Annotated in this window: 51 protein-coding genes and 1 pseudogene (1 of these 52 only partly in view); 28 read left to right on the top strand and 24 right to left on the bottom strand. The window is 72.9% G+C overall.

All coding sequences use genetic code 11. From position 1 onward, the window contains the following. From ACLQ2N_RS11395 to ACLQ2N_RS11370, 6 genes are all read right to left on the bottom strand, one after another. On the bottom strand, positions 1–740 hold the 5' portion of the coding sequence (locus ACLQ2N_RS11395) for an ABC transporter ATP-binding protein (protein WP_425811690.1). Its footprint begins 46 nt before the window's first position; the window shows 740 of its 786 coding nt (coding positions 1–740); it begins with the start codon at positions 738–740; the stop codon falls past the left edge of the window. Continuing rightward, complete coding sequence (locus tag ACLQ2N_RS11390) at positions 737–1,666, bottom strand: FecCD family ABC transporter permease (RefSeq protein WP_425812354.1); 930 nt, start codon at positions 1,664–1,666, stop codon at positions 737–739. Before ACLQ2N_RS11390 ends, ACLQ2N_RS11395 begins: the two co-directional genes overlap by 4 nt. A 62-nt stretch (positions 1,667–1,728) precedes the next feature. Beyond that, entirely contained in the window at positions 1,729–2,751 is a 1,023-nt protein-coding gene (locus ACLQ2N_RS11385; RefSeq protein WP_425811688.1) for a FecCD family ABC transporter permease, read from the bottom strand. Next, positions 2,748–3,749 (bottom strand): ABC transporter substrate-binding protein, encoded by a 1,002-nt coding sequence (locus ACLQ2N_RS11380; protein ID WP_425811686.1) that lies wholly within the window; start codon positions 3,747–3,749, stop codon positions 2,748–2,750. Before ACLQ2N_RS11380 ends, ACLQ2N_RS11385 begins: the two co-directional genes overlap by 4 nt. Before the next feature lie 96 nt (positions 3,750–3,845). Further along, the gene (locus ACLQ2N_RS11375) at positions 3,846–4,715 is read right to left on the bottom strand and encodes a siderophore-interacting protein (protein WP_425811684.1); all 870 of its coding nucleotides are present in this window, start codon (positions 4,713–4,715) and stop codon (positions 3,846–3,848) included. Next, positions 4,712–4,951, bottom strand: a complete 240-nt coding sequence (locus ACLQ2N_RS11370) for a phosphopantetheine-binding protein (RefSeq protein ID WP_383300811.1) — start codon at positions 4,949–4,951, stop codon at positions 4,712–4,714. Before ACLQ2N_RS11370 ends, ACLQ2N_RS11375 begins: the two co-directional genes overlap by 4 nt. 480 nt (positions 4,952–5,431) lie before the next feature. On the opposite strand from ACLQ2N_RS11370, the gene dhbC reads away from it, so the two are divergent. Beyond that, entirely contained in the window at positions 5,432–6,628 is a 1,197-nt protein-coding gene (gene dhbC / locus ACLQ2N_RS11365; protein WP_425811682.1) for an isochorismate synthase DhbC, read from the top strand. Positions 6,629–6,637: 9 nt separating this feature from the next. Here dhbC and ACLQ2N_RS11360 read toward each other — a convergent pair whose 3' ends face one another. Together ACLQ2N_RS11360 and ACLQ2N_RS11355 are read right to left on the bottom strand one after the other, a co-directional pair. Further along, complete coding sequence (locus tag ACLQ2N_RS11360) at positions 6,638–7,300, bottom strand: lysophospholipid acyltransferase family protein (RefSeq protein ID WP_425811680.1); 663 nt, start codon at positions 7,298–7,300, stop codon at positions 6,638–6,640. Between the two features lie 114 nt (positions 7,301–7,414). Further along, positions 7,415–8,008 (bottom strand): TetR/AcrR family transcriptional regulator, encoded by a 594-nt coding sequence (locus ACLQ2N_RS11355; RefSeq protein WP_425811678.1) that lies wholly within the window; start codon positions 8,006–8,008, stop codon positions 7,415–7,417. Between the two features lie 71 nt (positions 8,009–8,079). Here ACLQ2N_RS11355 and ACLQ2N_RS11350 point away from each other — a divergent pair, with 71 nt between their 5' ends. Next, on the top strand, positions 8,080–8,907 hold the full coding sequence (locus tag ACLQ2N_RS11350; RefSeq protein WP_425811676.1) for a class I SAM-dependent methyltransferase: 828 nt from the start codon (positions 8,080–8,082) through the stop codon (positions 8,905–8,907). Here ACLQ2N_RS11350 and ACLQ2N_RS11345 read toward each other — a convergent pair. Continuing rightward, positions 8,904–10,859, bottom strand: a complete 1,956-nt coding sequence (locus tag ACLQ2N_RS11345) for an acyl-CoA dehydrogenase (protein WP_425811674.1) — start codon at positions 10,857–10,859, stop codon at positions 8,904–8,906. The genes ACLQ2N_RS11350 and ACLQ2N_RS11345 overlap by 4 nt on opposite strands. A gap of 201 nt (positions 10,860–11,060) precedes the next feature. Here ACLQ2N_RS11345 and ACLQ2N_RS11340 point away from each other — a divergent pair, with 201 nt between their 5' ends. From ACLQ2N_RS11340 to ACLQ2N_RS11290, 11 genes are all read left to right on the top strand, one after another. After that, positions 11,061–12,431: an MFS transporter gene (locus ACLQ2N_RS11340; protein WP_425811672.1), complete on the top strand. Its 1,371-nt coding sequence runs from the start codon at positions 11,061–11,063 to the stop codon at positions 12,429–12,431. After that, positions 12,428–13,633 (top strand): CaiB/BaiF CoA transferase family protein, encoded by a 1,206-nt coding sequence (locus ACLQ2N_RS11335; RefSeq protein WP_425811670.1) that lies wholly within the window; start codon positions 12,428–12,430, stop codon positions 13,631–13,633. The genes ACLQ2N_RS11340 and ACLQ2N_RS11335 overlap by 4 nt, the downstream gene beginning before the upstream one ends. Next, complete coding sequence (locus tag ACLQ2N_RS11330) at positions 13,630–14,847, top strand: acyl-CoA dehydrogenase family protein (protein ID WP_425811668.1); 1,218 nt, start codon at positions 13,630–13,632, stop codon at positions 14,845–14,847. Before ACLQ2N_RS11335 ends, ACLQ2N_RS11330 begins: the two co-directional genes overlap by 4 nt. Before the next feature lie 48 nt (positions 14,848–14,895). Continuing rightward, the gene (locus ACLQ2N_RS11325; RefSeq protein WP_425811667.1) at positions 14,896–15,858 is read left to right on the top strand and encodes a LysR family transcriptional regulator; all 963 of its coding nucleotides are present in this window, start codon (positions 14,896–14,898) and stop codon (positions 15,856–15,858) included. A gap of 69 nt (positions 15,859–15,927) precedes the next feature. Further along, positions 15,928–16,980, top strand: a complete 1,053-nt coding sequence (locus ACLQ2N_RS11320) for a LysR family transcriptional regulator (protein WP_425811666.1) — start codon at positions 15,928–15,930, stop codon at positions 16,978–16,980. A gap of 128 nt (positions 16,981–17,108) precedes the next feature. Next, complete coding sequence (locus ACLQ2N_RS11315) at positions 17,109–17,903, top strand: enoyl-CoA hydratase-related protein (protein ID WP_425811665.1); 795 nt, start codon at positions 17,109–17,111, stop codon at positions 17,901–17,903. A gap of 76 nt (positions 17,904–17,979) precedes the next feature. Then, positions 17,980–19,302, top strand: a complete 1,323-nt coding sequence (locus ACLQ2N_RS11310) for an MFS transporter (RefSeq protein WP_425811664.1) — start codon at positions 17,980–17,982, stop codon at positions 19,300–19,302. Further along, positions 19,299–20,489, top strand: coding sequence for a CaiB/BaiF CoA transferase family protein (locus ACLQ2N_RS11305; RefSeq protein ID WP_425811662.1), 1,191 nt, complete (start codon positions 19,299–19,301; stop codon positions 20,487–20,489). The genes ACLQ2N_RS11310 and ACLQ2N_RS11305 overlap by 4 nt, the downstream gene beginning before the upstream one ends. Before the next feature lie 47 nt (positions 20,490–20,536). Beyond that, positions 20,537–21,685 carry an acyl-CoA dehydrogenase family protein gene (locus ACLQ2N_RS11300; protein WP_425811660.1) on the top strand — a complete coding sequence of 383 codons (1,149 nt, stop codon included), beginning with the start codon at positions 20,537–20,539 and terminating at the stop codon, positions 21,683–21,685. Between the two features lie 2 nt (positions 21,686–21,687). Next, entirely contained in the window at positions 21,688–22,656 is a 969-nt protein-coding gene (locus ACLQ2N_RS11295; protein ID WP_425811658.1) for an NAD(P)H-dependent flavin oxidoreductase, read from the top strand. A 25-nt stretch (positions 22,657–22,681) separates the two neighbouring features. Then, positions 22,682–24,316, top strand: coding sequence for an acyl-CoA dehydrogenase family protein (locus tag ACLQ2N_RS11290; protein WP_425811656.1), 1,635 nt, complete (start codon positions 22,682–22,684; stop codon positions 24,314–24,316). A gap of 71 nt (positions 24,317–24,387) precedes the next feature. Here the strand turns inward: ACLQ2N_RS11290 and ACLQ2N_RS11285 are convergent, their stop codons facing one another. Beyond that, entirely contained in the window at positions 24,388–25,875 is a 1,488-nt protein-coding gene (locus ACLQ2N_RS11285) for a DHA2 family efflux MFS transporter permease subunit (RefSeq protein WP_425811654.1), read from the bottom strand. Positions 25,876–26,122: 247 nt separating this feature from the next. Here ACLQ2N_RS11285 and ACLQ2N_RS11280 point away from each other — a divergent pair, with 247 nt between their 5' ends. After that, positions 26,123–26,731, top strand: a complete 609-nt coding sequence (locus ACLQ2N_RS11280; RefSeq protein ID WP_425811652.1) for a TetR/AcrR family transcriptional regulator — start codon at positions 26,123–26,125, stop codon at positions 26,729–26,731. Positions 26,732–26,753: 22 nt separating this feature from the next. Here ACLQ2N_RS11280 and ACLQ2N_RS11275 read toward each other — a convergent pair whose 3' ends face one another. Next, positions 26,754–27,641, bottom strand: a complete 888-nt coding sequence (locus tag ACLQ2N_RS11275) for a helix-turn-helix transcriptional regulator (protein ID WP_425811650.1) — start codon at positions 27,639–27,641, stop codon at positions 26,754–26,756. Positions 27,642–27,814: 173 nt separating this feature from the next. Here ACLQ2N_RS11275 and ACLQ2N_RS11270 point away from each other — a divergent pair, with 173 nt between their 5' ends. Further along, positions 27,815–28,831 carry a zinc-dependent alcohol dehydrogenase family protein gene (locus tag ACLQ2N_RS11270; RefSeq protein ID WP_425811648.1) on the top strand — a complete coding sequence of 339 codons (1,017 nt, stop codon included), beginning with the start codon at positions 27,815–27,817 and terminating at the stop codon, positions 28,829–28,831. Positions 28,832–28,857: 26 nt separating this feature from the next. Then, a complete protein-coding gene (locus tag ACLQ2N_RS11265; protein ID WP_425811646.1) occupies positions 28,858–29,268 on the top strand; it encodes a (R)-mandelonitrile lyase in 411 nt (136 codons plus the stop codon). Here the strand turns inward: ACLQ2N_RS11265 and ACLQ2N_RS11260 are convergent. The 3 genes from ACLQ2N_RS11260 to ACLQ2N_RS11250 form a co-directional block, all read right to left on the bottom strand. Next, the gene (locus tag ACLQ2N_RS11260; protein ID WP_425811644.1) at positions 29,261–29,743 is read right to left on the bottom strand and encodes a hypothetical protein; all 483 of its coding nucleotides are present in this window, start codon (positions 29,741–29,743) and stop codon (positions 29,261–29,263) included. The two genes, ACLQ2N_RS11265 and ACLQ2N_RS11260, sit on opposite strands and share 8 nt — an antisense overlap. A 54-nt stretch (positions 29,744–29,797) precedes the next feature. Continuing rightward, positions 29,798–30,745: a hypothetical protein gene (locus ACLQ2N_RS11255; RefSeq protein ID WP_425811642.1), complete on the bottom strand. Its 948-nt coding sequence runs from the start codon at positions 30,743–30,745 to the stop codon at positions 29,798–29,800. 188 nt (positions 30,746–30,933) lie between these two features. Then, complete coding sequence (locus tag ACLQ2N_RS11250; RefSeq protein ID WP_425811640.1) at positions 30,934–31,335, bottom strand: hypothetical protein; 402 nt, start codon at positions 31,333–31,335, stop codon at positions 30,934–30,936. A 296-nt stretch (positions 31,336–31,631) separates the two neighbouring features. Here ACLQ2N_RS11250 and ACLQ2N_RS11245 point away from each other — a divergent pair, with 296 nt between their 5' ends. From ACLQ2N_RS11245 to ACLQ2N_RS11235, 3 genes are all read left to right on the top strand, one after another. Continuing rightward, complete coding sequence (locus tag ACLQ2N_RS11245) at positions 31,632–31,913, top strand: hypothetical protein (RefSeq protein WP_425811638.1); 282 nt, start codon at positions 31,632–31,634, stop codon at positions 31,911–31,913. A 245-nt stretch (positions 31,914–32,158) separates the two neighbouring features. Next, the gene (locus tag ACLQ2N_RS11240; RefSeq protein ID WP_425811636.1) at positions 32,159–34,081 is read left to right on the top strand and encodes a heparinase II/III domain-containing protein; all 1,923 of its coding nucleotides are present in this window, start codon (positions 32,159–32,161) and stop codon (positions 34,079–34,081) included. 443 nt (positions 34,082–34,524) lie between these two features. After that, the gene (locus ACLQ2N_RS11235; protein ID WP_425811634.1) at positions 34,525–35,382 is read left to right on the top strand and encodes a sulfurtransferase; all 858 of its coding nucleotides are present in this window, start codon (positions 34,525–34,527) and stop codon (positions 35,380–35,382) included. Positions 35,383–35,806: 424 nt separating this feature from the next. On the opposite strand, the gene ACLQ2N_RS11230 is transcribed toward ACLQ2N_RS11235, so the two are convergent. The 3 genes from ACLQ2N_RS11230 to lnt all read right to left on the bottom strand — a co-directional run bounded on the left by ACLQ2N_RS11230 (position 35,807) and on the right by lnt (position 38,469). Beyond that, positions 35,807–36,232, bottom strand: a complete 426-nt coding sequence (locus tag ACLQ2N_RS11230) for a transposase (RefSeq protein ID WP_425811632.1) — start codon at positions 36,230–36,232, stop codon at positions 35,807–35,809. A gap of 132 nt (positions 36,233–36,364) precedes the next feature. Further along, complete coding sequence (locus ACLQ2N_RS11225; RefSeq protein ID WP_425811630.1) at positions 36,365–36,844, bottom strand: NUDIX hydrolase; 480 nt, start codon at positions 36,842–36,844, stop codon at positions 36,365–36,367. Between the two features lie 29 nt (positions 36,845–36,873). Beyond that, the gene (gene lnt / locus ACLQ2N_RS11220; protein ID WP_425811628.1) at positions 36,874–38,469 is read right to left on the bottom strand and encodes an apolipoprotein N-acyltransferase; all 1,596 of its coding nucleotides are present in this window, start codon (positions 38,467–38,469) and stop codon (positions 36,874–36,876) included. Between the two features lie 194 nt (positions 38,470–38,663). Between lnt and ACLQ2N_RS11215 the strand changes: the two genes are divergently transcribed. Beyond that, complete coding sequence (locus ACLQ2N_RS11215) at positions 38,664–39,764, top strand: O-antigen ligase family protein (RefSeq protein ID WP_425811626.1); 1,101 nt, start codon at positions 38,664–38,666, stop codon at positions 39,762–39,764. Here ACLQ2N_RS11215 and ACLQ2N_RS11210 read toward each other — a convergent pair. Beyond that, positions 39,712–40,275, bottom strand: a complete 564-nt coding sequence (locus ACLQ2N_RS11210; protein WP_425811624.1) for a hypothetical protein — start codon at positions 40,273–40,275, stop codon at positions 39,712–39,714. The genes ACLQ2N_RS11215 and ACLQ2N_RS11210 overlap by 53 nt on opposite strands. Before the next feature lie 69 nt (positions 40,276–40,344). Continuing rightward, complete coding sequence (locus tag ACLQ2N_RS11205; RefSeq protein WP_425811622.1) at positions 40,345–41,127, bottom strand: glutamate racemase; 783 nt, start codon at positions 41,125–41,127, stop codon at positions 40,345–40,347. A 58-nt stretch (positions 41,128–41,185) separates the two neighbouring features. Between ACLQ2N_RS11205 and ACLQ2N_RS11200 the strand changes: the two genes are divergently transcribed. Beyond that, positions 41,186–42,358, top strand: a complete 1,173-nt coding sequence (locus ACLQ2N_RS11200; RefSeq protein ID WP_425811620.1) for a glycosyltransferase — start codon at positions 41,186–41,188, stop codon at positions 42,356–42,358. Between the two features lie 21 nt (positions 42,359–42,379). On the opposite strand, the gene ACLQ2N_RS11195 is transcribed toward ACLQ2N_RS11200, so the two are convergent. The 3 genes from ACLQ2N_RS11195 to ACLQ2N_RS11185 form a co-directional block, all read right to left on the bottom strand. Beyond that, the gene (locus ACLQ2N_RS11195; RefSeq protein WP_425811618.1) at positions 42,380–43,735 is read right to left on the bottom strand and encodes a TerD family protein; all 1,356 of its coding nucleotides are present in this window, start codon (positions 43,733–43,735) and stop codon (positions 42,380–42,382) included. Positions 43,736–43,857: 122 nt separating this feature from the next. Next, positions 43,858–44,964, bottom strand: a complete 1,107-nt coding sequence (locus ACLQ2N_RS11190) for a DUF5954 family protein (protein WP_425811616.1) — start codon at positions 44,962–44,964, stop codon at positions 43,858–43,860. Positions 44,965–45,106: 142 nt separating this feature from the next. After that, positions 45,107–45,763: a hypothetical protein gene (locus tag ACLQ2N_RS11185; RefSeq protein ID WP_425811614.1), complete on the bottom strand. Its 657-nt coding sequence runs from the start codon at positions 45,761–45,763 to the stop codon at positions 45,107–45,109. A 153-nt stretch (positions 45,764–45,916) separates the two neighbouring features. On the opposite strand from ACLQ2N_RS11185, the gene ACLQ2N_RS11180 reads away from it, so the two are divergent. The 3 genes from ACLQ2N_RS11180 (at position 45,917) to ACLQ2N_RS11170 (ending at position 49,832) form a co-directional block, all read left to right on the top strand. Next, positions 45,917–46,393, top strand: a complete 477-nt coding sequence (locus tag ACLQ2N_RS11180) for a DUF6643 family protein (RefSeq protein ID WP_425811612.1) — start codon at positions 45,917–45,919, stop codon at positions 46,391–46,393. A gap of 225 nt (positions 46,394–46,618) precedes the next feature. Further along, entirely contained in the window at positions 46,619–47,215 is a 597-nt protein-coding gene (locus ACLQ2N_RS11175; RefSeq protein WP_425811610.1) for an Rv1733c family protein, read from the top strand. Between the two features lie 199 nt (positions 47,216–47,414). Next, complete coding sequence (locus tag ACLQ2N_RS11170; RefSeq protein ID WP_425811608.1) at positions 47,415–49,832, top strand: right-handed parallel beta-helix repeat-containing protein; 2,418 nt, start codon at positions 47,415–47,417, stop codon at positions 49,830–49,832. On the opposite strand, the pseudogene ACLQ2N_RS11165 reads toward ACLQ2N_RS11170, so the two are convergent. Further along, a pseudogene (locus ACLQ2N_RS11165) lies at positions 49,805–52,086 on the bottom strand (hypothetical protein); the annotation flags it as partial. The gene ACLQ2N_RS11170 and the pseudogene ACLQ2N_RS11165 overlap by 28 nt on opposite strands. 241 nt (positions 52,087–52,327) lie before the next feature. On the opposite strand from ACLQ2N_RS11165, the gene ACLQ2N_RS11160 reads away from it, so the two are divergent. Then, the gene (locus ACLQ2N_RS11160) at positions 52,328–53,161 is read left to right on the top strand and encodes a DeoR/GlpR family DNA-binding transcription regulator (RefSeq protein ID WP_425811606.1); all 834 of its coding nucleotides are present in this window, start codon (positions 52,328–52,330) and stop codon (positions 53,159–53,161) included. Positions 53,162–53,210: 49 nt separating this feature from the next. Then, on the top strand, positions 53,211–53,663 hold the full coding sequence (locus ACLQ2N_RS11155; RefSeq protein ID WP_425811604.1) for an SRPBCC family protein: 453 nt from the start codon (positions 53,211–53,213) through the stop codon (positions 53,661–53,663). 4 nt (positions 53,664–53,667) lie between these two features. Here the strand turns inward: ACLQ2N_RS11155 and ACLQ2N_RS11150 are convergent, their stop codons facing one another. After that, the gene (locus ACLQ2N_RS11150) at positions 53,668–54,804 is read right to left on the bottom strand and encodes a PLP-dependent cysteine synthase family protein (RefSeq protein ID WP_425811602.1); all 1,137 of its coding nucleotides are present in this window, start codon (positions 54,802–54,804) and stop codon (positions 53,668–53,670) included. A gap of 229 nt (positions 54,805–55,033) precedes the next feature. On the opposite strand from ACLQ2N_RS11150, the gene ACLQ2N_RS11145 reads away from it, so the two are divergent. Beyond that, the gene (locus tag ACLQ2N_RS11145; protein WP_425811600.1) at positions 55,034–55,375 is read left to right on the top strand and encodes a hypothetical protein; all 342 of its coding nucleotides are present in this window, start codon (positions 55,034–55,036) and stop codon (positions 55,373–55,375) included. Between the two features lie 186 nt (positions 55,376–55,561). Beyond that, positions 55,562–56,080 (top strand): ATP-binding protein, encoded by a 519-nt coding sequence (locus ACLQ2N_RS11140; protein ID WP_425811598.1) that lies wholly within the window; start codon positions 55,562–55,564, stop codon positions 56,078–56,080. Positions 56,081–56,189: the final 109 nt, after the last annotated feature.

The following is a 56,189-nucleotide window of genomic DNA, read 5'->3' as shown; positions in this document are numbered from 1 at the left end:
GGGTCCGGGACGACGACGCTGGGCAGGTCGAAGACGTCCTTGATCAGCGTGGCGTCCACGATGTCCGCGGGGTCGCCCTCGGCGACCACCTCGCCGGCCTTCATGGCCACCAGGTGGTCGGCGAACCGGCACGCCTGGTTGATGTCGTGCAGGACCGCGACGACGGTGCGGCCCTCGTTGCGCAGCTTGGCGAGCAGGCCGAGCAGTTGATACTGGTGGGTGATGTCGAGGAACGAGGTGGGTTCGTCCAGCAGCATGTAGGGCGTCTGCTGGGCGAGCACCATCGCCATCCAGACGCGTTGCCGCTGCCCGCCGGAGAGTTCCTGTACGGGCCGCTCCGCCAGGTCCGCGACGCCTGCGGCGGTCATCGCCCCGTCGACGGCCGCCTGGTCGCCGTCCGACCACAGGGCCAGCATCGACTGGTGCGGGAAGCGGCCCCGGGCCACGAGCTGGCGGACCTTGATGTCCTCCGGCGCCGTGGGGTCCTGCGGGAGGAAGCCGAGCTGCTTGGCCAGCGCCTTGGTCCCGAACGCGCCGACCTCGCGGCCGTCGAACTCCACCTGTCCGGAGTGCGGTTTGAGCAGCCGGACGAGCGCGCTCAACAGGGTTGACTTCCCGCAGGCGTTGGGGCCGACGATGGCGGTGAACGCACCGTCGGGCACGTCGAGGGTGAGCCGTGTGGACACGACGCGGTCTCCGTAGCGCAGGGTGATCTCCCGCGCCGTCAGGCGTGCGGTCACGCGCGCCTCACCTCCTTGGTCAGCAGCCAGATCAGATAGCAACCGCCGATCGCGGTGCTCACGACGCCCACCGGCAGCGCGACCGGGGCGAGCAGCATCTGCGCCACCAGGTCCGCGCCCTGGAGCAGGACCGCCCCGGTCAGCGCGGCCGGGAGCAGCGGGATGCCGGCGGCGCCCGCGAGCCGGCGGCCGATCTGCGGCGCGGCCAGCGCGATGAACGCGATGGGCCCCGCCACGGCGGTCACCGTGGCGGTGCAGCCGACGCCGACCAGGACCATCAGCAGCCGCAGCCGGTCGAGTCCGACGCCGGTGGTCACGGCGACCGGGTCGCCGAGCGCCGCCTGGTGCATGGCGTGGGCCCGGGTGGTCATCAGGAGCAGCAGCACCGCGATGACGGCGAACGGGATGCCCAGGTCCTCCCAGCCGACCCCGTTGAGGGAGCCGGCGCTCCAGCCGACGGCGGCGATCGCCACCTCCAGCTCGGCGCGCAGCACGATCCACGAGTTGACCGCGGTCACCATCGCGTTGACGGCGATGCCGATGACCACCAGCCGGAGTCCGGAGAAGCCGTGTTCGAGCGAGAGCAGGTAGATGGCGGCGGCGACGGCCAGCCCGCCGATGACGGAGCCGACGGCCAGCTGGGCGGAGGTGCCGGACAGGACGGTGATGGCGACGAGGGCGCCGGTGTAGGCGCCGGCGTCGAGCCCGATGACGTCGGGGCTGCCCATGGGGTTGCGGGTGAGGTTCTGGAAGAGGGCGCCCGCGACACCGAGGGCCAGGCCGAAGACGATGCCGGCCAGGACGCGCGGCAGCCGCCAGTCCCGGATCACCACGGAGTGCTCCGAGCCGGTGAGGACGGCGAACACCCGGGAGGGCGACGACCATGACGCCCCGTAGCACAGCCCGAGGAGGCCGAGGCCCAGCATCAGGGCGACGAGCACCGCGACGAGTACCACCGTGCGGCGTTCGGCGCGCAGTCCGCGTATGTTCACAGCGACCCCGCCCCGTAGCGGCGGACCGCCCAGATCAGCATGGGGCCGCCGAGGAACGCGGTCACGATGGCCACCGGCACCTCGCCGGTCGGGAGCAGGACGCGCGAGGCCATGTCGGCCGCGAGCAGCAGGACCGGGCCGAGCACCATCGTGTAGCCGATCAGCCAGGGTACGGAGCCGGAGGCCGGCCGGCGCGCGAGGTGCGGCACGATCAGCCCGACGAAGAGGATGGGTCCCGCCACCGCCGTCGCCGCCCCGCTGAGGACGGTGATGAGGACGAGGGTGACGATTCGGACCCGGCCGACATGGGCGCCGAGGGTGTGCGCCACGTTCTCGCCGAGCGTGAGGGCGTTGAGGGCCCTGCTCAGCAGCAGCGCACCGGCGAGGGAGACCACGATGGCGGTCAACGGCCAGGCGAGCGGCGCCTGTTCGCGTCCGGCCAGGGTGCCGACGGACCAGAAGCGGTACACGTCGAAGGTGTCGGGGAGCATCAGCCGCAGACCGAGGGAGACGCCGCTCAGCACCGCGGTCAGCGCCACCCCGGTGAGCACCAGGCGCAGCGGTGAGCGGCGGCCGACCGCGGCGACAAGCACCGCCGCGACCGCCGATCCGATGACGGCGAAGCCGAGCTGTCCGGCCTGGCCGGCGGCCAGGCCGAGCGCGGACCCGATGGTGACCGCGAACCCGGCGCCCGCGGTGACCCCGAGGATGCCGGGCTCGGCGAGCGGGTTGCGGGCGAGTGTCTGGATGAGCGCGCCGGAGACGGCGAGCGCGGCGCCGACGGCGCCGGCGAGCACCGCGCGCGGCGCCCGCACGTCCCGCACGATGACGTGGTCGTCGGTGCCCCGGTAGTCGAACAGTGCGCGCACGACGTCGCCGGGGGCGATGTGGCGGGCCCCGACGCCCATGCTAAGGACGGCGAGAGCGGCCAGCAGGATCAGTCCGCCGATGAGCAGGGCGGTCTGTGAGACGGCCCGCCGGCTCCCCGCGGCCTCGGACGCGCGGCCCGCGACGGTCACCGCTTCAGCAGCGGAGCGAGCGACTGGTCGATCGCGTCCAGGGTCATCAGGGCCTCGCCGTAGGTGGCGGCCTCGGTGTAGCGGAACGGGTAGACCTTGCCGGCCTTGACGGCGGGCAGGTTCTTCCAGAGCTTGGAGTCCAGGACGTACGTGACGGACGGCGGGACGCTGCCGTCGGCGCTGACGGAGTAGGTCAGCGCGTCGGCCTCGCGGAAGGCGTCGGGCAGTTCCTCGATGGAGGGGTACTCGCTGACGGCCTGGGAGCCCGGTCCGGGCTTCTTGACCTTGCCGTAGTAGGCGGCGCCCAGGTCCTCGGCGATGTTGGTGCCCCAGGAGCCGTTGAACTCGCGCTGGAAGGTGCCCTTGGCGGCGTCACCGTACGCGCCGACGTGGCCGAGCTTCAGCTTCGGCAGGACATCCTTGTACTTGGCGGCCAGTTCGGCGGCCTTGGTGTCGTACGCCTTCTTCTGGGCGTCGAACTGCTCCAGCGCGCCGGCCGCGTCGGCCTGCTTGCGGGAGAGGTCGCGCCAGGCGGACGGGAGGCTCGGGCCGATCGCCACGACGGGGGCGATGGACTTCAGCCGCTTCATGTCGATGTCGCCGAGCACGGGCGCCGGGACACCGATGACGATCAGGTCGGGCTCGGCCTCGGCGATGGCCTCGTAGTTGGTCTCGGCCGCCTGCTCGCCCGCCACCTTGGTGAGCTTCTTGTAGGTGGCGAGGTCCTCCTTGTTCATCATCGGCTCGCCGCGCTTCCACGACGAGATGCCGACCAGCGGCGCGTCGGCCTCGATCAGCGCGGGCACGGCATAGCCGGTGGCCACCACACGCTTCGGGTTCGCCGGGATCGTGATCTTGCCGTTGTCCGCGGTGAACACCCGGGTCTTCGTCTTCTCCGAGGCGGAATCCGACCCGCCGTCCGAGGACGACCCGCATCCGGCCAGTACGAGGGCCAGCGCGACGGCGCCGACCAGGCCGGACGATCTGCGTATGGACATTCCGAAGCTCCTTGCTACTTAGGTGAGGCTCACCTTACTTGATGGCCTTTCGGGCCGACAACCCACAGGTCGCGCGCCATCCGGTCCCGCGGTGGATCAGTGCGCGTGACCGTGGTCGTGGTCGTCCTCGTCGAAGTCCGCGACGCCCCGCTTCCAGTAGCCGGTGATGTCGTAGTCGGCCTTGTCCAGCCGGAGTTCGTCCCGGGCCCAGCGGCGCAGGGGCTTGATCTGCCCGGCCTCGCCGGCCACCCAGACGTACGCCCGCTCCCCCTCGGGCACACTGACGGACATCGCGGCCCGGGCCAGCGCGTCACCGGAGCCGGCGGGCGCGCCGTCGCGGTGCAGCCAGTGGACCTCTACGCCCTCGGGCGCGGAGAGCCCGATCTCCTCGCCGGCGTCCGCGACTTCGATGAACGCCCAGCCCTTGGCGGTCCTCGGCAGCTCCTCCAGCCATCGCGCGACGGCGGGCAGAGCGGTGAGGTCCCCGACGAGCAGATAGCGGTCGTAGCTGTGCGGAACGATCAGCCCGCCGGGCGGTCCGGCGACGTGGACGGTGTCGCCGGGCTGCGCCTTGCCGGCCCAGTCGGAGGCGAGTCCGCCCTCGTGCACCGCGATGTCGATGTCGAGCTCGCCCGTGAGGGAGTCGTAGCGGCGCACGGTGTACTCGCGTGAGGTGGGCAGCGGCCTGGGCCAGCGCAGCATCGCCCCGTTCCGCTCGGGCAGCCGCAGGGTGCCGTCCGGCTCCCGGAAGATCAGTTTCACGTGCTCGTCCGGCGCGTGGGCCTCGAACCCCTCGGTGCCGGGGCCGCCCAGCGTCACCCGCAGCAAGCCCGCGCCGACGGGGGCCGTGCGCACGACCTCGGCCTCCCGGATGCCGATCGGATAGCCGACCTTCTCGGCGTGCAGCCCGGCGCGCACCTCGGCGATCCGGTCCAGGTGGCGGTCGCGGTGGTCGGTGCGGCTCATGCGGCCTCACCCGCCAGCAGCGCCTGCCAGTGGCCGAGTTCGGGCAGCTCGAAGAGGTCGGGGAACTCCAGCGCGGTCGCCCCCGCCGCGCGCCAGCGCTCCACCAGGACCATGATCCGCATCGAGTCGAGACCGAGGTCGACCAGGTTCTCGTCGGGCGCGATCTCGCCGGGCTCGCAGCCCAGCAGTTCGGCGATGTCGGCCCTGACACGGTCGGGCGACAAGGTCTGACTCATCCAAGTACTCCTCGGTGGGTGGGCGCCGACGGCGGGTCGGAGCGGGCGTGACGGTGCTTACGGGGCCCGGCGCGACGGTGTGCGCGCGAACAGCCGCCGGGGGCCCCGACGTCCACAGCGCACGCGGGGGCGCGGCCCGGCCCGCCGACGGGGCGCGGCGCACGCGGTGAAGGGTTACGGAATCGGCCACAGCCCCCCTCGGGCCGAGGCAAGGCTAACCTAACATCGACATGTGCGACACGGGCACCCAGCCCGCCAACCAGGCCGTTGCGAGGCGCAGTTCGGCCGCGAGGCCCATAGCTCGAACCCCACCACCCTCCTGCGCGAACGGGGCAACTTAGGTTACCCTCACCTAACCTACCGTAGGTGCTGCTGCGGGTGAAGACCCGCCGCAGGCGTGCCGCCGCGCCGAACCGGCGCAGCTCCTCAGCGCATCCTCATCCCTGGCCCCGCCCACGGGGCATCGAGAACGGAGTCCCCGTGTCGACGGCATCCCGAGTCGCCGCGCCCGTACCCACGGCCCATCCGGCCACCGGGGCGGCCACCTCTCTCCTGGACGCCTACGCGCCCGGCGACCGCTTCCTCGCCACCCCCGGACGCACCCTGCTGGCCCGGGGTGCGGCGCTCCAAGTGCCGCACGGCGCACAGCCGGTGGACCGGCGCGTGGCGGACACCCTGGCGGAGGCCACCGACGCCGGACAGCGATCGCCGGTGGTCATGGGGGCGATCCCGTTCGACCACACGGAACCGGCCGCCCTGAGCGTGCCCACCGCGCTGCGCACCGGACCGCCGCTCACCTGCGACCCCCTCATCGCCCTGCCCTCGCCGGGGACGGACTCCCCCGGCTGGCGGATCCGGCCGGTCCCGGAGCCGGAGGTCTACGCGAAGGGCGTGGCCGCGGCCGTGGAGCGGATGTGGCGCGGCGAGTTCAGCAAGGTCGTCCTCGCCCGCACTCTGGAGCTCACCTCGCCCGCACCGCTGGACGTGCCCGCCATGCTCCAGCGCCTGGCCCGCCGCGACCCTTCCGGTTACACCTTCGCGCTCCCCACCGGCCCCGGCCGCACCCTGATCGGCGCCAGCCCCGAACTCCTCGTCTCCCGCCGGGGCCGCCGGGTGGTCGCCAACCCGCTGGCGGGCTCCGCCCCGCGCAGCGACGACCTCGCCGAGGACGTCCGCCGCGCCGCCGCGCTCCTGGAGTCCGCGAAGGACCTCCACGAGCACGCCGTCGTCGTGGACGCCGTGCACCAGGCGCTCGCCCCGCACTGTTCGGGGACGACCGTGCCGCCGCGGCCGACACTGATCCGCACCGCGGCCATGTGGCACCTGTCCACCACGGTCACGGGCACGCTGAACGACCCGGACACCTCCGCGCTCACGCTGGCCCGCGCCCTGCACCCCACCCCGGCCGTGTGCGGCACGCCGACGGCGACGGCCCGGCGGGTACTGACCGAGACCGAGCCGTTCGACCGGGGCTTCTTCACGGGCGTGGTCGGCTGGGGCGACGCGCGCGGCGACGGGGAATGGGTCGTCACCATCCGCTGCGCGGAGGCGGAGGAGCGCACGCTGCGCCTCTACGCCGGCGCGGGCGTCGTCGCCGCGTCCGAACCGGAGGCCGAGACCGCCGAGACGGCCGCGAAGTTCCGCACGTTCCTGAGCGCGGTGGGCGCCGAGCTCTGAACCGCCGGGTCACGCAGTGAGGGCGGCGGGCTCTCCCAGCCGGGCGGCCGCCGTCCGCCAGGCGGCGGTGACAGCGAGGCGGGCCTGTGCGGTGGCCGCCGGACCGTCGCCGTCGAGTCGCAGCGGCGGCCCGACGTGGACGTGCAGACGGGGACGGCGCAGCGGGGCGGTGGCCAGGCCCGCGAGCTGCTTGGCGGCCGGGCCCGAGGTGACCCGGCGGGCCCCGGCCTGACCCAGCGGGATGACCGGCGCGCCGGTGCGGTGCGCGAGCCGGGCGAGGCCGCGGTGGAAGGCACCCGGTGCCGCTTCGGCGGCGTCCCCGCGGTCGGGCAGGCCGCCCTCCGCGTAGATGAGGATGTGCCGGCCCCGTTCCAGCGCCTCCTGCGCGAGGACGACGGCCCGGCCGGCGCGGGGGTCGCCGCGGTGGACGGGGATGTGTCCCTCACGCGCCAGGGCGCGGCCGAGCACGGGGACGCGCCAGAGCCCGGCGGCCGCCATCACGACGGGCCGGGCACCGAGGAGGCGCAGGGCCGCCAGGACGATCGCGGGGTCCGCGAGCGAGGTGTGGTTGGCGGCGATGATACCGGCCGGGGGCAGAACGGCGTCCGCGTCGGTGGTCAGCGTCAACCGCCCGAAGACGGGCACCAGTTGACCGGATAGACGGCTAAGCATGGGGTATCTCCGGTTCGCTCGGGGGGAGTTCCATCGTTCCGCCCTGAACGGCCGCCCGGCTGAGCGGTGCTACTCATCCCCCGCGGGTATCCGGACGGCTCCGCCGCCCGCACGTCACCGCCGGACGGCGTCCGCGATCGCCGTGGTCACCAGCTTGCCGACCGCTGCCGCGTCCGGCGGCCCGGGATCACGGTCCGCGAACAGCAGGTGCCCGCCCCCGACGAGGGTGAGGGTGAGGGAGTCGATGTCCGCGTCGGCCGACACCCGGCCCCGCGCGCGCTCCGCCGCCAGGTAGCCGGAGACGGCAGTCGTGATCTGGGCGAGGATCGCGATGCCGCCCCCGGGGGTCGCCCGCCTGAGGCGCGCGCGCAGCTCGTCCCGGAAGGTGATGAGAGGAATGATCGCGACCGGCACCGGCCCGAAGAAGGCGGACAGCGCGTCGGTGAGATTGCCCGCCACGGTGCCGGCGCCGGCGCTCTCGCTCAGCGTCCGCGCCCGCGCGTCGAGCTCCGCGGCCCGGTCGAGCACGAGCTCGGCGAGGAAGGCGTCGAAGTCGGCGAAGTGCCGGTGCAGGACACCCTTGGCGCAGCCCGCCTCGTCGGTGACGGCCCTGCTGGTCAGAGCGTTCGGCCCGTCCCGCAGCAGGACGCGCTCGGCGGCGTCGAACAGCTGCTGCCGGGCGTCGCGAAGGTGCACTCCGGTCGGCACGTACCACTCCTCATGTCGTCCACGCCCTGCCACGCCTTGGCATGTGGGCACTTGCCCACTAAAGTGGGCCCATGCCCACTCTACCGCGGGAGCAGCCCGGCGCGGAGCAGCCGCAGCCCCATCACGCCCGCCGGACCGCCCAGTCCTTCGGCACCGACGCACGGCGCTACGACGAGGCCCGCCCCTCCTACCCCGATGACCTGGTGGCCCGTGTCGTCGCCGGAAGCCCGGGGCCCGGCGTGCTCGACGTCGGCTGCGGAACCGGCATCGCGGCCCGCCAGTTCCGGGCGGCCGGCTGCACGGTGCTCGGTGTCGAACCGGATGCCCGGATGGCGGACCTGGCCCGCGCGCACGGCGTCCGCGTCGAGGTGGCGACCTTCGAGGCGTGGGACCCGGCGGGCCGGACGTTCGACGCGGTGACTGCCGCCCAGTCGTGGCACTGGGTGGACCCGGCGGTGGGCGCCGGGAAGGCGGCCCGGGTGCTGCGGCCGGGCGGGCGCCTCGCGGTCTTCGGGCACGTCTTCGAGCCGCCCGCCGAGGTGGCGGAGCCGTTCGCGGCGGCCTTCCGCCGGGTGGCCCCGGACTCGCCGTTCAGCGGCCGTCCGGCCCGGCGCCCGCTGGAGGCGTACCGGGCCGGGTACGCGAAGACCGCCGAGCAGATCCGCGCGACCGGGCACTTCCACGCACCGGAGCAGTGGCAGTTCGACTGGGAACGCCCCTACACCCGGGACCAGTGGCTGGACCTGCTCCCGACCACCGGCGGCCTCACCCGGCTCCGCCCCGACCAGCTGACGGAGATCCTGACGGCGGTGGGCGATGCCATCGACGCGCTGGGCGGCCGTTTCACCATGCGGTACGTCACCCTGGCGACGACGGCCGTCCGCGCCGAGAGCACCTAGCCCACCAGGTCGGGCGCGCGCAGCATCTCGTCCGGGACGCCCCAGGCGTCCACGAGGTCGACCGCGAGCGGACGGACCTTGCGGCAGAGCTCGTTCACCTCGCGGCTGATCGCCTTGGAGCGCTGGACGGTCAGCCGGCCGTGCTCCATGAACCAGGCCCGGTCCGCCTCGATGGCCGAGAGGGCGAACAGGTCGCACAGCAGGCGCAACGCCTCCTTGTTCCCGTCCTCGGGCAGGGAGCGCACCCGGTCCGTGAACGCCTCCAGGACGAGCCGTTCGACGTGTGCGCGGGCGACGGCGATCACGTGGTCCTGGACCCGGGAGAAGACGGCGCCGGGGTCCTCGTGCTCGTCGATGCCGCGCTTGAGCCTGCGGGCCACCCCGGCGAGCATGTGCTCCTCGCGGAAGCGGACCATGGCGAGCTGGTACTCCGGGTCGAGCAGCCCGGCCTCGCGGTCCCACTCGTCGCCGCCCGGCAGCAGGTCCCGCACCCGTTCGAGCAGCTTGTGGGCCGACGTCTTCTCCAGGACCGTCTCCACGGCGAGCCCGGCGACGTGGCGGACCGTGCCGAGCTGGTCCAGGTCCTCGAACTCACTCGCGTAATGGGTGAGCAGGCCCTTGGCCACCAGCTGGAGCAGGACGTGGTTGTCGCCCTCGAACGTGGTGAAGATGTCGCTGTCGGCCTTGAGCGCGGCGAACCGGTTGACGCTGAGGTAGCCGGCGCCGCCGCACGCCTCGCGGCACTCCTGGACGACCCGGGTGGCGTGCCAGGTGGCGAGCGCCTTGGTGCCGGCGGCCCTGGACTCCAGGAGGCGCCGGGCCCGCGCGTCGTCCCGGATGCCGGAGAAGACGTCGTGCAACTGGGTGCGCACGGCGTCCTGGGCGAAGTGCAGTGCGTACGTACGGGCGAGGAGCGGCAGCAGGCGGCGCTGGTGCAGTCCGTAGTCGAGGAGCAGCCGCTCGTCCGTGTCCGGGGCTGCCGCGAACTGCCGCCTCCGCACGGCGTACTTGGTGGCGATCGCGAGGGCCACCTTGGCCGCGCCGACCCCGGCGCCGGCGACGCTGACCCGGCCCTGCACAAGAGTGCCGAGCATGGTGAAGAACCGCCGCCCGGGGTTGTCGATCGGGCTCTCGTAGACGCCCTCGGGGGTGACGTCGGCGAACCGGTTGAGCAGCGCCTCGCGCTCCACGCGCACCCCGTCGAACCGGATGCGGCCGTTGTCGACGCCGTTGAGGCCCATCTTGCGGCCGTCGTCCTCGATCCGGACGCCGGGCACGACCTCGCCCCCGTCCCGGATCCGCACGACGAAGGCGTGCACGCCCTCGGCCTTCCCGCCGACTTCCAACTGGGCGAAGACGACGGCGAGTTCCGCGTGGCGGGCGGCGTTGCCGATGTAGTCCTTGCACGCCTCGTCGTCCGGGGTGGTCAGGACGAACTCCTGGGAGCCGGGGTCGTACCGCGCCACCGTGCCGAGCGACTGCACGTCGGAGCCGTGCCCGGTCTCGGTCATCGCGAAGCACCCCATCAGGCGCCCGGTGATCAGGTCCGGCAGATGGGCCCGGTGGTGACGCTCGGTGCCGAGCTGCAGAATCGCCCCGCCGAAGAGCCCGAACTGCACCCCCACCTTCACCAGCACGGACAGATCCCCGAAGGCGAGCGTCTCGAACGCCGCGATGGACGCCCCGACGTCACCGCCCCCGCCGTACTCCTGCGGAAACCCCATTCCGGTCTGCCCGGTGGCGGCCATCTCCACCACGATCTCCCGCACCCGCTCGCGATACGCGTCGAGACCGAGCTCCTCGGCCTCCTCCAGCACGGAGGCGTACGCCACCAGGTTGCTCCGGACGAGATCGCGGATACCGGCGTAATCCCCGTCGAGCACCCGGGTCAGCCCCGGTACGTCGACCTCGGGCTGTACGTAACGGGCGGCGGGCGTGTTCTCAGTGACCATGCAGCTTCGCTACCCCGCCCCGGGACGGTCAAGCGGCCGGCCGGGGCGCGCGGCCGGCGCCCGTGCCCGGACCGTTCGCACGCGACCCTTCGGAATAGCCGAAGGGTCCCTCAGGCAGACCGCGCTTGTTCGCGCGGAGCGCCTCCGATTCCCTGGCGAGTGCGTCGCCCGCACCGGTGGCGCCCGATCGTGGAGGTGGACGTGACCGCGCAGGCAGTGCCGCAGGCGAGGGACGCAGCCCGGACACAACCGGGGACGGGCCGAGGGGTCACCCCGGCCGACTGGTGGGTCATCGGGCTGCTCCTCGCCTTCTTCACCCTGAACTTCGCCGACAAGGCCGCCATCGGCCTCGCCGCCCCCGACCTGGAACGGGACCTCGGGCTCACCGCGAGCCAGTACGGACTGATGTCGAGCGCGTTCTTCTGGCTGTTCGCCGCCGGGGCGGTGGTCCTCACGCTGGGCTTCCGGCGCATCGGGTGGCGCTGGTCGGCGGCCGGGCTGATGCTCGCCTGGGCGGCCAGCATGGTTCCGCTCACGGTGCCCACCACGGTGACCGTGGTGATCGCCTCCCGCATGGTGCTCGGCTTCTTCGAGGGGCCCGCGCACGCGCTGTGCCAGTCGGTCGTCGCCGACCGTTTTCCCGCCGAACAGCGCGCCTTCGCCGGGGCCGTGGTGAACGCCGGCTCCTCGGTGGGCCCGTTGGTCGCCACGCCCGTCCTCACCTGGGTGCTGGTGACCTGGACCTGGCACACGGCGTTCGCCGTGCTGACCGCGGTGGGAGCGGTGTGGGTGGTGGTCTGGCTGCTCGTGACCCGGCGCGATCCCGGCATGCGGGCGGGTGCCTCGGCAGCCCGGCGCGCCGAAGAGGAGCCGGATCCCCACGCCGACATCGACGTCCCCCTCACCTCGCTGATGCGCACCGGCAGCTTCTGGGGCCTGGCACTGCTGTCCTTCGCCGGGTATCTGATCTCCTCGCTGAAGGTGTCCTGGATGCCGTCGTTCCTGCACGACGGCATGGGGTACTCCCGCGAGACCGTGGGCCTCCTCGCCACCCTGCCGTACGGACTCGCGATCCTCGTGCTGCTGGGGGCGGGCCTCGTGTCGGGGCGGATGCTGCGGGCCGGACACTCGGCCCGGGCCGCACGCGGGCTGCTCACCACGGGATGCCTGTGCTTCGCGGGTCTCGCCATGATCGCCTTCACCCAGGTGCCGCCCGGCGGCCTGCAGCTGACGCTGGTCGTCGCCGCGTTCTCGATCAACAGTGTGGCGTTCTCCGTCGCGTTCGCCGGTGCCGCCGACTTCCTGCCGCGCAGGCACCGGCCCGGATTCTTCGGCTGCATCATCGCCGCCTACAGCGTCGCCGGAATCGCCGCGCCCTGGCTGCTCGGGGTCATCGTGGACAGGGCCGACACCGCCGCCCAGGGGTACGCGCACGGGTTCCTGGTCGTCGGCATCACCATCTGCGTCTTCGCGGTCGCCGGCGGGCTGCTGCTGGACCCGGCGCGCTCGCGGGCGGCGCTGCTCGCCGAGACCGCGCGCCGCCGGACCGCCGCGGCGGAGGCCGCCCGGTGAACGAGCCACTGAGCGGACTGCGCGTCATCGACTTCGGGCAGTACATCGCCGCCCCCGGAGCCGGACAGAACCTCGCCGACCTGGGCGCCGACGTCATCAAGGTCGAACCGCCCGCGGGCGACCAGGCGCGCCGCATCGGCCGCTTCGGCGAGGCGATGGTCCGCGCCAACAACCGCGGCAAGCGGAGCCTGGCCGTCGACCTGCGCGCCCCGGCCGGGCGCGAGATCGTCGCCGACCTCGTCGCGACCGCCGATGTCGTCCTGCACAACTTCCGCCATGGCGTCAGCGAGCGTCTCGGACTCGACGCCCGCGCCCTCCTCGACCGGCACCCCCGCCTCGTCTACGGCTTCGTCACCGGATTCGGCACCCGGGGCCCGTCGGCGTACCGAGTCGGTCTGGACATCGCGGCCCAGGCCGAGTTCGCCGTCATGGACCTCACCGGTGCGGCCGACGGAGATCCGCAGCGGGTCGGGTTCACCGTCGCCGACGTGCTCGCCGCCCAGGCCCTCACCTCCGGGGTGCTCGCCGCGCTCGTACGTCGTGGAGTCACCGGCCGGGGCGGGGTGGTCGAGACCTCGCTCATGGAGGCCGTGGTGCACGCACAAGCCGCGACCTGGGCCGAGTACGAGCTGACCGGAAGCCCACCGCGGCGGCGCGGCAACGGACAGGCCCTCGCCGCGCCCGCAGCCGACCTGGTCCGCACCCGGGACGGCGGGGCGATCGTCGTGTCGGCGTACACCCCGGAGAAGTTCGCCGCCCTGTGCCGGGTCATCGGGCGCCCCGGCCTCGCCGACGACTCCCGCTTCGCGTCCAACGCGGACCGGGTCGCGCACCGCGAGGACCTGCTCGCCGTGCTCCGGTCGGCTCTCGGGCGGCTGGACCGGGCCGAGGCGCTGGAGCGGCTGCGCGCCGCAGGCATCGTGTGCGGCGCCGTACGACGCTTCGACGAGGTCGTCGAAGACCCCGACGTGCTGGCGTCCGGTCTGGTCGCCCGGTGCGGGGACGCCGGCACGGCGCCCACGACCCCGTTCTCGCTGGACGGCCGGCGCCCCGCGCACACCCCGGCCGCGCCCGAGGTCGGCGAGCACAGCCACGCGGTGCTCGCCGAGCTGGGCCGTAGCGCCACCGACATCGCACCCCTCATCGCGGACGGCACCGTCGCCGTCCCGCACGCACACCGCGAGGAGACCGCATCATCATGATCGATCCGGAGGTCCACGGCCTCGACTTCGACGCCTACCTGAAGCGGGTCGCCGCCCTCACCGACGACGTCCTCATCCCCGCCGAACGGGAGATGGTGGAGGCGGGCGAGGTGCCCGGCCAGGCGCTCGACGCGCTGGCCCGCAACGGGCTGTTCGCCATCTCCGTCCCGCGCGACCTGGGCGGCCTCGCATGGTCGATGACCCAGCAGGTGCTGCTCACCCTGGAGTTCACGCGCGCGTCCTGCGTCTACCGTTCGCGGTTCTCCACCGTGATCGGCCTGTGCTCGCAGGCGATACTCGACCACGGCACCGAGGCGCAGCGAACCTCCCGGCTGCCGCGGATGGCCGCCGGTGAGCACATCACCGCGTTCGCGCTGACCGAGCCGGGCGCCGGGTCCGACGCCGCTTCGCTGACCACCACGGCGCGCCGCACCGGTGACGGCTGGACCATCGAAGGGCACAAGCGGTACATCACGAACGCGCACTGGGCGGACGAGCTGATCGTGTTCGCCCGCACCGGCTCCCCTTCGGAAGGGGCCGCCGGCGTCTCGGCGTTCTTCGTTCCGCGCCGCGCCGAAGGCGTGACGACCCGGCTGCCGTCCCGGATGAACGGCCACGCCGAGGCACCCGTCGCCGAGATCGATCTGGCCGGGGTACGGGTCGGCGACGACGCCCTGCTGGGCGGGCGGACCGGCACCGGCTTCGCCGCCGCGCTCCGGGGCATCAACCATGCCCGCCTCCATGTGGCCGCCACCTGTGTCGGCCAGGCCACCCGCATGCTGGAGGAGACCGCGGCCCACCTCGGCTCGCGCGAGCAGTTCGGGGCCCCGCTCGCCGACCTCGGTGCCGTCCAGGGCGACCTCGGCCGCTGCTACGCCGACCTGGAGGCGGCCCGGGCCCTCACCCTGGACGCGGCCCGCGCCTTCGACGGCGGCACGGTTCCGCGCCACCGCATCGCCGCGGCGAAGCTGTTCGCCTCCGAGGCTGCAGGCCGGATCGCCGACCGGTGCGTCCAGCTCCTCGGCGGCGAAGGCATCGTCGGCGACCATCCGGTCCCCCGTATGTGGCGTGACGTCCGGGCGCTGCGGATCTACGAGGGGTCCTCGCCGGTGCACGAGCGCAACCTGGGCCGGGCGGTGAACCGGCAGGTGGGAAGAGACGGCACGCTCCCCGACACGTACCGTGTCACCCGTGGAGCGCCCCCGCAGCCGTAGCCCGCGAGGTGCGCGGACCGCGAGGGCACGGACGGCACGGGAGACCCGATGGAACTGAGGCAGCTGGAACACTTCCTCGCAGTGGTGGAGTGCGGCGGCCTCGGCCGCGCCGCCGAGCGCCTCTACCTGTCGCAGCCCACCGTGTCGGCCTCGGTGAGAGCCCTGGAACGGGAGCTGAAGGTGGAGCTGTTCCACCGCACGGCGCGCCGGCTGGTCCCGACGTCGGCGGGGCGTCAGCTCGTCCCGCTCGTCCGGCGGGTGATGGACGACGTCCTCGCCGTGCAGGACGCGATGCGGGCCGCTCGCGAGGCCGACGGCGGGGTCCTCACCGTGATGTGCACCCCGGACATGTCGGCGGAGGCCGTCGCTTCCTGGTCGGGCGGGTTCACCCGCCGCTATCCGGCCGTCAGCCTCGACATCAGCGAGGTCGGCTCGCGCCACGAACTGGTCGCGGCGGTCGCCGACGGACGGGCCGAGCTCGGTTTCACCCTCGCCCCGGACGAGCTGCGCGCCGACCTCGGTTTCGTGGAGCTGGGGGTGCAGCGACTGCTGCTGGTCCGTCCACCCGGCCGTCCGGCGCCCACGGGCCGCCTGCCCCTCACCTCGCTCGGTGACCTGCCGCTGGCCCGCCGGCAGGTCACCCGCAACGAGGAGGACGCCGTGCACGCGGCCCTGGCCGCACACGGAGCGACGGCCACCACGGGCGCGACGGTGCCCAGTCGCGGTGCCCAGCTGGCCTTCGTGCTGCGCTCGGGCTTCCAGGCGTTCCTGCCGCTGCGCATGTGCGCCGCGGCGCTGGACGCTGGGGCCCAGGTCATCGAGACGGATCCGCTGATCGAGTCGCCCTTCGGTGTGGTCCACCGGGCGGGCGCGCTCGCCCCGGCGGCCCAGCAGTTCGTGGCCGACGTACGCGGTGCGCTGCGCGACTGGTACGCCGCGATCGAGGCGCACCGGTCGGCCGGGCTCGGCCTGGTCGACGCGGTCGTCGCGGCGCGGGACACGGCCCTGTAGCCGTTGCGCTGCGGATGTGATCAACGGTTGTTCCTCTTCCCCGGACGTCACCGTCGAAAGGCTCGCGCAGTGGACTTCAGGCAGCTCGAATACTTCCTCGCCGTCGTCGACCACGGCGGAGTGCACCGCGCGGCGACCGCCCTGCGGATCGCTCAGCCCTCCCTGTCGCAGTCGGTGCGCCGCCTGGAGAAGGAGTTGCGTACCGAGCTCTTCCACCGAGTGGGCCGCGGTCTCGTCCTCGCCGCCGCGGGGGAGGCGCTGGTCGGGCCGGCCCGGCAGGTGCTGCGCGAGGTCGCCCAGGCGCGGGCGGCCGTGCGGGAGGTCGGTGAGCTGGCGGGCGGGCGCATCGACATCGCGGGGCTGTCCGCCGTGTCGACCGATCCGCTGTCCGTGTGGGTCGCCCAGTTCCGCGTGAGCCGGCCCCGGATACGGCTGCGCGTCGAGGAACGGGACCGGCACGCCGAGGTGATCGACCTGGTCAAGTCCGGTGCCTGTGAACTCGGGGTCACCGTGCTGCCGAAGCCGCACGACGGGCTGGCCCAGGAGGTCCTGGTCGAGCAGCACTTCGTGCTCGTGCTGCCCCCTGGCCGCGAGGACGAACTCCCGCCGGCGGTGCCGCTCACGGCGATGCGCGACGTCCCGCTCGTCATGGGGGAACGCGACACCGCCAGCCGGGAGTTCGTGGAGGCGATGCTGCGCGCCCACGGCGTCGAACCCTCGGTCGCCGTCGAGGTGCCGCAGCGCGGCGCGGTCGTCCCCATGGTGCTGTCCGGGGCCGGCGCGGCGATCCTGCCGCTGCGCGTCGCCCTGGAGGCCCGCCAGCGCGGCGCGGTCGTCCGCGACCTGTCCCCGCACCGCTCCTGGCCGGTCGGCGTCGTCCACCGTCCGGGCCGGCTCTCCCCCGCGGCCGCCGCGTTCCTCCAGCACACCCGGGACCGGCTCGCTTCCTGGTCGCGGGCGGTGGAGCGCCGCCGGGCGGCCGGTTCGAGCCTCATCGAGGCGTCGGCGGCGACCATGGCGGCGGTGGAGCGGCGCCAGCGCGAACGGTTCCGGGAGGAGTACCCGGTAGGGATCGACCTGAGCACCGCCCCGCCGAGCGCAGGATCCTCGGCAGACCGATAGGCAGGACCACTCGGTCCGGCTCCGAACACGTCTTTGACCCTCTCGGTCGGCGGGCGCTTCCATATGACGCAGATCAAGTCCGGCCTCGGAGCCGTGGCTTGAGAGCCGCGCCGCACCGGAGGTCCGCCATGCCCGCACAGGTCGCCTGCTCCATCGAAGGTCCGCTCGCCACGATCACGCTGCGCAACACCGAGCGCCGCAACGCCGTGTCGGTCCGGCTGCTGCACGACCTCTCCGAAGTCCTCGGTGATCTGGAGGCGAGCCCCGAGGTCCGGGTGGTGGTGCTCACCGGCTCGGGGTCCGCGTTCAGCGTCGGAGCCGACCTGGCCGCCCCGCCCGAGGCCCGCTCACTGCGCGGTGACTCGGTCGAGGGCGACACGGCCCGGCTGCGGCGCGCCGCTCGCGTGGTGGAGCAGCTGCACCGGATGCCGCAGGCCACGGTCGCCGCCGTCAACGGCGCCTGCGCGGGTGCCGGTCTCTCCCTGGCGCTGGCCGCGGACCTGCGGCTGGCTGCCGAGGACGCGGTGTTCAACACGGCGTTCCTGTCCGCGGGGCTCTCCGGTGACCTCGGCGGGATCTGGTTCCTGACCCGGCTGCTCGGTGCCGCCCGCGCTCGCGAGCTCTTCCTGCTTCCGGGCAGGTTCGACGCCCGCCACGCCGCCGGGATCGGCCTGGTCACCGAGGTCGCCCCGGCCGGAGGTCTGGAGAAGCTCACCGCGACGGTCGCGGGGCGGCTCGCCGCCGCCGCGCCACTCGCGGTGCGGGCCATGAAGCAGAACCTGCTCGACGCCGCGGCTGTGCCCTTCGCGGACTACCTCGCCTCGGAGACCGACCGGATGGTGCGCTCTTTCCACTCCGAGGACGCCCGGGAGGCCGCTGCGGCCTTCCTGGAGCGCCGCAGCCCCGTCTTCGTCGGCCGCTGAACCACCCGGGCCCCGGCTCTCCGTCTGCCGTTCCTTCCTTTCCTCCGTGCGGTCTCGCCCACCATTGGAGACGACCATGACCGTGTTGAGCCCTCAGAGCCGGCGCACCGCGCCGCGCAGCCGCCCGGTGGGACGCCGGGCCTGGCTGATCACGTTCCTTCTGCTCGCGTTCATGCTCCTGAACTTCGCGGACAAGGCGGTGCTCGGTTTCGCCGGAGCAGCCGTCAAACGGGACCTGAACATCTCCGCCGCACAGTTCGGTGTCCTGCAGTCCTCCTTCTTCTGGCTGTTCGCGGTGGGGGCCGTCCTGCTCGGCGCGCTCACCGCCCGGTTCAAGGTGCGGTGGCTGGTCGCCGCCCTGATGTTCCTCTGGGTCGCAGCGATGGTGCCGCTGCTGGGCCCGGTCGGCTTCACCACCGTCCTGGTCTGCCGGATCGTGCTCGGTTTCGCCGAGGGCCCCGCGTACGCCCTGTCCACCCACGTGGTGCACTCCTGGTTTCCCCCGGAGAAGCGGGGCGTTCCCGGTGGCCTGGTCACCGCGGGTGCCTCCATCGGCCCGCTGCTCGCCGCCCCGCTGCTGACCTGGGTGATCTCCCGCTGGTCCTGGCACGCGGCGTTCGGGGTGCTGGTCGCGGCCGGAGTGCTGTGGCTGGTGGCCTGGGTGACGCTGGGCCGGGACGCGCCCGAGGGCAGTACGGCCGACGCCCCGGCGAGCGTCTTCACCGGGGACGCGCTGCCCGTGGAGGCACCACTGCGGGTCCTGGTCTCCACGCGCACCGTGGCCGGCATCGCCCTCCTCACCGCCTTCGCCTATCTCGCGACGACCCTCAAGGTGGCCTGGCTGCCGCTGTATCTGGAGGAGGGGCTCGGCTACGGCACCGTCGCCAGCGGCTGGCTCGTCACGGTTCCCTACGCGGTGGCCGCGGCGGCGGCGATCGGCGCGGGCCTGCTCTCGAATCGGCTGGCCGGGCGGGGGGTGAGCAGGCGCGTCGCCCGGGGCTGGCTCGCCGGCGGCCTGGTCATCGTGGCGGGTACCTCGATGTACCTGTTCACCGCGATCGGCGACCGGCCGTTGCAGATGGTCTTCATCAGCCTCGCCTTCTCCATGAACTCGGCCGCCTACGCGGTGGCGTTCATCGCTGTCGGCGACGTCGTCCACCCCCGTCAGCGCGGGGCCGTGATGGGCGGTCTGGCCGCCTTCTACAGCCTCGCCGGCATCGCCGCGCCCCTGCTGCTCGGCCAGCTGGTGGACAGCGCCTCCACCGCCCGGACCGGCTACGGCGACGGATTCGCCGTCACCGGGGCCCTGATGGTGGCGGGTGGCGCGCTCGCCCTGTTCCTCGTACGGCCGGAACAGGACCTGGCCCGTATCCGTGCGCGTGTAGGAGGCACCCGATGAGCACCCTTCCCCTGGACGGTGTCCGGGTCATCGACTTCGGCCAGTACATCGCGGCTCCGGCCGCTGCCCAAGTACTCGTGGACCTCGGCGCGGACGTCGTCAAGGTCGAGCCGGTCACCGGTGAGGCGGCCCGCGGCATCGGCCGCTACGGCGACGCGATCCTGCGCACGTACAACCGCGGCAAGCGCGCCCTGGCCCTGGACCTCAAGCAGCCGCGGGGCAGGGAGGTCGCGGCCCGGCTGGTGGCCGGTGCGGACATCGTGGTGCAGAACCTGCGCCCGGGTGTCATGGAGTCGTTCGGCCTCGGGGCGGCGGCGGTACGTGCCGCGCATCCGCACCTCGTGTACGGCACGGTCACCGGTTTCGGCCTCGACGGCCCCTCCCGGGACAGGCCGGGGCTGGACATCGCCGCGCAGGCCGAGAGCGGCATCATGTGGGTCACGGGCGAGGCGGACAGCGAGCCGCAGCGTGTGGGGTTCCCCGTGGTCGACGCGGCGGCCGGACACGTCTTCGCCCAGGCGGTCCTCGGCGCGTACGTGCGACGACTGCGGCACGGCGTCGGCGACGAGGTGGAGGTGTCGCTCCTCGAAGTGGCCATCCACCTCCAGGGCCCCAACTGGGGCGAGTACCTGCTGACCGGCGAGGCGCCCCGGCGAAGCGGCAACGGTCAGCCGGCCGTGGCCCCCGCCGCCGATCTCATGCCCACCCTCGACGGGATGATCGTCGTCTCGGCGTACGCGCCCGCCCACTTCACCCGGTTGTGCGCCCTGCTGGGCCGCGACGACCTGCCGTGCGACGCCCGCTTCGCCACGAACACCGCACGCGTGGCCCACCGGCCGGCCCTTCTCGCCGAACTGCGGGCGGGCTTCGCGGGTCTGACCACGGACGCCGCGATGGACCTGCTCACCTCGAACGGGGTCGTCGCGGGTCGGATCAGTGACTACGACGACGTACGCAAGAACCCCGACGTGGAGGCCGCCAGGCTGTTCGTGGAGGCGGAAGCTGCCGACGGCACCCACACCACCACCCTCGGCTCGCCCTGGCACCTCGCGTCGGCCGGCAGCGGAAGCCGCCGAGCCGCACCACGACTCGGTGAGCACACCACCGAGCTGCTCTCGGACCTGGGCTACGGCACCGCCGAGATCGGCGCCCTCGCCCGGGCCGGTGTGATCCGGCCGGCCCCCTGAGCCCTTTTCCCCCGCATCGACCACCACACCGTACGGAGCACGCACGCATGCGCAGAGACGTCTACACCGAAGACCACGAGGCGTTCCGCGAGGTCGTCCGGGACTTCTTCGCCAAGGAGGTCGTCCCGAACATTCCCGCCTGGGAGGCCGCCGGGATCGTGCCGCGCGACCTGTTCCGCGCCACCGCCCGCATCGGCGTCAACGGCCTGCAGATACCGGAGCAGTACGGAGGCGGTGGCGTCGAGGGCTTCCGCTTCAACGCGGTCGTCCTGGAGGAGACCGGCTACGCCGCGGCCACCCTGGGCGGGCTGCAGGTCCACCTCAACACGGTCCTCCCGTACTTCCTCGAGTACGCCACCGAGGAGCAGCGCCGGCGGTGGTTCCCCGGATTCGCCGACGGAAGCCTGATCGCCTCGATCGCGATGACCGAACCCGGCACCGGTTCGGACCTGGCGGGCGTCGCCACCCGCGCGGTGCGCGAGGGAGACACGTACGTCCTGAACGGCGCGAAAACGTTCATCACCGGGGGCATCAACGCCGACCTGGTGATCGTCGTGGCCCGTACGTCCGACGGCGCGGGCGACCGGCGCGCCGGCCTGTCCCTGCTGGTCGTGGAGGACGGCATGCCCGGTTTCTCCAAGGGCCGCAACCTCGACAAGATGGGCCTCAAGGCCCAGGACACCGCGGAGCTGGCCTTCGACGGTGTGCGGGTGCCCGCCGCGAACCTGCTCGGTGCCGAGGGCGGCGCGTTCGGCCTGCTCACCGCCAACCTCCCGCAGGAGCGCCTCACCATCGCCCTCAACGCGCAGGCCACCGCGACCGCCGCCCTGGACCTCGCGGTGTCCTACGTCAAGGAACGCACCGTGTTCGGGAGGCGGGTCGCCGACTTCCAGAACACCAAGTTCGTCCTCGCGGAGTGCGCCACCGAGATCGAGGCCGGCCAGGCGCTCGCGGACCGCGCGCTCGACGCGCTCGACGCGGGCACCCTCACCGTCGCCGACGCCGCGAAGACCAAGCTCTTCTGCACCGAGATGCAGGCCCGCGTCATCGACCGCTGTCTGCAACTGCACGGCGGATACGGCTACATGCGGGAGTACGAGATCTCCCGGCTCTACACCGACGCCAGGGTGTCACGCATCTTCGGTGGCACCAGTGAGGTCATGAAGAGCGTCGTCTCCAAGTCGCTGGGGCTGTGATCGTGACGATTCTCCCCGCTGTCCTGCGCGAGCGGTTGCGCCTTCCGGTGATGGCCGCCCCGATGTTCCTGGTATCCGGACCCGAGCTGGTGATCGCCCAGTCGCTGGCCGGCGTCATCGGCTCCTTCCCGACCCTCAACGCCCGCCCTCAGGAGGTCCTTTCGGACTGGCTGGACCAGATCGGTGAAACCCTGGCCGATCACGACGCCGACCACCCGGAGCGGCCCGCCGCGCCGTACGCCGTGAATCTGGTGGTGCACCGCACCAACACGCGCCTGGAGGCGGACCTCGCCGACGTCTGCGCGCACCGGGTACCGATCGTCGTCACCTCGCTCGGCGCCCGCCCCGAGGTCAACGAGGCCGTCCACGCCTATGGCGGGCTCGTCCTGCACGACGTCACCAGCGACGACTTCGCCCGCAAGGCGATCGCCAAGGGGGCGGACGGGCTGATCGCGGTGGCGGCCGGGGCCGGCGGGCATGCCGGGGCGCAGTCTCCCTTCGCGCTCCTCAACGAGATCCGCGCCTGGTTCGACGGCCCGCTGCTGCTGTCCGGCGCCATGGCGCACGGCCGTTCCCTGCTCGCCGCGGAGGCTGCCGGCGCCGATCTCGCCTATGTCGGCTCCGCTTTCCTCGCCACCGACGAGGCCGCCGCCGCCCCACGCTACAAAGAGATGGTCGTGGCCGCCTCAGCCCGTGACATCGTCACTTCCGCCACCTTCACCGGCATCCCCGCGAACTACCTGCGACCGAGCATCGAGGCGGTCGGCCTCGATCCCGACCGGCTCACGGCGCCCGACGGCTCCGCGCCCGCCTGGGACGGCGGCACAGGTGAGATCCGCGCCTGGCGCGACGTGTGGGGCGCCGGCCAGGGCGTCGGCTCCGTCGACGCGGTCCGCCCCGTCGCCGGCCTCGTGGACCGGCTCGCCGCCCAGTACGAGGAGGCCCGCGCCGCGCTCCTCGCCCGTCCCTGATCCACACCCCCAAGGAGAAGATCCCGTGCCCACCGGCTACGAAGTCATCAACCAGGTTCCCGAACTCGTCGACTACGACGTCTCCGCCGACCCCGCGCTCCGCGAGGCGCTGGTCCGTGAGGGCGGCGCGTGGGCGCTGGACGACCTCGCGGAGGTGGGCCGGCGAGCGGGAAGCCGCGAAGCCCTGGAGTGGGGCCGTCTCGCCAATGAGCACGAGCCGGTCCTTCAGCGCTACGACGCCGTCGGCAACCGCCGCGACGAGGTCGAATACCACCCGGCGTACCACGCATTGATGCGTACGGCCTGCGAGTTCGGCCTGAACGCGGCGCCCTGGTTCGAGGAGCGGCCCGCAGCGCACGCCGTCCGCACCGCGAAGGCGTTCGCCTGGGGGCAGGCCGAGTCGGGCCACATGTGCCCCATCGGCATGTCGTACGCCGCCGTCCCCACTCTGCGTCATACGCCGGCCGTCGCAGACGCCTACGCGCCCAAGCTGGCCGTCGCCGAGTACGACGGCACGCTGGGGCGGCCGGAGGACAAGCCGGGTCTCGTCATCGGCATGTCGATGACCGAGCGCCAGGGCGGTTCCGATGTGCGTGCCAACATCTCCCACGCCCGTCCCCGCCCCGACGGCACGTACGAGGTGTTCGGCCACAAGTGGTTCACGTCCGCGCCCATGAGCGACGCCTTCCTCACCCTCGTCCGGACCGAGGCCGGCATCACGTGCCTGCTCCTGCCCCGGGTGCTCCCCGACGGTTCGCGCAACCCCATCCGCATCGAGCAGCTCAAGGACAAGCTCGGCAACCGCTCCAACGCCTCCGCCGAGATCGAGTACCACGGGGCGACCGGCTGGCTGATCGGCGAGGAGGGGCGGGGGGTGCGCACCATCATGGAGATGGTCAACTTCACGCGCCTGAACTGCACCGTGCTCAGCTCGGCGTTCATGCGCCAGGCGCTCACGCGTGCCGTGCACCACGCCCGGCACCGATCGGCGTTCGGCAAGCACCTGATCGAGCAGCCGCTGATGCGCAACGTCCTGGCCGACCTCACGCTGGAGTCGGAAGCGGCCGTGCTCGCCCTGATGCGGCTCGGCGGCGCCACCGACCGGGCCGCCACCTCGGAGGAGGAGTCGCACGTACGGCGCCTCGGCCTGGCGGTGACCAAGTACTGGGTGTGCAAGCGCGCCCAGTCCGTGGTCGGGGAGGCCCTGGAATGCCTGGGCGGCAACGGCTACATCGAGACGTCGGGCATGCCCCGCCTGTACCGGGAGGCGCCGCTGCAGTCGATCTGGGAGGGCGCCGGAAACGTGGCGGCGCTCGACGTACTCCGGGCGATCCGTCGCCGGCCCGAGACCCTCGACAGCTTCCTGGCCGAGATACGGCTCGCCGAGGGCGCCGACCGCCATCTCGACCAGGGCATCACCGACCTGCTCAAGCACGTGGCGGACACCGACAACCTGGAGTTCCAGGCGCGTCACGTCGTGGAACGCATGGCGCTGCTGTTCCAGGCGTCACTGCTGGTGCGGCACGGCACTCCCGCGGTCGCCGACGCGTTCACCGCGTCCCGCCTCGGCGGCGGCTGGGGCATCGCCTTCGGTACGCTGCCGGCGCCGACCGACACGGCCGCGATCCTGGAGCGCGTTCCGGCCGGTGCGCGCGACTGAGAACGCCGCCGGGCCGGAGGCGGCACGAGGCCGTCCCGGCCCGGCGGCGTTCACCGGGCGATGCCGTCCGTTCAGTGCCCGACCATCACGGTCGGGTCCGCCGCCTTCACCTTCCTGCGCGGCAGCAGCAGCGCCGGAATCAGGCACACGGCGATGAGGACGGCCGCCACCAGGAACACCGAGGCGAAGGCGTCACCCATCTGGTCCTTGATGCCGTCCGGGGTCCTCGCGGTGATGTCCTTGAGGCCGTTGGTGAGGAGCACCGAGAACAGGGCGGTGCCGATCGAGGCGGCGACCTGCTGGACGATGTTCATCAGCGTCGAGCCACGGGCGACCGTGTGCTCCCTCAGGGTGGCCAGCGCCGACGCCATGATCGGCATCATGGAGGCACCCATACCGAGGCCCATGATGAAGAGCGCGGCGATGATGTACGTGTAGGACGTGTCGGCCGTGAGCTGCGTGAACATGCCCATGCCGATGGTGATGACCGCGATGCCGGTCATGACGATCTTGCCGGGGCCGATGCGGTCGGCGAGCATGCCGGCGATCGGCATGGTGATCATCGCGCCGATGCCCTGCGGGGCGAGCAGAACGCCCGAGTCGAGCGCCGACTCCCCGCGCACCTGCTGGAAGTAGAGCGGGAACAGCAGGCTGGCGCCGAAGAACGCCATCGCGAACAGCGACATGGCTATCACGGCGACGCTCAGGTCACGGTTCTGGAAGAGCCGCAGATCGATCAGCGGGTGGATGTTGCTGGGCCGCAGCGCCCAGGGCACGAACGCGGCGACGAGCACCAGACCGATGAGCGCGGGTACGAGGACCTTGGTGGCCCAGACGGTGCCGGTCTCCGGGATGGAGGAGACGCCGTACAGGAAGCACGCGAGGCCGGGCGAGAGAAGCAGCACGCCCACCCAGTCGAAGGTCTCGGACGGCTCCACGTTGTCCTTGGGCAGCACGAGCGCCGCGTACACGAGCGCGATCGCGCCGATCGGCAGGTTGATCAGGAAGATCCAGTGCCAGGTGGCGATGTCGATCAGCCAACCACCCAGAATCGGGCCGAAGATGGGGCCGAGGAGCATGGGGATACCGAGCACGGCCATCACCCGGCCGACCCTCTCGGGGCCGGCCGCACGCGTCAGAATGGTCATGCCGAGCGGCATCAGCATGCCGCCGCCCAGCCCTTGGATCACCCGGAACGCGACCAGCATCTCCAGGGAGTCGGCCGCGGCGCACAGCGCCGACCCGGCCGCGAACAACGCGACCGCGAGCAGATAGAGACGTTTTGTGCCGAACCTGTCGGCGGCCCAGCCGGTGAGCGGGATGACGCTCGCCAGGGCCAGCGTGTAACCGGTCATCGTCCAGGCGACCTGGGCCGAGGTCGCCTGGAACTCCTTCTGGAACGTCTGCAGTCCGACCGAGACCACGGTGATGTCCAGGATCGACATGATCCCGCCGAGCACGACCACACCGGCCACGAGGAGGACCTTGCTGTCCAGCTTGTCGCCAGAGCTGCCCCCTCCCCCGGGAGGGCTCGACTCGATTTTTTGCGACGTGGTCATGACTCACCTTTCGGAGAAGATGCGGAGCTGCCCGGGGCCCGCTTGATCTGTCCACCCCCCGTGCCTCCGGCTGGCGGCGACGGTGTGCGCGCTCCGGCGGACATGGATACGGAATCCACCCTTCCGCGGGAAGGTCGGAGATCCGCCGAGGCGCGGTCCACGACGGACGACTCACCGGGCGGGACTCATGCGATCCGTTGTGGAACATGAATGTACCAGCGCCGGTAGGCCAGTATCTTTTGGATTGATGACAAGAAACGTGCACCTGCGCGATCGCGTTGCGATCGCGATTCTCGACGCCGCCGCGATGCTGCTCGCCCGCCGGGGCGAGAGCGTCAGCATGGCGGACGTCGCGGCGGCAGCCGGCGTGGGCCGCACCACTCTCTACCGCCACTTCCCCAGCCGCGAGACCTTGCTGGACGCCCTGTCCCAGGAAGCGTGCGCCGAGTTGATCGGCAAGCTGGCGGACGCCGGCCTGGACCGCGTCGCCGTGCCCGAGGGCGTGGCGCGGGTGAGCCGGATCGCGATGGGCCAGGCCGCCAAGTACCAGGCGCTGATGCGCATCCACGGCAAGCCCGCCGTGCCCGACGAGACCGCCCGCCAGCTCATGGCGCCCCTCACCGCGCTGTTCGTCCGGGGATCGGCCGACGGCACCTGGCGCACGGATCTCGGCCCCGACACGCTGCTCGACCTCTACAGAGCGCTCCTGCAAGGCGCACTGGGCCAGGCGCTGCACGCCAAGCTGGGCGTGGAGCCCGCTGCCGCCGCCGTCACCTCGGTCTTCATACACGGCGCGGGCACCCCGCGGCCGGTGAGCGACGGCCTGGTGGGCAGCCCTTCCCCGTCGGGCTTCTGAGGCGCGCGGGCCTCCCGTGCCGTCAGCCGGCCGGTGACCGCCGCGTCGGTGGCCGGGTTCCGGTGGCGTTCCACGAGGCGAGCAGACGCAGCGCCTCCTCGGAGGCGGAGCCGGGTTCGGCCGCGTAGACGGTGAGCGTGAGGCCGGGGGCGGCGGCCATCTCCAGGCCCTCGAAGGCGAGGGTGAGCTCGCCGACCACCGGGTGATGGAAGCGCTTGGTCCCGGTGCCGTGGTGGCGGACGTTGTGGGCGCCCCAGCGGGTGCGAAACTCCTCGCTGCGGGTGGACAGCTCCCCGACCAGGTCGTGCAGGTCCTTGTCGTACGGGTCGCGGCCCGCCTCCGTGCGCAGGATCGCCACGGCCACGTCGGCGAAGACGTCCCAGTCGGGGTAGAAGCGCCGGGACGCGGGGTCGAGGAACTGGAAGCGGGCCAGATTGCCCTGGTTGTCCGGATGCGCATAGAGGTCGCTGTAGAACGCGCGGGCGAGGTCGTTCGCGGCGAGGCAGTCCATGCGCCCGTTACGGACGAACGCGGGCCCGGCGGTGATCGCGTCCAGGGTCCACTGCAGGCTGCGGTGGGGGGTCCACTTGCCGGTGCTCCGGCGGCGGGGCCGGGTGAGCACGTCGGAGCCGTCCGCGGCGCGGGCCAGGTTCAGCAGATGGGCGCGCTCGGCGTCGTCCAGGCGCAGGGCGCGGGCGACGGCCTCCAGCACGGGCGGGGAGACACCGGCGAGGTTGCCCCGCTCCAGCTTGGCGTAGTACTCGACGCTCATGTCGGCCAGCGCCGCGACCTCGCTGCGGCGCAGCCCGGGCACCCGGCGTCTGCTGCCGGAGGGCAGGCCGGCCTGCTCGGGGGTGATCCTGGCGCGCCGCGAGGTCAGGAACTCGCGGACCTCCTCGCGGTTGTCCATGCCTTCGACGGTACGGCCTGCCGGGCGCGGAAGGGGTGCACTGCCGGTACACCCCTTGTCAGTGACTCGCTGCCCGCGCGGAAAGGCGGTTACCTGGAGGAGGTGGTGTCCGGTGCACTCTTTCGAGTGACAGGAACCGCCCCCGCCTCCCCCTAGGCAAGGAGCCCTTTCTCATGCGCGGAGCTGTGATCCACGCCCCCGGCGACGTCCGCTTCGAGACCGTGGACGACGCGAAGATCCTCAAACCGACCGACGCGGTCATCCGTACCGCCGTGACCTGTGTGTGCGGGTCCGACCTGTGGCCCTACCGGGGCGCGGAGCCCACGGAGCGACCCCACCCGATGGGCCACGAGTACGTGGGCTTCGTCGAGGAGGTCGGCTCCGAGGTCACCTCGGTCAGGCCGGGACAGTTCGTCGTCGGGTCGTTCGCGACCTCGGACAACACCTGCGCCAACTGCGCGAACGGCTTCCAGTCGAACTGCCTGAACCGCGAGTTCATGTCCACCTGCCAGGCCGAGTACGTCCGCATCCCGAACGCGCAGGGCACCCTGGTCGCCACCGACGAGGTGCCGGGCGAGGAGTTCTGGCCGGGTCTGCTGGCCGTGTCCGACGTGATGGGCACCGGCTGGTGGGCCGCGGATGCCGCCGAGGTGCGGCCCGGCTCGACCGCCGTGGTCGTCGGCGACGGGGCGGTGGGCCTGTGCGCGGTGATCGCGGCGAAGGAGCGGGGCGCGGAGCGGATCATCGCCATGTCCCGCCACGAGCCCCGGCAGAGGCTCGCCCGCGAGTTCGGCGCGACGGACATCGTCACCGAGCGCGGCGAGGAGGGTGTCGCCCGGATCAAGGAGCTGACCGGCGGCATCGGCGCGGACTCCGTCCTGGAGTGCGTCGGAACGGCCCAGGCCATGGGCCAGGCCCTGCACTCGGCCCGGCCCGGCGGTAACGTCGGCTTCGTCGGCGTCCCGCACGAGGTAGCGGTGGACGGGCAGGAGCTGTTCTTCTCCCACGTCGGCCTGCGCGGCGGCCCCGCCCCGGTACGCCGCTACCTCCCCGATCTGATCGACCGAGTCCTGAACCGTGCGATCGACCCGGGCAGGGTCTTCGACCTCACCCTGCCCCTGGACCAGGTCGCCGAGGGCTACCGCGCGATGGACGAACGCCGCGCGATCAAGACCCTCCTCACGCCCTGACCCGCCACCCCGCACAAGGAGTACCCATGCAGATCACCCGGAGCTCGGTCCGCACCGTCAAGGGCCCCGCCGACTGGTTCACCGGCGACGTCTACATCGACGCCGTCGCCGCGGCCCCGGCCCCGTCCCGGGTCAGCGCCAACCTGGTCCACTTCATGCCCGGGGCCCGCACCCACTGGCACCGCCACCCGCTGAGCCAGACCGTCTTCGTCACCGAAGGCGTCGGCCTGTGCCAGCGCCGCGGCGGACCCGTCGAGGTCATCCGGCCCGGCGACCGCGTCCTGTTCGAGGCCGACGAGGAACACTGGCACGGCGCGGCCCCGGACCGCCTCATGGTGCACCTGGCCATCAACGAGGCGGACGCCGACCACGACGTCGTGCACTGGCTGACCCCGGTCACCGATGAGGAGTACGGGGCCGCTCCCGCCGTCAGCTGACCGATGCGCTCCAGCCCTCTTCCGTGGCGACGTACAGCGCGCCCCGGTGCAGGCCGATGCTGCTGGGGCCGGTGGCCTTCCCCGTACGGGCGAGCGCGCCGGGCCCCCGGAAGGCGGCGTCGACGACGCGGAAGTCGCGGGGCTCGGTGCAGCTGACGGTGCGCAGGCGCCACGGCGCACCGGGCTCCGCCGGGAGGGCCAGTTGGAGCTGGGCCTCGGCAGGGTGCTCCGTGCGGTAGCCGGTGCGGGCGGCCGTCCAGGCCGCCATGACGAGCGCCGCCCGGAGTGGCGGCTCCGGGGTCCGAGGCGTTCCGGTGAGCGGGGAGGGCGCTCGTACGGGGTCCTCGCCGGCCTCGATGAGGTCGTCGCGGCCCGGGCCCGACCTGAGGATCTCCGCGAACCTGCGGGCGAGGACCGGGCCGCCCCGGTCGGCCCAGGCGAGGATCAGGTCCCGGAAGGCCGCCTCCCGGTGCACACGCGGTGCGGACCCGGCGGCGAGGATCGCCGTTCCCGCCCCCTTGAAGACCCGTCACAGGGCCCGTACGGGAACCCGATCGGCTTCGTCGGGATACCGCACCGACCGGATCTCCCACATGACGTGGCGCAGCAGCACGGCGGCTGCATGCGCGTCGGGCCCCAGCCTTCCCTCCTGCGGCGGCGGATTGAGCCGCCCCGGCCGTTCGCCGCGCGGTGGTGTCACGGCGTCTGCGCGCCGGCCTGCGGCGGAGAGGTACCAGGAGCGGTCGTGGCACCAGTACTCGGCGACTTCCGCGCGGAGGCGGCCGCCCGCTCCCACGGATACGGTGATCCCGTCGGCCCGGGGATCCAGGACCGCACCCCGCGTGTCCGACAGGTCGAATGCGGCCTCGGTGACCCGGTCCAGCGAGACGTTCAGCAGGGCGGGGTCCACGGCCCCGCCCTCCGCGACGGCGAATCTGCGCGGGACGGCCAGCTGGAGCAGGGCGGTCAGGTCCGCGCCGGCACGTTCCAGCCGCAGATGGCTGACCTCGGCCGCCGCCAGGTCGTAGTCGGGCAGCAGTTCCTCGACGCACGTGGCGGTCACCGCCCGGGGCAGCGGCGCCATGACGTGCCCGCGAGAGTCCCGGCCCGGGATGTACGGCTCGGCAGAGGAGAGCAGCGGGCCTATGTCATACCCGGCGGCGGCGGCCTGCTCCGTCATCCACCGGCGGCGGCGCTCACTGATCCCGGCCATCCACGTCAGGGCGGCCAGCGCCCGCCGTTCGCGCTTGCGCGGACGGGCCGAGTGCGCGGCCCTGAAGAGCGGGAAGAGGTTGTTGTCCCACACGTCGGAGGCCGCTCGGATCGCTTCCCGGTCGTACCGGCGGGCATCCGCCGCGGCCTCGGCGATCTGGATCACCGAGCGGTCCAGGAGCGCCGCCAGTACGGCCATGGCCGAGGGGCTGTTCGCGCCTTCGGGGGAACCGTCGGGCGGCAGCGAAGCCGCGGGGGGTGTCATGCCCGCGATCGTCGCACACCCCCGGCCGCGCCATCCGGCGGCGTACCCGGCAACTCCATGGTGCCCCGCGCACGAAGGCAACACGGGGAAGCTGACGGCCTGGGTCAGAAAGGGCAGGTCAGCGCTGCGGCTCCGGGTAAGCCTCGCGGGTTCCTGGTGATCCGCGCCTGTGACCCTTCCCCTCCCTCTCAGGAGCGGTTGCCCACTTGTCGGGGGACGTTCCAACGGTTGGCGCGACGGAGCGGCTCGGGAAGGAGTTCCTCCGGCATGTTCTGGTAGGCCACAGGCCGCATCCAGCGCGCTATGGCTCTGCTGCCGGCGCTTGTGTGCAGGGAAGACGTGGTGGCCGGCCAGGGCCCGCCATGGTGCATTGCGGGGGTGACGGCGACGCCGGTGGGCCAGCCGTTCCAGATCACACGGCCGGCACTCAGCGTGGCCGAGATCCGACGGGCGAGGGCCTCGTCCTCTCCCTGCTGTCCGTGCACGGACGCGGTGAGGGCGCGCGGCAGGATGCGCAGAGTGTGGTGCAGGTCCTCGGCCGATGTGTACGTGACGACCAGAGAGGCCGGGCCGAAGCACTCCCGCAGCAATTACGGGTGGCACGGCCGTCCTCGGCGGAGAAGCACGCGCACGCTCCATCCCGGCGAGTACATGTCCGAGCTGGCCGAGGCATTCGCCGCGCGGCCCGGCCGGCCCAAGTGGCTCCAGGAGTTCGGCGCCTCCCCCGCCGAGCGCACCCGGGAGTCCATTCCCGGCTGGGCCGAGGCACTCGTGCGCAACACCGTCTCCGCGTCCGGCATCTGGGGCTGCACCTTGGGGCAGCCACGACATCGGCCGGCACCTCTCCGGGTTCGTAGAGTACGAGTACGAACCCGGCCTCCTCACCGTGGACAACGAGGTCAAGCCGGCGGGCCGCAGGATCGCCGACCTCATCGCGGAGTTCCCCAGCACTCCCCCGACGCCGCTCCGGCGCCCCACCGCCCTGGTCCTCCCGGAGTCCGGGGAGGCCGGACTCGACGCGGCGGAGGCGTTCTTCGCGCTGATCGACGAGGGGATCCGCCCCGCGGTCGTCACGGCCGAGCGCGCCCGCGACAGCGCCTATATCGCGTCGCGCGGCATCACCGAACTGCGGTACGCGGAGTCTCTTCCCGCCACGTCGGCGTTGTAGCCGTTCTGGCATTGACGTCGTTTCCGTGCATGTTGCAACCTCTCGTTCGGAGGGGTTTCGGCAGGCCGCAGTTCTGCCTCCCGTCATCCCGAGCGGACCCCCGGCCCGTGCACCCCGCCCGGCCCGGGCCGACCGGTGCGCGGAAGGCGACGCCGAGGGAGACGGCAGGCTCCTCCACCGACGCATCGGCAGCGAAATCACCGCCGGCGACCAGCTCCGCAGGGAACTTCAGGAGGCACTCATCCATGGCTGACCACGTATCCGTGGAAACGGCTCCGCCTCCCGCGCGGCCGGACAGTGTCACCGCCTGGGACCCCGCGGCAGCCCGGCTTCCCCGGCGTTGCGCCTCCGAGGTCCGGGCCATGCTCGTATCGGCCCCCTCCGAGTGGTTCCTCTTCCCCCGGGCCGAGGACCGCCCGTCCTGGGACGCGGTGGCGAAGCGGCTGGGCCCGGCGGCCGAGGCGCTGACCGAGGCGGCGCAGGAGGCCGCCGGACGTCCCGTCCCGCACCTGACGTCCTCCCTGTGGCGCGCGTTCCTCCGCACCGGGGAGCGGCTGCCCTACGAGAATCCGTGGTACGAGCGTCGCGACATGCTCGCCGATCTGCTGGTGGGCTACTGTCTGCGCCCCACCGGCCAGGTACTCGACGCCTTGATCGACCTCGTCTGGATGATCTGCGAGGAGACCTCCTGGTCCTTCCCCGCCCATGAGCCGACCGAGTTCCCCGACCCCGGCGATCCCGTGGTCGACCTCTTCTCCGCTCTCACCGCAGTCGGGCTGGCCGAGACGCTGGCCGTGCTCGGGGACGCCCTGCCCGGCCCCGTGGCCGACCGCATCCGTACCGAGGCCGACCGGCGCGTCATCACTCCCTACCTGGAGAACGACGCATGGCGCTGGCTGTACGGGACGGCCGACACCGGGGTGAGCAACTGGACGGCGGTCTGCGGTCTCGGGGCCGCCGGGGCGGCCTGTTACCTCGAACAGGACGCCGACCGGCTCGCCCGCATCCTCACGAAGGCGGCTCGCTCGATGGAGGACTACCTGGGGACCTTCGACCCCGACGGGGGCACCAGTGAGGGCGTCGGCTACTGGACGTTCGGCTTCGGCTCCTTCTGCCAGCTGGCCGATCTGGTCGAGCGGCGCACCGGGGGCAGCTGGAACTGGTTCGAGACCCCGGTCGTCGCCGACATCGCGCGTTTCCCCCTGCGCTCCCGGCTCACCAGCGCCTCCTGGGTGACCTTCTCGGACGTCGACAGCCGTACGGATTTCCCCGGCTGGCTCCTGCACGACCTGGGAAGCCGGTTCCGAGAGGAGGGCCTGAAGGATCTCGGGTCCGGGCCGTCCGCCACCTGGACCTGGACGCGCACCAACTCGGCGGTCACCACCGCCCTGCGTTCCGTGCTCAGCGAGGGGCGTCGGGCTGAGGACCGCCCCTACCCGCCGGTCAGACGGTCGGACTGGTTCCGGGGCATCCAATGGCTGATCACACGCGCCGACCCGGACGACCCCGACGCCCTCGCCGCGGCCGTCAAGGGAGGGCGCAACGACGAGCTGCACAACCAGAACGACCTCGGATCCCTCATCGTGCGCGCCGGCGGCGAAGACCTCGTCGTGGACCCCGGCGCGGGGCTGTACACGCGGGATTACTTCAACGAGCACCGCTACAAGCAGTTCGTGAACTCCTCGCGGGGCCACTCCGTGCCCCGCCCGGCAGGTGCGGAGCAGGCGGCGGGCTCCGCCCACACCGCGGGCGTGCTCGCCATCCGGCAGAGCGAGGAGTACGACGAGGTCCGCTACGACCTCACCGCCGCCTACCCCGCTGAAACCGCCCCGAAAGCCCTGCACCGCACCCTGAGGCTGCAACGCGGACCGGAGCCCTTCATCCGCCTCACCGACTCCTTCGCCTTCGGCTCCCCCCGCACCGCGGAAACGGCGTTCACCACCTACGCCGCGGTCGAGGTCACCCCCGGGCACGTCCTCCTGCGCGGCGAGCAAGCCGTACTGATCATCGAGCTGCCGGACCGTCCGGATGTCGACGTACAGGTCGAGTCCGAGGAGTTCGCGCCCAGATTCGGAGAGCCGCGCCTCGCCCGGCGTGTGGTCGTGCGCACCCGTGAGCCGCTACGGGACTGCGCTCTCACCTTCACCCTGCGTCCCGGCTCCGCCTGACCCGTACCCACCCCCGCACATCCCGCGAAGGGAATCCCTGGCGTACGAGACGCACTTGTCGCCGCGGCCGTCCCTGCGACGGCGGCGCTGACCATCCGGAAGGCGGTTGCTGGCTGTCCGTGAGCGACCAGTGACAACTCCTCGCTGAGCGACGTCCAGCCCTGCCGGCCGCCCCTCGTCACCTCCTGGGCAGGCCGTCCGGCAGCCAGGACGCGAGGGCCGACGACGCCCACCTCTCCTGGCCGCTGCGGGCCGGCAAAAGGGCGTGGCCTGGAGCGTTCAGATGCTCGCCGGCGACGTCCTGGCCGGCCGCTCCTCCCCCAGCCCGAGCCGTCGATGGCCCGGTGTCGATGCCAGATGCCGACAGCATGCCAGCCTTCACAGCCGTCTCATTATTCGAGCGCCTCAGTACCGCAATGTGGACATCGAGTTAGAGTGCGCGTATGAATGCGTTCGAGCACGTGACTGTCGCACCGTTCGTGCGGAGCGAGGAACTGAGCGGCCTACCCGGGCGGGTGGTGCTGATGGACGTGCGGTGGTACCTCGATGGCAGGTCCGGACGAGCCGCCTACGAAGCAGGACACTTGCCCGGAGCGGTATTCGTGGACCTCGACCGTTGGCTGACGGGACCGCCCACACCGGCCGGCGGCAGAAATCCTCTGCCGTCGCCGGAGGTGTTCGCCGAGGGTATGCGCGCGCTGGGAGTCAACGACAGCGACATCGTCGTGGCGTACGACGACCAGGGCGGGGTCATAGCGGCACGGCTGGTCTGGATGATCCGGGTCACCGGCCGGCAGGCGGCGGTTCTCGACGGCGGACTGAGGGCCTACCTTCAATTGTTTCCGGACACCCTGACGGTGGAGAAAGCGGTCACCGCCCAGGGTGACTTCACGGCACGCCCCTGGCCGGCCGGGCACCTGGCAGACGCCGATGAGGCCGCGGGGCCCGGCGCCCTTACCATCGACGCCCGCAACCGTGACCGCTTCATCGGGCAAACAGATCCGGTCGACCCGCGCCCCGGGCATGTCCCCGGCGCACTGAACGTACCGTGCCGGGAAAACCTGGACAGTGAAGGCCGTCTCCTGCCGCCGCAGAAGATGCGTGCTCACTTCGCCGCCGCGGGCGTGCGCATGGAGAACGCGTCTCAGGTCGTCTCCTACTGCGGATCCGGGGTGACGGCATGTCACAACCTGCTGGCACTGGAACATGTGGGGTACGACACTGGCCGTCTCTTCGTCGGCGGTTGGTCGGCCTACAGCCGCGACGACAGCCGGCAGGTGGAAACCGGCCCGGCCCGCTGATCCGTCCCTCTCGCGCCCGTTGCAGCTCAACGGATGCCCTTCAGTGGCTCGCCGGGAACGGCCGGCCCGTTCTTCGGAACGCCCGGGCCGCTGCCCGGGAGGTGGGCACTGCGCACGGTCGCCGATTTCGGAGATGACAGCGGAGTGCTCCTCCCACCGCGACATGTCGACGACGCGGAGCGCGGCATCGGCCTACCGCAGTCGCCCTTCGGCTGCAGCAACGGACCGTTCCTGTGCATCGCGTGGGGCTGCATCCGTGACGCGGGTGCGGCCGGCCAGGCAGGCGGCACCAGCAAGGGGAAGGAGCAGGAACGCAAACGCTCCGGCGAATGCCGGAAGCAGGTTCGCTGGGTGGAGGGACTGCGGTCGAAGGCGAAACGCCTGGTCGCGCGGGGCTGGCCGGCCGAGCCGGCACCGGGCCGGTTCACCCTCGCGCGGAGCGTGAGCGGGCCAGGCGGCGGGTCATGATCATGGTCATCGACCAGTAGATCATCGCCTCGGCGCTGCTGGTGGATCGTTCGAAGTCACGCGCCAGGCGGCGCCTTCGCATCAGGTGGGCGAAGAGACGCTCGACGATCCACCGCTTGGGCAGCACCACGAAGCCGTGCATGTCGTCGCTCCGCTTGACGATCGCCAGGACCAGCGCGAGCGCGGCCAGGCAGTGCTCGACGAGGCTGCCGGTGTAGCCGCCGTCGGCCCAGACGAGTTCCAGCCGGTGGTGAGCGTCGGTCACCCGCTCAAGCAGCACCTTCGCGGCAGCGCGGTCGCCAGGGGCGGAGGAACGCGTCCTGTACGTGATCGCCGCCGCGCTCCCACGGTGCCGGCCCTGGTCTGCGCCGAGGAGCGCCACCGGGACCCCGCCGAGGTCGGGCCGGGGTCCGGGACGGCGGCCGCGGCGCCCAGGGACGCCGCGCCGATCGGCCGACCCCGGGGGTCCGGGAAGCGCGGGAGCCGGGCGGTCCACCCGGTTCCCGCTTCGTCCCTATCGCGGATCGGTGGTCTCGAACCAGGTGGGCCCGTCGGTCAGCGCCTGCTTGATCCGCAGCAGCGCGAACTCGGCCAGGTCGGGCAGCGCGTCCACGGAGAACCAGCCCACCTCCAGCGACTCGTCGTCGTTGACCCGGGCCGTGCCGCCCGTGGCGCGGCAGCGGAAGGTGATGTCGAGGAACTGGCAGCGGTCGCCGTTCTCGTACTGGATGGGCGGCAACGCCTGGGTGAGGACGACCCGCTCCGCCACGCAGCGCACGGCGGTCTCCTCGTACACCTCGCGCTCCGCCGTCGCCGCCGGCTGTTCGCCCGGCTCGGAGATCCCGCCGATCACGGACCACTCGCCGGTGTCGGCGCGCCGGCCGAGGAGCACTCTGCCCTCGGCGTCGAAGACGACGGCGGTGACGCCGGGCAGCAGGAGCAGCTGCTGCCCGGCGGTGGCACGGATCTCGCGGATGAAGTCAGGAATGGCCATGTGCCGACCCTACGTGGCCTGCCACCCGTTCAGCGGACTCGTCGTGCGCGTACCGCCAGGGCGCCCGCCCAGCCCAGCGCGCCGAGCGCGAGCAGGATCAGGACGCCCTCGGGCAGCGGCCCCATCCGGGTCGCGGGGGTCAGTGAGGAGCGCAGCGGCACCTCGTCCACCAGGGCGTCCGGGGTGAACATCTCCGTCTTCTCGGCCACCGTGCCGTCCGGGCGGATGATCGCGCTGACGCCGCTGGTGACGGGGACGACGACGGCCCGGCTGTGCTCGACGGCGCGCACCCGGGACATCGCGAGCTGCTGGTAGGTCATCTCGCTGCGGCCGAAGGTGGCGTTGTTACTGGGGACGGCGATCAGCTGGGCGCCGTGTTCGACCGTGTCGCGTACGGCGTCGTCGAACGCGGCCTCGTAGCAGGTGACGAGCCCGGTGTAGGTGCCCGCGAGGTCGAAGACTCCGACCTTCTTGCCGGGCCCGAAGTCGCGCTGCACCCGGTCGACGTCCGAGCTGAAGATGCGGACGAACGAGCGCATCGGCATGTACTCGCCGAAGGGCTGGATGTGCCGCTTGTCGTACGTGGCGACGGGGCCCTTGTCCGGCTGCCACTGGATGAGGGTGTTGCGCAGAGGGCCCGAGTCGGGCTCGACCACCGCGCCGATGACGGTCGGCGCCCCGATCGCCTTCACGGCGTCGTCGATGACGATCCGCGCGTCCGGGTTGCGGTAGGGGTCGAGGTCGGAGGAGTTCTCCGGCCACAGGACGAAGTCCGGCTGCGGGACCTTGCCCGCCTTCACGTCCCGGGCCAGCTGCTCCGTACGCTTGGCGTGGTTGTCCAGGACCGCGCGGCGCTGGGAGTTGAAGTCGAGGCCGAGGCGGGGCACGTTGCCCTGGATCGCGGCGACGGTCGCGGTGCCGTCCTCGGCCGAGTCGTCCACCAGCGGCAGCGCGGCGAAGGCCGCCGCCACGGGGACCAGGACCGTCGCCGCCGCCACGGCGGTGGCCCCGCGACGGAGCTCGCCGGCCGAGCGGTGGCGGGCGAAGCGGCGGACCGCCTCGAAGAGGCCGAAGCCGCAGAGCACCACGGCGAACGAGAGCAGCGGGGTGCCGCCGAGCGCGGCGAGCGGCAGGAAGACGCCGTCCGCCTGGCCGAAGGCGATCTTGCCCCAGGGGAAGCCGCCGAAGGGCACCCGGGCGCGGACGGCCTCGTCCAGCGTCCAGACCGCGGCCGCCCACAGCGGTCCGCCGGGCAGCCGGGAGACGGCGGAGATGCCGATGCAGCCGACCGCGACGAACAGCGCCTCGGCGGCGGCGAGGGCCAGCCACGGCACCGGGCCGACCTCCTCGCCGGTCCAGTGCAGCAGGGGCAGCATGAAGCCGAGCCCGGCGAGCAGCCCGAGCCCGAAAGCGGCGCGGGCCCGGCGCTCGAACAGCACCCAGCCGAGCAGGGCGAAACCGGGTAGAACGAGCCACCACAGGGGCCGGGGCGGGAAGCTGAGGTACAGCATCACGCCGGAGAGGACGGCGGCACCGGGCCGCACGAGGCGCTTCGGCAGCCCGCCTTTCCGGGAGGCGGGGGCGGGGCTCTGCGATTCGCCGACCTGGGCGATGGTGGTGCTCACCCGGCGGAGTCTACGGTGACCGCCCGGCCACGCGGGAGCCCCGTCCCGATGGCGGAATCCCGACCACCGCATCATTTCTCCGCATCTTCCGCCCATATGACCGATGCGGCCGTTAGCCTGTGCGCCAGTCCCCCGCCGACGGGCCGGCTCCGGCCCTCGCGTACGGGACGGTCACAGGCCGGGGGACGGACGTGATGGCTGAATCGGTGCGGCGTGGGTCCGAGCGGGGGAACGCCTCCGATGCCGCCGGTGCGCTGATCCTCGCCGCCTGCGCGGTGTGGTCACTGATCAGCGCGGCGGGTCGGGAGACCCGGCCCGAAGGGGTGCTGCTCGCCCTGCTCGCCGTCGCGGCGGGCTTCGCCTGCGGGCGCATCTGCGGCACGCTGCTGCCGGTCGCGACGGCCACCGGCGCCGCGCTGGCGGCCCTGCTCCTGGCCCTGCTGTGGCGGCACGGCATGCCGGGCGCGACGGCCGCCGAGGACCATGCGCCGGGGCAGAGCGGCGCCGCCGCGGCCCTGCTGGTCCTCGCCGCCGGGTGCGCGTGCTGCGCGGCGGCGGGTGCCGGGCGGCGGGTGTCGGTCACGGCCCTGAGGCTGCTGGCGCTGGGCATCGCCGGCGCCTCGCTCGCCCTGGGTTCGGCGGCCGGGTCAGCGGCGGCGCTCGGGGTGCTGGTGTGCTCGCTGGCCGCCGCCCGGACGCGGCGTCGGCTGCTCGGGCTGGGTGCCCTCGCACTGGTAGCCGGGCTGGTCGTCGGAGCCTCGTGGGCCATGGCCGAGGAGGTCCTGCCCGAAAGGCTCACGGTCTCGCTGGAGGGCCCGCTCACCCGCAACCGGGTCGAGCTGTGGCAGGACGCCGCCCGTCTGACGGCCCGGCACCCCGTGCTCGGCATCGGCCCCGGCCGGTTCGACGAGCTGAGCCCGACCGCGCGGCGCAGCCTCGGCTCGGACGGGAAACCGCACTCGGCGCCGTGGCAGCAGGCCGCCGAGCAGGGAATCGTCGGGGTGGTGCTGCTCGGCGCCGCGTTCGGCTGGCTGCTGTACGCGCTGTGGCGCTCGCCCCGGTCCACGGCGGTGGTGCTGGCGGCGGGCGCGACGCTCACGGCGGTGGCCGTGCTGGCGAGCGTGGGCAACGCGCTGAGCTTCACACCGGTGACGGCGGGGGCGGGACTGCTGGCCGGGCTCGCGTCGGCCAGGCGGCCGATCGGCGCGGGCGAGCCCTGCGGGCCGGACGGGGAGGACGGGGTCAGGCCCCGGCCGGGAAGCCCGAGGACGGCAGGTGCAGCCGGGCCCGGATGAACCGTACGCCCGCCTCGGCGTCGTCCACCGTGATGGTGAACGTGCGGCCGTCGCCGAGGCGCAGCACCAGCCCCTCGCCCCGGCGCACGACGACGGCTGTGCCCTTCTCGGGGCGCCAGCGATAGCCCCAGCCGCCCCACTGCCGGGGGTTCACGTGGGGCGCGAAGTCGGCGGCCACCACCTGGGTGAGCAGGATACGGCGGCGCGGCAGCCCCATGTGGCCGCAGCGCACCTCCAGGGCGTCGCCGTCGACGCGGACGGCGACGTTCACGAAGGCGAGGGTGCCGAACAGCATCAGCAGGCCGGCGGCGACGCAGCCGATCACCGACATCAGCAGCGGGGCGATGCCGGAGGTCCAGTTGGAGCTGACGGCGAGCTGGACGCCCAGGGCCAGGCAGGCGGCGCCCAGGGCCGCGAGGACCCACTGGGTGCGGTTGGTGGCCCGGCCGACCCAGACCTGCGAGTGGGTGCCGGTTCCGGTGCGCTTCGGTTCTCCGGGGTGCTCCCTCATGCCGAGCAGCGTACTGAAGAACGGGCGTCGGGGGACGGGCGCGAGCACGCCGGCGCGGCCGTCCGCAGGTCAGCGGACGGAGCCGACGGCGGCCAGTCCGCGCCCTTCCGCGTAGGCCAGGGCGGCCTGCGGCAGCTCCGAGACGCGTCCGCTGAGGATGACCGCGATGGACGAGGAGGGTTCGGCCGACGGAGCGGGTTCGGCGCCGATGCGGCGCAGCGCCTGGGCGGCGACGGCCCCGGCGGACCCGTGCAGGGCGACCGGGCGCCGGGCGGGGCCGCCGACGGCCTCGCGGATGCGCTCGGCGACGAGCTCGTAGTGGGTGCAGCCGAGGACCACGGCCCGCACGTCGGGCGGGGTGAGCGCGGCGGCGGCGGCGATCGTCTTCTCGATGGCGTCCTCGTCCGCGTACTGCACGGCGTCGGCGAGGCCGGGGCAGGGCACCTCGGTGACGGCGGCGGATCCGGCGAACGCGCCGATCAGTCCGCGCTGGTACGGGCTGCCGGTGGTGGCCGGGGTCGCCCAGATCGCGACGGAGCCGCCGCCCGCCGCGGCGGGCTTGATGGCGGGGACGGTACCGATGACGGGCAGGCCCGGTTCGAGCTCGGCCCGCAGCAGCTCCAGCGCGTGCACGGAGGCGGTGTTGCAGGCGACGATCAGCGCGTCGGGCCGGTGCGCGGCGGCGGCGCGGGCCACCATGAGCGCGTGGGCCTGCACGCCCTCGGGGGCGCGGCCCCAGGGCATGTTGTCCGGGTCGGACGAGAGGACCAGATCGGCGTCCGGCCTCAGCCGGCGTACTGCGGCGGCGGCGGCGAGCAGTCCGATTCCGGAGTCCATGAGCGCGATCTTCACCCGGTCACCATAGTCGACCGCCCTTGCGGTCCCCGCTCAGTGGTGCAGACTTCCGCCAATGAGCGCCGTTGCCTGGATCGCCGTGGGTTCGCTTGTCGCGTGGGTGTGGCTGCTGCTGGGCCAGGGGTTCTTCTGGCGCACCGACCAGCGGCTGCCGAGCCGGGCGGCCCCGGAGCGCTGGCCCTCGGTCGCGGTCGTCGTCCCGGCGCGCGACGAGGCCGCGATGCTGCCGGTGAGCCTGCGGTCGCTGCTGGCGCAGGACTATCCGGGGGCCGCCGAGGTCTTCCTCGTGGACGACTGCAGCAAGGACGGCACGGGGGACGTCGCCCGCGCCCTGTCCGTGCGGTTCGGGGGCCTGCCGGTGACCGTGGTGTCGCCGGGCGAGCCCGAGCCCGGCTGGACGGGCAAGCTCTGGGCCGTACGCCACGGGATCGCGCTGGCCCGGGCCCGGGAGCCGGAGTACCTCCTGCTCACGGACGCCGACATCGCGCATGAGCCGGACAGCCTGCGGGAGCTGGTGGCGGCGGCGGAGACGGGCGGCTTCGACCTGGTCTCGCAGATGGCGCGGCTGCGGGTGGCGAGCTTCTGGGAACGGCTCGTCGTGCCGGCCTTCGTCTACTTCTTCTCGCAGCTCTATCCGTTCCGGTGGATCAACCGGAAGCGGGGGCGGACGGCCGCCGCGGCGGGGGGCTGTGTGCTGCTGCGGACGGAGGCGGCGGTACGGGCGGGAGTGCCGGACTCGATCCGGCAGGCGGTGATCGACGACGTGTCGCTGGCCCGGGCGGTGCGGCGCTCGGGGGGCCGGATCTGGCTGGGGCTCGCGGACCGGGTGGACAGTGTGCGCCCGTATCCGTGCCTGGCCGACCTGTGGCGGATGGTCTCGCGGAGCGCGTACGCCCAGCTGCGGCACAATCCGCTGGTGCTGCTCGGCACGGTGCTCGGGCTGGCGCTGGTCTACCTCGCGCCGCCGGTGACGCTGGTCGCCGGGGTGCTCGGCGGGGGCGCGGTCGCGGCGTGGGCCGGGGGGCTGGCGTGGGCCGTCATGGCGGGGACGTACATGCCGATGCTCGCCTACTACCGGCAGTCGCTGTGGCCGGCTCCGCTGCTGCCCTTCACCGCGCTGCTGTATCTGCTGATGACCGTCGATTCGGCGGTGCAGCACTACCGGGGGCGCGGTGCGGCCTGGAAGGGGCGTACGTACGCCCGTCCCGAGGCCGCACCGGATCAGTGACTCAGGGATATCCGGGCCGGGTCACTTGCGGCCCGGGGTCCAGTTCATGCCCCAGCCGTACGCGTGGTCGATGGTGCGCTGCGGACTGACGCCGCGCTGCGGCACCAGGTAGCGGGCCTCGCGCTGCACGGTGAGGTCGTTCCCCGTGTTGGTGATGAGCGCGAGTGCGCAGACGGTCGACGGGACCGTGCACTCGTCCAGCGAGAAGTCGATCGGCGCGCCGTGCTGGGGCTGGAGGGTGACGGTGGCGTGCAGGTCGGCGAAGCTGCGGGCGCCCTCGTAGATGGTGACGAAGATCAGGACCCGGCGGAGCTGCGCCTTGTGGTCGAGGTTGATCGTCAGGTTCTCGCCGGTGGAGACGGCCCCGGTACGGTCGTCGCCGTCGAGGTGGATGAACGGCGGCTGGTGGAGCGCGCCGAAGGCGTTCCCCAGGGCCTGGACGACTCCCTTGCGGCCGTCGGTCAGCTCGTACAGGGCGCAGAGGTCGAGGTCGAGGTCCGAGTGGTTGGCGACGGCCCGGCCCAGCTTGCTGCCCCAGCCCTTGAACTGCTTGCGCACCTCCCAGTTGAGGTTGACACGCATGGCGCCGGACGTGCCGCCCTGCTTGGTGAGCGAGACGGACGGCGCGTCCTTGGTGAGCGTCACCTTGGTCAGCCGGACGGGCTGGGTGACGGGTGGTGCCGGAGGGGCCGGGGGGACGGGCGGGGCCATCGGGGGCGCCATCGGTGCGGCGAGCGTCGGCTGCTGCGGCTGTGGGTACTGCGGAGGCGGCGGAGTGGCGGTGACCGGGGTGGCGGGATGGGGCGGCTGGGGCTGGGGGGCCGTGTGCGGCTGCTGGGGTTCGTCCACGGAGATGCCGAAGTCCGTGGCGAGCCCTTCGAGCCCGGAGCCGTAGCCCTGGCCGACCGCACGGAACTTCCAGACGCCCTGCCGCCGGTAGAGCTCACCGAGGATGAAGGCGGTCTCCACGGTGGCGTCGGAGCTGTCGAAGCGGGCGAGTTCGGCACCGTTCATCGCGTTCAGGACGCGTACGTACAGTCCGCTCACCCGGCCGAACGTGCCGCCGTCGGCGGAGGCGGCCAGCACCACGCGGTCGATGGCCGGCTCCACCCGTGCCAGGTCGACCGCGAGGGTGTCGGTGGCCGCGCCGCCGGCCGTGTGTTTGCCCTGGTGGCGCACCGCGCGGGACGAGTGGGTCGGCTGGTTGTAGAAGACGAAGTCGCCGTCGTTGCGCACCTTGCCCGAGCCGAGGAGAAGGAGCGCGGAGGCGTCCACATCGGGTGTCCCCGGGGCCGTGCGCCATCCGATCTCGACACACACGGCCTGGGCCGTCACTGGGACATTGGTTCCCTTTTGCATGGTCATGCTCGCCCCCATCACGAGTCCGCTTCCGAGACCTTTCCGGGTCAACCTAGTGCCAGCCCCGCCCCGGGACCCACCGAGGTGCGGGTACGGGCGCGGGGGCCCGCGGCCGCGGCGCCCGCCGCCTCCTGACCGGATCAGGTGGCGGTGTCCTCCGGCCGCGTGCCCTCCTCGCCGTTGTGGACGACGCCGTTCGCGTCCAGGCGGGGGTGGAGGGCCATCGGCTCCACCATGGTGACGTCGGAAGGACGTTGGCTCTCCGGGCCGTCGGGCCCCCAGCGCAGCAGGCGCCGTGAGCGGGCGATCCGGTAGGCGGTGCCGCCGGCCTCGACCTCGTTGACCCGGCCCGCGCGCAGTCGGTCTGCCGCCTCGGCCAGGACCCTCAACTCGGCCAGCGCGGGGTGGGTGCCCTCGGCGACGACGCTGCGCGCGTCCACGTCCGTCCCGGCGGTGAGGGGGATGGTGCCCGCCTGCCGGGGCCCGAGCCAGGTCAGCGAGATGTCCAGGGAGCGCCGTGCGTCCTGCGGGGTGGCGTGCAGGCCGCCGCCGGCTCCCCACCGCTCGTCGCCGGTCCGTTCCACGACCATGAAGGCCGCCGGGAGGAGCAGGACGTCGGGATGGGTGTCCACGGCGCGCTCGGAGTCACGCAGGACGTCGGCGGGGTATCTGCTCCCCCGGTACGCGAAGGAGCGCATGGCCAGCATCTCCGCCGCCTGGAGGGGCGTCACGGGCGCGTCCGGGTCCAGGACCAGTCCGGCGTCGACCCCGGGGGTGCCCGCGGGGCGGGTCCAGTCGGGCACGGCGGGCTCGGGGTCGGTGGGGCGCGGCAGTTCGAAGCCTCCGTCGGGGTCCAGCCCCGCGTACTCCTCGGCCCGCACCACGCGGTAGCACGTGCCGCGGACGTGGACCTCGGGCGGCTTCCCGGTCTCCAGCCGCGCGACCGCGCCGAGCAGGGCCCGCCGCTCCGCCTCGGTCTCCGCCTCGTCCTTGGCCCGGAACCACAGCTTCGACTGCAGGTCGTCCCTGGCCTGCTGGGGGCAGCCGTTCGTGATCGGGACCAGCACCTTCCACCGGTCCCCGTCGTCCTCGGACCGTGCCGCCACGCCGAACAACGGGCCGCGGACGGCCAGTCTGTTGCGCGATGCCGCGTCGAAGGCGTCGGCCTCGATGGCGGCCTCGACGGGCTCCACCGGGATCCTCACCAGCACCGGCCGGGCAGCGGGGCGCACACCGTGTTCGTTCATGGCGTCATCCTGGCGTCCGCGAGCGGCGTGTACGCGGCTTTCGCCGGATCATCCACCGTACGTGCTCTCCGGGGTCGTTATGTTGCCGCCTTCGGCCCCACGGCGGGTGAGGCTCAGGGCCCGGCCTCGCCCTCTCGGTGCCTCATTGCCGCCCGGTGGGCGCGCTCACGGGAATTGCGTTCTGGAAATCGGTGAGTGCGAGCGACGCCTGAATGTCGGGGCCGGATGCGAAGTGCATCCGCTGGCGTACGCGCACGACGCGTCCCTGTCCGTCGATCCACGCCTCGGCGTCGACCGAGGTGGCGGGGCGGAGATTGCGGCCGACGGTCCGGTCCACCGCTTCGAACTGCTTGGGAGTGAGGCGGGCGGACACGTGCAGAGGTTCACTCCCCTCTTCCACGGAAGCGCCGTGATCGAGCATGAGGCGTACGAACCGCGGAAGCCGGTCGAGGGGTATGCCGCCCTTGGCCACCGTCGCGGGGAATTCCTGCCAGGCGCCACTCGCGCCGACCGCGCGCCGGTACACCTTCCGCCGGGTCGTCACGACGTCCTCGGTGTACTGATCGGTGGTGTCCGTCGTACGTCCCGTCAGGGGCGCGTTGAGGTTGACCCTCCCCTCCATGAGCTGGAGCCGTTCGGACCCGGACCGCGTGACGGCTTCGAGTTCGGCCGAGTAAGGCGCGTCATCGGCCGCGGCCAGCCGTTTACTCACCGCCTCGCGGCCGGATTCGGACGGCGCGGCCGAGTCCGGTGCGCATGCGGTGAGCACCAGTGCGAAGAGCAGCGGAATGAGAGCCATGGATCGGCGGTGAATCAAGGGGGGATTCCTCTGAGTACGGGCCCGGGAAGACAACGATGTTTCAGCAGGTCAGGCAGGTAGGGTGAGGGTAAATCCGATGACCACAAAATTGGGACTCCCCAATCTGCACATCGTGGGCTTAACTTAGGTGTCATGACCTCCCCCCGCTCCACCTACGGTGGCGGCTACTACGCCGCGCCGTCGTTTGCCGACACCCCGATCTACGACTCCCTCGTCGCGGAGCGGGGCACCCCTCAGATCGCACCGATCCGAGTGCCCGCCGCCTACGACACCGGCAACAGCTATCTGCCGGCGCTCCCGTCGGCCCTGCCGGCGCTTCCCGCGGCCCCCTCCCAGCCCCAGCAGGCCTACGGCTACCCCCAGTCGGCGGCGCAGCAGGGCTACGCACCGATGCAGCCCGCGCAGCTCCAGCACGCGCCGGCCCCGTACATTCCGCAGCAGCCGGCCGGTGGCCGCGGCATGTACCAGGCGCCCCCGCCGCAGCAGCAGCGCCCGGCGCCGACGTCGGGTTACGAGTCGATGCGCCCCGCCGCGCCCCGGCCCGTCCCGGCGCAGTCCCCGTACGAGGACCCGTACGGCCGGCCCTACCAGGGCGGCCGGGGCTACTAGAGCCTTCGCCCGGATCAGGCGGCGCACGGCCCGGGGCGGGGTGCCCGGCAACACGGGCCGTGCGCCGTTCCGCGTTCCGCCCGGCCGGCCCGGGGCGCAGGGAACTCACGGGGGCGCGCCGCGCGTTGAGCACGGTGGGCCGCCCACACCGCGCGGCCTCGGCGCGTGGACGGCACCGCCCGGGCGGGGACGGGTGCGGAAGGGGGTGCGGGGACTGTGCGAGCGATGGCGGGTGTCTGGCGCTGGCGGCACAATCCGCTGCGCCGGGCGACGGACCGGTGCGAGGCCTGGCTGGCCCTGGCCGCGTTCCTGATGCTGATGCTGGCGGCCCCGGCGGTCGGCTGGCTCTGCGGGGTCCGGACGGACTCGGCGCTCCAGGCGTCGGTGCGCGCCCAGCGGGCGGACCGTCACCTCACCACGGCCGTCGTGGTGCGGCGGGTGGCCGGCGCCCGTCATGTCACCGACCCCGAGATATCGGGCGCCGCCCTGACGCGGACCGAAGTGGTGGCCCGGTGGCGCGCCCCGGACGGCGCGGCCCGCACGGCGAGGGTGACGACCGCCTCGCGCAACGCGGCGCCGGGAGCCCGGGTCCGGATCTGGACCGACCGCGCGGGCGACCCCGCGCTCCGGCCCATGGACATACCGACGGCGCACACGCATGCCGCGCTCGCGGGTTTCGGAGCCGCGATGCTGTCCGCCCTGCTGATCGAGTGCGTACGCCGCCTGATCCTCCGGCACATGACATGGCGGCGGTACGCACGGATCGACCGGGCCTGGGCGGCGGTCGGCCCGGACTGGGGCAGGACGGGCACCGGCAGCTGAGTCGTGCCCGGCGCCGGTGCGGAGCGTGATGAGGCGGCAGCCGCCGGGACCTGCGCATCGGGTCAACTCCCGGCGGCCGCGCGCGCTACGGTGGACCGGCCCGCCCGTCGCTCTCCGGCAGGCGGACCCCGGCTGGTCGCTGCCGCGAGGCCGGTGACACGGGTATCACTCACGCACGAGGCGGGGGCACGACAGCGCCATGGCACAGGGCACGGTCCAGGTGACGCACACCGGCACATCGCGGTGGCGGCGCCGCACGGGCGAATACGCCTCCCTCACCGCGGCGCTCGAAGCGGCGGCGGACGGTGATGTGCTCACCGTCGCCCCCGGCACCTACCGGGAGAACCTGGTCATCGCCCGCGCGGTCACGCTGCGCGGCCCCGAGGGCTCCGTCGGCTCCGTGCGCATCGCCCCCGCCGACGGGGTGCCGCTCACGCTGCGCGCCTCCGCCGTCGTCCAGGACCTCCATGTGGAGGGGCAGGACTCCGCGGCCCCGGCCGTGCTCGTCGAGGACGGCGCACCGGAGATAGCGGACGTACGGATCGTGACCCGCTCGGCGGCCGGCGTCGAGGTGCGCGGCGCGGCCCGGCCCACCGTGCGCCGGTGCACCGTCGACAATCCGGCGGGCGTCGGCATCGCCGTGCTCGACGGCGCGGGCGGGGTGTTCGAGGAGTGCGAGGTCGTCTCGGCCGGGCAGTCCGGGGTCGCCGTGCGCGACGGCGGTCACCCCCGGCTGGAGCGCTGCCGGGTCCACCACGCCTCGGGCGCCGGCCTGTCCGTCACCGGCGAGGGCAGCGGTCTGGAGGCGCTGGGCTGCGAGGTGTACGAGATCAAGGGCAGCGGGATCCAGGTGACCGCCCGCGCCTCCGCCCATCTCACCGACTGCACCGTGCACCGCACCTCGGCGGACGGCGTCACGCTGGACACCGACGCGGTGCTGACGCTCGCCGACTGCGACATCCACGACATCCCGGAGAACGCCGTGGATCTGCGTTCGCGGGCGGTGCTGACGCTGACCCGCTCGACCGTGCGCCGCTTCGGCCGCAACGGGCTCTCGGTGTGGGACCCGGGCACCCGGGTCGACGCCAATCAGTGCGAGATCCACGACAGTACGGGCGACTACCCGGCCGTCTGGGTCAGCGACGGGGCGACGGTGATACTGGATTCCTGCCGGGTCCACGACGTGCCGGACGCCCTGTTCGTCCTCGACCGGGGCTCGCGCGCCGATGTGGTGGACAGCGATCTCTCCCAGGTCCGCAACACCGCGGTCTCGGTCAGCGACGGGGCGACCGCGCAGCTGGACGACTGCCGCATCCGGGAGGCGTCGACCGGCGCCTGGTTCCGGGACCACGGCAGCGGCGGCACCCTGAGCAACTGCACCGTCGACGCCGCTCAGACGGGCGTGATCGTCACCAAGGGCGCCGACCCGGTGATCGAGCGGTGCACGGTGACCTCTCCCGCCGAGGCCGGGTTCTATGTGTCCGCCGAGGGCCGGGGGACGTTCAACGGCTGCCGGGTCACGGGCAGCGAGGGGTACGGCTTCCATGTGATGGAGGGCTGCCGAACGACGCTCACCCGGTGCCGCACCGAGCGTTGCGCGCGCGGCGGTTACGAGTTGCCCGAAGGCGTCGGTGGCGGCACGGGAAGCGGGCCGGTCGTGGAGGAGTGCACGAGCGACGAGAGCGGGCTGCGCACCGCCACTCCCCCGCCGGCCCCGGTCCTGACGGCCACGCAGTCCTCACCCGGGCTGCTCGGTTCCGTCCCCGCCCCGCGCCCCGTGGAGCAGGCGCCGCCCGCCGAGCCCGTGCGCACCTCCAGGGAGGTCCTGGGCGAGCTCGACGCGCTGGTCGGCCTGGACAGCGTGAAGCGGGAGGTGCGGGCGCTCACGGACATGATCGAGGTGGGGCGCAGGCGCCGGGAGGCGGGCCTCAAGGCCGCGTCGGTCCGCCGCCATCTCGTCTTCACCGGCTCTCCGGGCACCGGCAAGACCACGGTGGCCCGGCTGTACGGCGAGATCCTGGCCTCGCTCGGGGTGCTGGAGCGGGGCCATCTGGTCGAGGTGTCCCGGGTCGACCTGGTCGGTGAGCACATCGGCTCCACCGCGATCCGGACGCAGGAGGCGTTCGACCGGGCGCGCGGCGGGGTGCTGTTCGTGGACGAGGCGTACGCGCTGTCGCCCGAGGACTCCGGCCGGGACTTCGGCCGGGAGGCGATCGACACGCTGGTGAAGCTGATGGAGGACCACCGGGAGGCGGTGGTGGTCATCGTCGCCGGGTACACCCAGGAGATGGAGCGGTTCCTGACGGTCAATCCCGGCGTCGCGTCCCGCTTCTCGCGGACCATCACGTTCAGCGACTACGAGCCGTCCGAGTTGCTGCGGATCGTCGAGCAGCAGTCCCAGGAGCACGAGTACCACCTGGCGTCGGGCACCGGTGAGGCGCTGCTGAAGTACTTCGCGGAGCTGCCCAAGGGGCCGGCCTTCGGCAACGGGCGCACCGCTCGCCAGACCTTCGAGTCGATGGTCGAGCGGCACGCCGGCCGGGTCGCCCAGCTCGCGGAGCCGAGCACGGACGACCTCACTCTGCTGTATCCGGAGGACCTCCCGGAACTGCCCTGACGTCCTCGCCGACGCGTTCCGCCTGCTGGGGCAGCACGGGGGTGAGCCGTTCCAGGAGGGCGGCGCGCTCCTCGGCGAAGACGGGGTCGGCCTGGTAGTCGGAGTGGCCGAGCACCGGCTCGGGCAGCGGGTGTTGGGGCGTCCGTCCGTAGACCAGCGGGTCCCTGAGCGGGCCCCGGTCGACCTCGGGGCCGGAGTCCTCGCCGAGCCGGATCTCGCCGCCGATGGGGTCGGTGGCCCGCCACAGATTGCGCCAGCAGTGCACGGAGCGGTGCAGCCCGTGGAGCTGCCCGGCACCGAAGTACGCCGGGAACCAGCGGGCGTAGAGCCGTTCGATCGGCGATCCGTACGTCAGCAGGGCGACCCGGGAGCGGGCGCGGGCGGGCAGCTGCCAGACCGCGGAGGCCGCGAGCACGCTGCCCTGGGAGTGGCCGGAGATGACGAGCCGGCCCCTGGTGCGGCCGGTCCAGCCGGACATGCGGGCGGCCAGGTCGGGCACGGCGCGCTCCGCGTAGCAGGGCGGGGCGAAGGGGTGGGCGGCGCGCGGCCAGAACGTACCGACGTCCCAGAGGATGCCGATCGTGCGCCGGGCGGACGCGTCCCGGTAGGCCCGTCTCCCGCAGGCGACGAAGACGAGGAAGCCGAAGCCGATCAGCCAGGAGCCGGTCGACTGCGCGGCCTCGGCCACCGATTCGACGAACGGGCCGCTGCCCTCCAGCGCGAGACCGGGGACCTCGCCGGCGGCCCAGGACCCGGCCACCGCCCCCGCGCCCAGGCACAGGGTGGCTCCGGAGACGATTCCCACCATGCCGGGCGCCGAGTCGGTGAGCGCGGCCGTGGCCCGGATACGGGCGATCCGCTGGGTCCGTGCCGGGTCGGGGAACGGCTCCCCGTACTCCGCTTCGACCACGGGTTCCAGCCTGCGGGCCGCCAGCCAGGTCCGTACGCCGAGGACGGCGCCGGGGACCAGGAGGAGCAGGAGGAGGACGGGGATGACCGACGCCTGCCAGCTGAGCAGCACCGGCGGTCCCTCTATCAACGCGCTGCGCCCCATGCCCGGGCTGCCGGGTCCGTCCAGCCAGTCGGCGACGCGCTGGGCGACGCCGCCGGTCATCACGCCGCCGAGCGCGCACGCGAGCATCGCGACGGCCGGTCCGCCGAGGCCGCGCAGGACGGTGCGCGGCTCCGGGCAGCACCGGTACAGGTAGAGGGAGACCGCCGCGAGGAGGACCACCAGGACGCCCTCGGCGACGCTGACCGCCCGGAACAGCGTGGTGTCGCCGGGGAGCCTGCCGGAGGAGGTCCAGCCGGGGCGCGGCCAGGCGGCGTGGACGGCGGCGAGAACGAGGAGGGCCACAGCGGCGCCGGGCAGCCAGGTGATGAGGGCCCGGTCGAGCCGGTTGTCGAGGCGCCGTTCGCTGCGGCCCCGGCGGCAGACCACCCAGAGCACGACGAGGAGCCCGACGGCGAGGGCCCCTTCGATGAGCCGGCCGAGGAGCGGGGCGACCGGTCCGGGGACGGCGCGGTCGTGGCGGGCGGCGGCCTCCGTGACGGCGGCGGTGACGGTGAGGAAGCCGGCCGCGGTGTGGGCGGCGCGCAGCCGGGCGACGAGGCGGCGCCCGTACCAGAACCCGGGCCGGCCGAGCGCGGGGCGGACGGGGTGGGCGGCGGGTGCGGGGCCGTCGTCCTCCGCGTCGTCCGGGTCCCCCTCGGTCAGCGGGCGCTGGGACTCGTAGGCGCTCCAGGTGCGGTTGGACAGGAACCAGAGCAGCCCGACCAGCGCGGCCGGCACCAGCGCGGCCAGGGCGAGGCGGCGGCCGGGCTGGGACCACCAGCCGCCCTGCTCGGCGGAGAGGAAGCCGAGCCAGGAGCGCTTCTCGGAGCAGGCGGCGGCGCCCGCGCACTGCCAGGCGGTGAGGTCCAGGGCGACTTCGCAGGCGGCGGCGGTCAGCAGCACGGTGAGGCTGAGCGCGATGAGCCGCACGAGGACGCCGTACAGCCGGATCGCGCGGGGCCGGCGCCGGGCGGTGGGGCGCATCCAGTGGGCGAGGTTGATCACCATGAACGGGAGCAGCAGCAGCCACAGCGCGCGGGAGCCGTTGCCGGAGGTGAGGTTGGACCAGCAGTACGCCTCGGCGATGGGCTTCTCGCGGTACCTGTCGGGGTGCTGCTCGGCGTCGATGTCGGCGGAGCGCCGGTAGATGGCCGCGGTGGTGTCGCCGGTGACCCGGACCGTGCGCGGGTCGGCCAGCATGTCCTGGGGGGTGGTCCCGCCCACGCCGTGGACCAGTAATTCCAGCGCGGGACCGGGGCTGCGCGGGGCAGGGGTGGGAGGGGGCACGTGCGTCTCGCTCTCGCAGGGGGGAAGGCGGCTGATGGCCGGTCACCGTTACTGACGAATGTCCCCCGGGCGGGGGCCGGCGACACCGCGCGTGGCAGGATGAGTCCGTCGATACGGACTCCTGTACGGCCAGAGGGAAGGGCGAGGCCCGGCGTTGAGCGAGAATCAGAATCTGCTCGCGGAGCAGCGGCGCGCGCTGATCCTGGACGAGGTGCGCCGGCGCGGCGGGGTCCGGGTCAACGAGCTGACCCGGAAGCTGAACGTCTCGGACATGACCGTCCGCCGGGATCTGGACGCGCTGGCCCGGCAGGGTGTGATCGAGAAGGTGCACGGCGGTGCCGTCCCGGTGGTCGAGGCGAGCACGCACGAGCCCGGTTTCGAGGCGAAGTCGACGCTGGAGCTCAGCGCCAAGGAGGACATCGCCCGGGCCGCCGCCGCGATGGCCGTGCCCGGCAGTGCGATCGCCCTGTCCGGGGGCACCACGACGTACGCGCTGGCCCAGCATCTGCTGGAGGTGCCGGACCTGACGGTCGTGACGAATTCGGTGCGGGTCGCGGACGTGTTCCACGCGGCGCAGCGGCCCGGTGCTCCGGGCGGCCGGCCGGGTGCGGCGACGGTCGTCCTCACCGGCGGGGTGCGTACGCCGTCCGATTCGCTGGTCGGCCCGGTCGCGGACCGGGCGATCGCGGCGCTCCACTTCGATGTGCTCTTCCTCGGGGTCCACGGGATCTCGGTGGAGGCGGGGCTGTCCACGCCGAATCTCGCGGAGGCGGAGACGAACCGCCGGTTCGTGCGGTCGGCGCGCCGGGTGGTGGTGGTCGCCGACCACACCAAGTGGGGCACGGTGGGCCTCAGCTCGTTCGCCTCGCTGGACGAGGTCAGCACGCTCGTCACGGACGCGGGGCTGCCCGCGGGTGCGCGGGCGGAGATCGAGGAGCATCTGCCGGGGCTGCTGGTGGCGGGTGGCGAGGGGCCCGCCGGGGGCTGAAGCATTCCGCTCCGCTCGCGGCAAAGGCTCCACCGCCTAGGATCTCGGTGTGGCCGTGTTCCGGATCGAGCGTTTCACCTCCTTGCCCGCAGCCGAGTCCTGGCGCCGGGTGACGGACTGGGAGCGGCATGCCGCGCAGGTGCCGCTGACGACGATCACGGTGCCGACGGGGCTGCCGACCCGGGTCGGGACGGTGTTCGTGGCGCGCACCGGGGTGGGTCCGCTGGCGTTCGACGATCCGATGGAAGTGGTCCGCTGGTCCCCGCCGGCCGGGAGCCGGGCCGGGATGTGCCGGCTGGAGAAGCGCGGCCGGGTGGTGCTGGGCCGCGCGTCGATCGATGTGTATCCGAACCGGGCCGGCTCCCATGTGGTGTGGGTGGAGGAGCTGGGCGTACGGCTGCTGCCGCACTGGGCGGACCCGGTGCTGGCCGGTGCCGGGAGGCGGGTCTTCGGCCGGGTGCTCGACGCCATGCTGGACCGCCCGGCGGGCCGGTACGGCTGAGGGTTCACGCCTCCGGCCAGCTGCCGGTGGCCAGGAACTGGTCGACGGTCCGCGTGTACGGGGCGATGTCGAGGCCCTGCGCGGCCAGCCAGGAGTCGGAGTAGTACTTGTCGAGGTAGCGGTCGCCGGGGTCGCAGATCAGTGTGACGACGCTGCCCCGCTCGCCCCGGGCCACCATCTCGGCGATCAGTTTGAAGGCGCTCCACAGGCCGGTGCCGGTGGAGCCGCCGGCCTTGCGCCCGATGGCGCGTTCCAGGGCGCGCACGGCGGCGACGCTCGCCGCGTCCGGGACCTTCATCATCCGGTCGATCGCGCCGGGGACGAAGCTGGGCTCCATGCGGGGCCGGCCGATGCCCTCGATGCGGGAACCGCAGTCGCTGGTGGCGTGCGGGTCGTGGTGGGTCCAGCCGTCGAAGAAACAGGAGTTCTCCGGGTCGGGCACGCAGATCCGGGTGTCGTGCTGCATGTAGTGCACGTAGCGCGCGATGGTCGCCGAGGTGCCGCCGGTGCCGGCGGTGGCGACGATCCAGGTGGGCTCGGGATAGCGTTCCAGCCGAAGCTGCTGGTAGACCGACTCCGCGATGTTGTTGTTGCCCCGCCAGTCGGTGGCCCGCTCGGCGTAGGTGAACTGGTCCATGTAGTGGCCGCCGGTCTCGGCTGCGAGCCGCGCCGATTCCTCGTACATCCGGCGCGAGTCGTCCACGAAGTGGCAGCGCCCGCCGTGGAATTCGATGAGCCGGCACTTCTCCGGGCTGGTGGTGCGGGGCATGACCGCGATGAACGGCACGCCGATCAGTTTGGCGAAGTACGCCTCCGAGACGGCGGTCGAACCGCTCGACGCCTCGATGACCGGTTTGCCCGGCCTGATCCAGCCGTTGCAGAGCCCGTAGAGGAAGAGCGAACGCGCCAGCCGGTGCTTGAGGCTGCCGGTGGGATGGGTCGACTCGTCCTTGAGGTAGAGGTCGATGCCCCAGCTCTCCGGGAGCGGGAAGAGCAGCAGATGGGTGTCGGCGGAGCGGTTGGCGTCGGCCTGGACCTTGCGGACGGCCTCCTTGAGCCAGGCGCGGTAGGCCGGATCGGAACGGTCGATGTCGACGGTCGGCGCGGCTGCGCCGCCGTGCCCGTGCTCAGTGGTGTCCATCTGCGCGCTTCTCCTCGTGCGACCGGTCTCGGCGGGGCCCACGATATGCTCCCCACCTGCACAAACGTTGACTTTGGTGGTCCATAGCAGTGCCTTGGTGTCGCGGCCGGATCCCCTGCGCCCCCTGCACGGCCCGAATGCGCCGTTTACGTACCGTCCCGCTCTGGCGTGCACGCCCGGCGATGGGCACACTTCGTCTCAGAGGTATGACGAAGGGGGCGAAGAGGCCATGTCGGAAACGGAGTTCGGCGCGACGCGCGTGACGGAGTTCAGTGCGACCGGTGTGCGAATCGACCGGTGGGCCCGCTCGGTCACCAGGGCGGGGCAGGTCACCGTGAAGGACGGCCGGGTGTCCCTCCTGACGAGTTACGGGCGGGAGATCGACAGCGCTCCGGTGGGCACGGTGAGCGCGGGCAGACCGTGGTTCGCCGGGGCGGACGCCACCGTGGCGCGGGTCAACGGGACGCGGTACCGGCTGACGATGCGGCGGCCGGACGGCAAACCCGGTGACGCGGCGCCCTCGCACCGCTTCCTGGAGGCGCTGTACAGCGCGGGAGGCCGCCGCTCCTGAGTGGGGCGGGATGCGCAGCACCGCGAGTTGCGGAGCCGTATGCCCTGAGCGACATTGGAGTCACGTCACTCATGGTGTACCGGCGGTGACACTGTGATCCAGGCCGCCGGCCCGGACTCAGCAGCGAGCCATGTGCTGGATCCGTTCCTCCGTCTTCTTCCGGACCTATTTCGGGGAGTCGCAGCCGTGATCAGCGAGCCAAGCAGGCACTGCACGGTGGAGCTCCAGGCCCTGCCGTCGCGGATCGGTCAGGTCCGCAGAATCATCTCGGCGCAACTGCGCTACTGGCATCTCGATTCTCTGATCGACCAGACAGCGCTGGGCGTCACCGAGCTCCTCACCAACGTCCACCGGCACGCGCAGCCGGACAAGTCATGCACCGTCGAGATCGAGTTGCTGCTCGAGAGGCTCACGGTGTCCGTCCACGACCACGATCCACGGCTGCCGACCGTGCGCGAGGCCGACGACTCCAGTACGTCGGGACGCGGGCTCGCACTGATCGCCGCGGTCAGCGAGAGCTGGGGGGTGCGCCCCCGGGGCGGTACGGGGAAGGTCGTGTGGTTCACGCTTCCCGCCCCGACCCCGCTCGCCCCGCCGTCTCACGTGGTGTACGGGGCCACCACCGACGGGCCGTTCGATCTGAGCGTCCTCAAGCATCTGGACGGTTCACCGCCCTCGGCGTCGCGGTCGGCCGTGGTGGGCTGACACGACTGGGGTCTGTCCGGCGGGGGGGGGGGGGGCCGCCCCGCGGACCCCGCCCCACCCCCCAGCCGGGGCCCCCCCGCCCGGGGGGCCCCCCCCCCCAATGGGCGCC

The organism is Streptomyces sp. DT224 (genome assembly GCF_049844595.1).
GTDB lineage: Bacteria > Actinomycetota > Actinomycetes > Streptomycetales > Streptomycetaceae > Streptomyces.
The sequence above is the reverse complement of the archived record's forward strand: the minus strand, read 5'-3'. Positions and strand labels throughout refer to the sequence as shown.

What these genes read in the sequence shown, in the direction of transcription:
- ACLQ2N_RS11390 (WP_425812354.1), bottom strand. Translation starts at nt 1,666, where the DNA reads ATGCTGGGCCTCGGCCTCCTCGGGCTGTGCTACGGGGCGTCATGGTCG.
- ACLQ2N_RS11380 (WP_425811686.1), bottom strand. Translation starts at nt 3,749, where the DNA reads ATGTCCATACGCAGATCGTCCGGCCTGGTCGGCGCCGTCGCGCTGGCC.
- ACLQ2N_RS11375 (WP_425811684.1), bottom strand. Translation starts at nt 4,715, where the DNA reads ATGAGCCGCACCGACCACCGCGACCGCCACCTGGACCGGATCGCCGAG.
- ACLQ2N_RS11370 (WP_383300811.1), bottom strand. Translation starts at nt 4,951, where the DNA reads ATGAGTCAGACCTTGTCGCCCGACCGTGTCAGGGCCGACATCGCCGAA.
- ACLQ2N_RS11360 (WP_425811680.1), bottom strand. Translation starts at nt 7,300, where the DNA reads ATGCTTAGCCGTCTATCCGGTCAACTGGTGCCCGTCTTCGGGCGGTTG.
- ACLQ2N_RS11350 (WP_425811676.1), top strand. Translation starts at nt 8,080, where the DNA reads ATGCCCACTCTACCGCGGGAGCAGCCCGGCGCGGAGCAGCCGCAGCCC.
- ACLQ2N_RS11345 (WP_425811674.1), bottom strand. Translation starts at nt 10,859, where the DNA reads ATGGTCACTGAGAACACGCCCGCCGCCCGTTACGTACAGCCCGAGGTC.
- ACLQ2N_RS11330 (WP_425811668.1), top strand. Translation starts at nt 13,630, where the DNA reads ATGATCGATCCGGAGGTCCACGGCCTCGACTTCGACGCCTACCTGAAG.
- ACLQ2N_RS11325 (WP_425811667.1), top strand. Translation starts at nt 14,896, where the DNA reads ATGGAACTGAGGCAGCTGGAACACTTCCTCGCAGTGGTGGAGTGCGGC.
- ACLQ2N_RS11315 (WP_425811665.1), top strand. Translation starts at nt 17,109, where the DNA reads ATGCCCGCACAGGTCGCCTGCTCCATCGAAGGTCCGCTCGCCACGATC.
- ACLQ2N_RS11310 (WP_425811664.1), top strand. Translation starts at nt 17,980, where the DNA reads ATGACCGTGTTGAGCCCTCAGAGCCGGCGCACCGCGCCGCGCAGCCGC.
- ACLQ2N_RS11305 (WP_425811662.1), top strand. Translation starts at nt 19,299, where the DNA reads ATGAGCACCCTTCCCCTGGACGGTGTCCGGGTCATCGACTTCGGCCAG.
- ACLQ2N_RS11300 (WP_425811660.1), top strand. Translation starts at nt 20,537, where the DNA reads ATGCGCAGAGACGTCTACACCGAAGACCACGAGGCGTTCCGCGAGGTC.
- ACLQ2N_RS11285 (WP_425811654.1), bottom strand. Translation starts at nt 25,875, where the DNA reads ATGACCACGTCGCAAAAAATCGAGTCGAGCCCTCCCGGGGGAGGGGGC.
- ACLQ2N_RS11280 (WP_425811652.1), top strand. Translation starts at nt 26,123, where the DNA reads ATGACAAGAAACGTGCACCTGCGCGATCGCGTTGCGATCGCGATTCTC.
- ACLQ2N_RS11275 (WP_425811650.1), bottom strand. Translation starts at nt 27,641, where the DNA reads ATGGACAACCGCGAGGAGGTCCGCGAGTTCCTGACCTCGCGGCGCGCC.
- ACLQ2N_RS11270 (WP_425811648.1), top strand. Translation starts at nt 27,815, where the DNA reads ATGCGCGGAGCTGTGATCCACGCCCCCGGCGACGTCCGCTTCGAGACC.
- ACLQ2N_RS11265 (WP_425811646.1), top strand. Translation starts at nt 28,858, where the DNA reads ATGCAGATCACCCGGAGCTCGGTCCGCACCGTCAAGGGCCCCGCCGAC.
- ACLQ2N_RS11255 (WP_425811642.1), bottom strand. Translation starts at nt 30,745, where the DNA reads ATGACACCCCCCGCGGCTTCGCTGCCGCCCGACGGTTCCCCCGAAGGC.
- ACLQ2N_RS11240 (WP_425811636.1), top strand. Translation starts at nt 32,159, where the DNA reads ATGGCTGACCACGTATCCGTGGAAACGGCTCCGCCTCCCGCGCGGCCG.
- ACLQ2N_RS11235 (WP_425811634.1), top strand. Translation starts at nt 34,525, where the DNA reads ATGAATGCGTTCGAGCACGTGACTGTCGCACCGTTCGTGCGGAGCGAG.
- ACLQ2N_RS11225 (WP_425811630.1), bottom strand. Translation starts at nt 36,844, where the DNA reads ATGGCCATTCCTGACTTCATCCGCGAGATCCGTGCCACCGCCGGGCAG.
- ACLQ2N_RS11215 (WP_425811626.1), top strand. Translation starts at nt 38,664, where the DNA reads ATGGCTGAATCGGTGCGGCGTGGGTCCGAGCGGGGGAACGCCTCCGAT.
- ACLQ2N_RS11210 (WP_425811624.1), bottom strand. Translation starts at nt 40,275, where the DNA reads ATGAGGGAGCACCCCGGAGAACCGAAGCGCACCGGAACCGGCACCCAC.
- ACLQ2N_RS11200 (WP_425811620.1), top strand. Translation starts at nt 41,186, where the DNA reads ATGAGCGCCGTTGCCTGGATCGCCGTGGGTTCGCTTGTCGCGTGGGTG.
- ACLQ2N_RS11195 (WP_425811618.1), bottom strand. Translation starts at nt 43,735, where the DNA reads ATGGGGGCGAGCATGACCATGCAAAAGGGAACCAATGTCCCAGTGACG.
- ACLQ2N_RS11190 (WP_425811616.1), bottom strand. Translation starts at nt 44,964, where the DNA reads ATGAACGAACACGGTGTGCGCCCCGCTGCCCGGCCGGTGCTGGTGAGG.
- ACLQ2N_RS11185 (WP_425811614.1), bottom strand. Translation starts at nt 45,763, where the DNA reads ATGGCTCTCATTCCGCTGCTCTTCGCACTGGTGCTCACCGCATGCGCA.
- ACLQ2N_RS11180 (WP_425811612.1), top strand. Translation starts at nt 45,917, where the DNA reads ATGACCTCCCCCCGCTCCACCTACGGTGGCGGCTACTACGCCGCGCCG.
- ACLQ2N_RS11175 (WP_425811610.1), top strand. Translation starts at nt 46,619, where the DNA reads ATGGCGGGTGTCTGGCGCTGGCGGCACAATCCGCTGCGCCGGGCGACG.
- ACLQ2N_RS11170 (WP_425811608.1), top strand. Translation starts at nt 47,415, where the DNA reads ATGGCACAGGGCACGGTCCAGGTGACGCACACCGGCACATCGCGGTGG.
- ACLQ2N_RS11150 (WP_425811602.1), bottom strand. Translation starts at nt 54,804, where the DNA reads ATGGACACCACTGAGCACGGGCACGGCGGCGCAGCCGCGCCGACCGTC.
- ACLQ2N_RS11145 (WP_425811600.1), top strand. Translation starts at nt 55,034, where the DNA reads ATGTCGGAAACGGAGTTCGGCGCGACGCGCGTGACGGAGTTCAGTGCG.